We start from the raw sequence: 57,671 nt of genomic DNA on the forward strand, positions 1-57,671 counted from the left end.
GGCTGCAGATAATAATACAATTGGTCGTTTCCATTTAGATGGTTTACCTCCAGCACAAAGAGGAATTCCTCAAATTGAAGTAACTTTCGATATTGATGCAAATGGTATTATTAAAGTTTCTGCTTTAGATAAAGGAACAAACAAATCTCATGAAATTAGAATTGAGGCTTCTTCTGGATTATCTGAAGAAGAAATCGAGAAAATGAGAAAAGATGCTGAAGCAAATGCAGATGCTGATAAAGCTGCTAAAGAAACTGCAGAAAAAATCAATGAAGCAGATTCTATGATTTTTCAAACAGAAAAGCAATTAAAAGAATTTGGAGACAAATTATCTGATGATAAAAAAGCCCCAATTGAAGCTGCTTTAGTTGAATTAAAAGCTGCACACGAATCTAAAGATTTAGCACAAATTGATACTGCATTAGCAACTATTAACGAAGCTTGGAAAGTTGCATCTGAAGAGATGTATGCTGCACAAGGTAGTGCTGAAGGAGCAAATCCTGGAGCAGAACAGCAAGGTGCACCAGAAGCAGATGCTCAAGGAGACAATGTTGAAGATGTAGATTTCGAAGAAGTAAAGTAAGCAGAGAGCCAAAATTTCATTAGAAATTTTGTGTGAATCGATTATACCTGTGAAAACAGGTATCCACACACAAAAAGAAATTTAATTTTCTATAAATATTTAAAACGCAATCATTAATTTGGTTGCGTTTTTTAATTCAATCTATTTTCTTTTGAAAACCTACAACAAAACCAATTTCTTTAAACATACTTTTTGTGAATTTCAACAAGTTGATGACTTTCAATTTCCAGAAAACACAAACTATAAAAGTAAATCTGAAAGTATGTATTTTTATACTGATGAAGGTGTGTATAGAAAATCGAATCATTGGGGAAGAGTTGCCAATTGTAGATGGAAATTAATTGTTGCTGATAATTACAAAAATCAAAATATTGTAATTGGTTTTGCAAAATGGAGTGACTTCTACCCTATCAATTCAAAAGAAAAAATATTTCTTATTGATGTAAATTTTGAAAATAAAACAGCGAAACTTCAGCATAAAAATAACGACACTACTAATCATTTGTTTTCATTTTCTGAAGTACAACAAAGAATAAAACAAATAACGCATTTATTTAAAGATGATAAATGGGCAAAGTATTTCGATTTAGAAATTGAAGAATTACGTTTTAAAGTTATTACTGAATTTATCAATTCAAATAAAACACTACAAGAGATTAAAAGAATGCAGAAATAAATTCATTTTCAGTAAATTTGCATCTCTAAAATCTAACAATCCAAAAATCTGATATGAACATTCCACAAACTAGTTTTCCAAGAGTTGTAATTATTGGTGGAGGATTTGCAGGTTTAGCTGCTGCAAAAGGATTAGAAAAACAAGAATTGCAAGTTGTTTTAATTGATAAGCATAATTATCACACATTTCAACCTTTACTATATCAAGTTGCTACAGGAGGTTTAGAGCCAGATTCCATCGCTTTTCCATTAAGAAAACGTTTTAACGATGTAGATAATTTCTATTTTAGATTGGCAGAAGTTGTACAAATAAATCCTGAAAAAAATCTGGTTGAAACTTCAATTGGAGACTTAGAATATGACGAATTAATAATTGCAACTGGTTCTACAACCAACTTTTTTGGAAATACCAATATTCAGAAATATGCAATGGAAATGAAATCTGTTCCACAATCTTTGAATATTAGAAGTCTAATTTTAGAGAATTTTGAAGAGGCTTTATTAACATCAAACTTTGAAGAAAGAAACGCGTTAATGAACTTTGTTATTGTTGGTGGTGGACCAACAGGAGTGGAATTAGCAGGTGCTTTAGCAGAAATGAAAAAGGGAATTCTACCAAAAGATTATCCTGATTTAGACATCAGACAAATGCAAATAAACCTGATACAAAGTTCTGGAGAAATTCTAAAAGGAATGAGTGCTAAAGCATCCGAAAAAGCAGAGGATTTTCTAATTGATTTGGGTGTAAATGTTTGGAAAAATTTACGTGTTTTAGATTACGATGGAAAAACGGTTACCACAAATGGAGTAGATCATTTTAAAGCGGAAACTGTTATTTGGGCTGCAGGTGTTAAAGGACAAACCATTGAAGGTTTAAACGCAGAATGTGTTATAGAAAGAGCTGCAAGAATTAAAGTTGATGAATATAACAAAGTTTTAAATTACGATAATGTTTACGCAGTTGGAGATGTTGCTTGCATGTCTTCAGAAAAAACACCTTATGGACATCCAATGATGGCACAACCTGCTATTCAACAAGGAAAATTAGTTGCGAAAAATATTTTAGGGAAATTATTCAACAAAAAACAAAAACCTTTTGTTTATAACGACAAGGGTTCCATGGCTACAATTGGACGAAATAAAGCAGTGGTAGATTTACCAAAATGGAAATTTCAAGGAATTTTTGCTTGGTTTGTTTGGATGTTTGTACATCTTTTTTCTTTAATTGGTTTTAGAAATAAAGCCATTGTATTTCTAAATTGGGTATATAATTACATTCGTTTCGATAGAGAAACACGTTTAATAATTCGTCCTTATAAAAAGAAAAACAAGTATTCTTTTAGAGAGCAATTATGAGTGGAAAAAGAATCATAAAATGCCCAAATTGTGGAACCTTCAATACAAATAAAGAGTATTGTACGAATTGTAATACGTTAATTTCTCATCAGAAAAAACAAGAAATTAAAGCGGAAGCTGGCAAACAAAAAAGAATAGAAGAAGCTATTTACGAAAAAGAAAATCCGAATTTAGCTGAACGTTTAAAAGCACATCCTAACTTTTTATATAGAATTGCAGGTTGGATTTTATACTCTGCAATTATGGTGGTTAGTGCAATTGGCGCAGGTTTGGCTTGGTTTATAGCAATGGTTGCAGCTGGTTAGCATGAAAAATATACTCTTTAAATATGTTCTTTTCTCCTTCCTTTTAGGAAGTTTTATTTATTTTTCTTCTTTATTCAATGTTCAATTACCTCAATTTGTTCGTTTTTACGTGAATGATTTTCTAATCATTCCAATCGTTTTATTTCTTTGTTTACAGGTTTTAAAACAGACTAAAAACAATCCGAATTATAAAATTCCTTTTTTAATAATTTTATATCTCTGTTTTTTATATAGCCTTCTTTTCGAATTCGTTTTCCCAAATTATTTAGCAAGATATACCAAAGACTATATAGATATTCTTTTATACTTTGCAGGCGGAATTGTATTCTACCAACTTCAAAAGATTGATACATGAAAACTTCAAAAATAGCTAAAGAAAATATTGCTCGATTAAATGTTGCAATTCAATTTATTGAAGAAAATTTAGACACCAAACTTACTTTAACTATTATTGCTGAAAAAGCTCATTTTTCTCCTTTTCATTTTCATCGTTTATTTTCTTTAGTAGTAGAAGAAACTCCAAATAATTTTATCATTAGAAAAAGAATTGAAAGTGCAGCTTCTTCTCTATTACATCAAAAAGAGAAAACAATTACAGAAGTTGCAGAGGCAGTTGGCTTTGGTAATTTGTCTTCATTCTCGAAAGCTTTTAAAAAGTTTTATGGCATCTCTCCAAATCAATTTAAAGAAGAAAGTCCGGATAAATTTAGCAAGATTTGCAAAACAGAAAGCAAAAACGGACAAGTAAAAATTACTTTCGAACAATATATTTGCAATATTAATAACGCTTTAAATTGGTTACAAATGAATGCAAAAACAGAAATTAAAAAAATTCCAAGATTAGATTTAGCATATATTTCTCACAAAGGAAAAATGGAAGCAATTGGCAGTGTTTACAATAAATTAGTAAAATGGGCAACTCAAAAAGGATTGATTAATGAAGAGACAAGAATGTTAACAATTTATCACGACAGTCCTAAAATTACGAATCCAAATAACTTAAGAATGAGTGCTTGCATCATTTTAAATGATCCTATAGAACTTGATGGAGAAGTGAGTTTAAAAATTTTATCACCAACTAAATGTATTGTTTCTCGTTTCGAAATTACTCCTTTTCAATTCCAACAAGCTTGGGAATCTTCTTTTGCTTGGATGATAGAAAAAGGGTACAAAAAATCGGAAACTGCTCCTTTCGAAATTTATTACAATAATGCTGCTGAACATCCAGAAAATAAGTTTATTGTAGATTTATGCATTCCTATTATATAAAATTTTATTTTTTTAAATGATGAAACACGAATGGAGAAAAAAGGAAAAAGATGTATATGTTCCTAAAGCAAAGCCAGAAATAATTAAAGTTCCTGAGTATAGCTTTTTCACGATTTCCGGAAAAGGAAACCCAAATAATCCTCATTTTGCAGATTATATAGCTCCTTTATATGCGCTTTCTTATGCAATAAAAATGGGTTTAAAAAAGAATCCTGTTTTAGAAGATTATTACGATTACACTGTATATCCTTTGGAAGGTGTTTGGGATATTTCTGATGAAGCAAAGAAAAACTTCAACCCAAATTTACCCATAAATAAAGACGAATTAGTTTTCACTTTAATGATTCGTCAACCAAATTTTGTAACAGAAAAATATGCTTTGGAAGTAATTGAAAAAGTAAAAATTAAAAAACCAGATTTATTAATTGAAAAAGTAAAGTTCGAAAAAATAGAAGAAGGTTCTTGTATACAAATGTTACACATTGGCTCTTATGACAATGAAGCTACCACTTTTAAAATTATGGAAGAATTTGCTAAAAAAGAAGGTTTAGAAAGAGAATCTAAACTTCATAGAGAGATTTATCTATCTGATTTTAGGAAAGTTGCAACAGAAAAATTAAAAACAGTTTTACGTTTTAAAACAAAATAATCTTACTACAATTCATCACAAAAAAATTACAACTCGGTATTTGTTTTTATTTTTCAGCAACAAACTATTTCATCTTTGTACCATAAAAAAACTAAAACGATGAAACGTATTCTATTTTTATTAATTACACTTTGCCAATTTTCTTTAATTGCACAAACCACAGTTTCAGGAAAAGTTACAGATTCTAAAAACAATCCTATTTTAGGAGCAAACGTTTATTTAGATGGCACTTACGATGGAACCTCAACAAACGAAAAAGGGGAATTTAGTTTCAAAACAGAAGAATCAGGAAATCAAACGTTGGTAATTTCCTTTGTTTCTTTTGAAACTTATACAAAAACGGCAAATGTAAAAACCTTAAATAATTTAAAAATAAAATTGCGAGATGATGTAAATTCTTTAGATGCAGTAGTAATAAATGCAGGAACTTTTGAAGCTGGAGAAAAAGGCAAAGTAACCGTTTTAAAACCTATGGATATTGTAACCACAGCAAGTGCTTTGGGCGATTTTGTAGGCGCTTTACAAACATTACCAGGAACTGCTGCTGTTGGCGAAGATGGACGATTATTTGTAAGAGGTGGAGAAGCAGAAGAAACGCAAATTTTTATTGATGGCGCAAGAGTTTTTACGCCATTTACACCAACTACAAACAACATTCCTACAAGAGGAAGATATTCTCCATTTTTATTCCAAGGAATTACGTTTTCTACAGGTGGTTATTCTGCTGAATATGGACAAGCATTATCTAGTGTTTTATCACTAACAACTATAGACGAACCAGATCAAGAAAAAACAGACATCTCTTTAATGACTGTTGGTTTGGGAGTTGGAAACACACAAAAATGGGACAAAAGTTCTTTTAGCATTAATACTTCTTACATCAATTTAGCTCCTTACAATGCCATTTTTAAAGATAGAAATACGTGGAATAAACCTTTTCAATCTGCAAATGGAGAAATGGTTTTTAGACAAAAATTCAAAGACGATTCTATGCTAAAACTATACAGTGCATATAGTTATTCAGATTTTGATGTGATACAAGATGACATTAATTTTGATGACGGTTTGCGTTTCGGATTGCAAAATAGAAACTTATATTTTAATGCATCTTACAAAAATAAATTTGGCAACAATTGGAAATATGAAACCGCTTTAAGTTACACAAACGACAATACGAATGTTAATTTTATGGAGGATAAAATAAATAGTAACGACAATTCGTACCACTTTAAAGCCAAATTAAAAAAACGTTTTTCAAGTAGATTTCGTTTAAATTTTGGAGCAGAATATTTTATAACCAATTACGACGAAAGTTATACTCCAAATAACAGCAATAAATTCGATTATGGTTTCGATAATAATATTTTTGCTTCTTTTATAGAAACCGATATTTTCTTCTCGAAAAACTTGGCTGCAAAAATTGGAGTAAGAGCAGAAAATTCTGAATTGTTAAACGAATTTACAATCTCCCCAAGAACTTCAATTTCTTATAAATCAGGTAAAAATTCGCAGTTTTCTTTGGCTTATGGTCAGTTTTACCAAAATCCGAATAACGAATATTTAAAATTCAGTCAAAATTTAAAAGCACAAAACACATCGCATTTAATTGCCAATTATCAATCTGTAAAACAAGGTCAAATATTTAGAATCGAAGCTTATTATAAAGACTATAATAGTTTGGTAAAATTCGATAATAATTCAACAAATTTTAATGATAATCAGCCTAATTTTAATTCAACTTTTAACAATAATGGAACTGGATTTGCCAAAGGAATAGATGTTTTTTGGAGACAAAATGGCAAAATAAAAAATACCGATTATTGGGTTTCCTACTCCTATTTAGATACTGAAAGAGACTACAGAAATTACCCAAATACTGCAAGACCAAATTTTGCATCGAAACATAACTTATCTGTTGTTGCCAAACATTTTATTACAGATTGGAAAAGTCAGGTTGGTTTGAGTTATCAATTTGCCTCTGGCAGAATTTACACAAACCCGAACAAAGCTGGTTTCTTAAATAGTCAGACTAAAAACTTCAACAATTTAAGTTTTAATTGGGCGTATTTATTAGATCAACAAAAAATATTATATTTCTCTGTAAACAACGTTTTAGGCACAAAAAATATTTTTGGTTATAACTATAAAAACACCCCAAACATGAATGGAAATTTCGAAAGACAAGCAAGAATTCCCAATGCAGATAGTTTCTTTTTCGTAGGTTTCTTCTGGACAATTAGCGACGATAAAACCTCAAATCAATTAGATAACTTATAATTATTAGGAGCTATTTCCAGCTTTCCATTTTATCTTTTTGTTGAAAAAACAAAAAGGATGTCATTTCAATCTGGGCTAGACTTGTTTGCAAACTAATTGCCATAATCAAAAAAAGACTGTCCTTTAAAATATTACTGAAATTAAAAGTTATTTTAATTGAAAGTAGCTTGCGAAGCAAATAAGTAGAATTGAGAAATCTTAAACATAAATTTAAGATTTCTCCATAAAGTCGAAATGACATTTAAAAGAAAGAACCTTGAAACTTAATAAAATCACAATTCAGTATTAAAAAATTACAATTCGGTATGTTTCTTGTTTTAAAGTTTAAAAAACATACGATATTTACATCATCAAACAAAAACAACAAACAATTATGAAAAAATTACTTTTAATAATAGCAATCATTTTCGGAGGAATTTTCACAACAAATGCACAAGAAAAAACTTACGATTTAACTATAAATATTTCTGGTTTAGATTCTAACAAAGGAAAAATTTTAATTGCATTGTATAACGAAGAAGGTCAGTTTTTAAAAAAACGTTTTAAAGACGGAATAACAAAAATTACCGATAAAAAAGCGACTTATACTATAACAGGAATTCCTAAAGGAGAATATGCTGTTTCCTTTTTTCATGATGAAAATGACAACAATAAAATGGACACAAATTTCTTGGGAATACCTAAAGAAGACTATGGTTGTTCTAACAATGCTAGAGGATTTATGGGCGCTCCAAAATACAAAGACGCTAAATTTCAATTGTCAGAAAATAAAACAATCCAAATAAAAATATAAGTCAACAACTAAAACTTTATAACATGAAAAAATCAATCTTAATTATCGCGTTATTATTTGCAGGAATTATCTCTGCACAGTCAAAATATCAAACAGGAATGAAAAAAGCTTTTTCTCATTGGGAAAAAGGAGAAATGGTAAAAGCTTCTCAACTATTTGAAAGAATTTCGAAAGCAGAACCTACTAAATGGAAACCTGCATACTATGCTGCAACAGTAGAAATTTTAGGAAGTTTTGGTTTAAAAGACGAAGCTACTTTAAATACCAAATTGAAAAAAGCACAAGAATTTTTAGATGTTGCAAAATCTAATTCAGAAAATAATCCTGAAATTTTAATCACGCAAGCTTTATTAAATACTGGCTATATTGCTTTTGACGGACAAAAATACGGAATGACATTATCTGGAAAAAATGCTCAATTATATGCAAAAGCATTAGCAATTGCACCAAGCAATCCAAGAGTAATTATGGGAAATGCAGAATGGAATATGGGTGCAGCTCGTTTTTTCGGAAAATCTACAAAACCTTATTGTGACGAAATTAAAAGAGCCATCAAATTAGGAAAAGAAGAAAAAATCGAAGAAGAGTTTTACCCAAAATTTATGGAATCGAGAGCTTTGGAAGTGCTAAAGCAGTGTGGAAAATAAAATTAGTTTGCAGTCTTCAGTTGGCAGTCAAGTATCTGACTGAAGACTGCCTACTTTAACAATTGTCATTTCGAACGAAACACAGTAAAGTTTAGAAATCTCTTTATTAAAACTAAAAGATTACTCCACAAGGTCGAAATGACATTTATACTTTTAAAATCTTATTAACCAAATCTTGTTTCGCTTTTTCATCATCACCAAACAACCATTGTAAAACGTTATCTTCCCAGATTTGCCCTTTTTCAACTTCAGTAATAATATTTCTTTCAATTGCTAAATCTAAAATTTTTCCAGGATAAGAAGATTGTGCATCACTTTCCATTTCTCCTAAAGGATAAGGATCATCCAAGCCCATTAAAACCTGACTTGTTCCTTGTCTTTTAAACATCAAATGCAAAGAATCTGTATCGTGAACTAACGTATCAAAAAAGATGTTTTTATGTCCGATTGCTTTTCTTGGATGCGTTTTTCCTTCAAATAAATCGGGTCTTCCATCAAAACCTTGAATTCTTCTTCCCAAGTTCATTTGTGCTAATTGACCTCCATGTGCAAAACAAGTTCTAATATTTTTGAAACGCTCTTGCATTCCGTTTAACGTATAAAAATGATATGCATCTCCACATTGTGCCAACATCCAAATTAAGTGAAAACGCCAATTGGTATTTTCCAATTTTATCATTTTATCTCCATCATAAGGATGAATTTCAATCGCTAATTTGTATTTATCTGCCAATTCGAAAATTCGATCGTTTTCTTCATCAAAAACGCATCTCCATTGTCCAATTGAATCCATAAAATGCGTTGGCAAACACAAAACTTTTAAACCCAATTCTTCTACACAACGTTTCATTTCGTCTAACGCTCCATAAATAAAACCTGGATGCACTACAAAACCACAGGTAAATTTATCTGGATGATCTCGCTGAACTTTTGCATTAAAATCATTCTGAAAACGCAACGCTTTTTTCATTTCTTCCAAACGCAAACCATTTCCATATAATTGAGAAAGATTTAAAACAACTGCGTGATCTAACTTGTTTTTCTCCATCCAAAGTAACTTCTCGTCCAAGAAAAAACTGGAATCTGTTACAGGTCTTTTCCAACCTTTTTGTAACATATGCTTACGCTCATCATCTACCCAAAAAATTTCTTTATCCTTCATAAATTGAGGAATTTGCTCTGGGTAAGGCAATAAATGTGAATGTCCGTTTATTCGTAGTTTGCGAAGCCCCCTTTCCCCCAAAGGGAGAACATTTTTACTTTCTAATGGATTTGACATTACTTTTTTAATTTTAAATTTGGTCAATGCTTTCAGTTTTGAGTTCCTTCCCTTTGGGAAGGTTAGGATGGGCTCTTCATTACTGTTCCACAATTGTCGCAAGTACATTTTTGTTTGTCGGAATAATATTTGTCGAAAATAACTGGCATGTCTGTTTCTATATTGTCTAATGCAAATTCTTCTCTGTATAATGGATTTCCACAATTTTCGCAATACCATTCTAAAGCATCTAACATTCCTTCTGATCGTGGATATTCAATTACCAAACCAACTGTATTTTCTTTTCTTTGTGGCGAATGTGGCACTTTTCCTGGCAGTAAATAAATATCTCCTTCGTTAATTTCTACATCAATCATTTCTCCTTTATCGTCTATGATTTTTAAAATCATATCTCCTTCTATTTGATAGAAAAATTCTGGAGTTTCGTTATAATGATAATCTTTTCTATTATTTGGTCCACCAACAACCATAACAATATATTCGCCATTATCCCAAACTTGCTTGTTACCAACTGGCGGTTTTAATAAATGACGATGTTCATCAATCCACTTTTTAAAATTTAAAGGTTGTACTAAATTCATTTTATTGATTTTTAGATTATTGGATGTTTTGATTGTTTGACTTTAAAATTACTGATTTTTAATGTCTTTTTAAAATCTCTTTTTGTTTGCCTTTAATTACTAAATTCTGCAAACAAGTTTAGCCCTGATTGAACGGTTTGTTTGAGCTCTTTTTTCTTTTTCAGAAAAAAAGCGAGTAGTGAAAGCAGGAAATAGCTCCTAAAAAAACTACAAAGATTTTGTTCTTCCACCATCTACAGGAACGTTAATTCCGTTGATAAAACTGGCTTTATCACTTGTTAAAAACACAATTGCATTGGCAATTTCCTCTGGTTTTGCAAAACGTTTTGCTGGGGAAGCATTCATCATATTTTTAGAAACTTCTTCAATTGAGTTTCCTGTTTTGTTTGCTTTATTTTTAATAATTTCATTTAAACGCTCTGTTCCTGTTGCTCCTGGCAAAACATTATTTACTGTAATGCCGAATTCGCCCAACTCATTTGCCAAGGTTTTAGACCAACTTGCAACTGCGCCACGAATAGTATTTGAAACACCCAAACCATCTAAAGGCTGTTTTACAGATGTTGAAATTACATTTACAATTCTACCAAATTTTTGTGTTTTCATAAACGGAACAATTGCTTGTACCAAAATATGATTGCACTTTAAATGTTGCGTAAAAGCGCTTTCAAATTCTTCGATTTTTGCATTAAATATTGGACCTCCAGCTGGACCTCCAGTATTGTTTATCAAAACATGGAACTGTAGTTCTGACTTCTCTAAAACTTGTTTCAGCTCATTTGGTTTCGAAAAATCTGCAATTAAATAATTGTGATTCTGGTTTCCGTTATTTGATAATTCTTTTAAAACTGATTGTAACTTTTCTTTATTTCTGGCAAGTAAAGTAACATTAGCTCCTTCTTCTGCCAATAATAATGCTGTCGCTTTTCCTATTCCTTGCGTGCTTCCGCAAACTAAAGCGTTTTTGTTTTTTAGTTCTAAATTCATTTTATAGATTTTAGAATTAAGAAACAAGAAAAGAGACTTGCTCGTCTTTTCTCTTGAATCTTTCTTCTTGATTCTTATTTATTTTCTGTAATCATTTTCTTAATCTTAACCGCTTTTTCGAAATGATCTAATTTATGGGTTTCAATCCACCAAGTTGCAACTTCTAATAATAACTTTGGGTTATCATTTTTATTTTTGAAAAATGCATAAAAAGACAAACCTACATTATCTCCTTTTTTAGCGATTTTCTCGTTACAAACTTCTATTATTTTTTCTCGTATTTCTTTATTCATACTGTATACATATATTCTTTGGCTCTGTAAAGAAACGCAACGCTTCAAAACCTCCTTCTCTTCCTACTCCACTATCTTTTGCGCCACCAAAAGCTGTTCTTAAATCACGTAACATCCACGTATTTACCCAAACAATTCCTGTGTGTAATTGTTTAGAAAACTGCATAGTTCTGTTTAAATTATTCGTCCATAAAGTTGCTGATAATCCGTATTTTACATCATTTGCTAATTGCAAGGCTTCTTCATCTGTTTTAAATGACATAATGGTTACAACTGGACCAAAAATTTCTTCTTGATTCAGTCTGCAATTATTGTCTGAAACTTCTATAATTGTGGGTTGTAAGTAATAACCGTTTTCACAATTCTTGACTGTGCCTCTGTCACCTCCAAAAAGAATTTTTGCGTTTTCTACTTCAGCAATATCTATATAACTTTTTACTTTTTCTAAATGCTCTTTAGAAACTAATGCTCCTATATTCGTAGTTTCTTCTGATGGATTTCCTACTTTTAATTCAGAGACTTTTTTAATAAAATCAGTTTTGAATTTCTCGTAGATTTTTTCTTCTACTAAAATTCTACTTCCACATAAACAAATTTGACCTTGATTCGCAAACGAAGAACGTACTGTGGTTTCTAACATCTTCTCATAATCGCAATCTGCAAAAATGATGTTTGGATTTTTTCCCCCTAATTCTAAAGATAACTTTTTAAACATTGGCGCTGCAATTCTGGCAATATGTGCTCCTGTTTCTGTACCGCCAGTAAATGAAATTGCTTTTATATTAGGATGTTCTACAATTGCTTGTCCTGTTGAAGCTCCCAAACCATGTATAATATTTAAAACACCTTTTGGAAGACCAGCTTCATTACATATTTCACCTAATAAAAACGCTGTCATTGGTGTAATTTCACTTGGTTTTGCAATTACACAATTTCCAGATGCAATCGCTGGAGCAATTTTCCACGTAAATAAATACAAAGGTAAATTCCATGGAGAAATACAACCTACAACTCCAAGTGGTTGACGCAATGTAAAATTCATCGCATTTAAACCTACACTTTCATGTGCTTCTGATGAAAACTGCGTAATTGCATTTGCAAAAAACTGAAAATTCGCTGCAGCTCTTGGAATGTCAACTGCTTTTGCTAAACTTATTGGTTTCCCATTATCTTTTGATTCTGCTGCTGCTAAAAATTCTAATTTATCTTTTATTAATTCTGCAATTTTAGACAAGATTTTACTTCTTGTTGCTAAAGTTGTGTTTGACCAACTTGGAAATGCTTTTTCTGCTGCTTCAACTGCTTTTTCTACATCATCTTTTGAAGAATTTGGTATTTGTCCGTAGATTTCTCCTATTGATGGATTGTAGTTATCAATATATTCTCCCTTTATTGGATCTTCGAATTTTCCGTTTATGTAGTTTTTTATGTTCATTTTAAATAACTTTTTTCTCCAACCATTCCATAGGAATTTCTTGATTACAAAATTCTAAATGAATTACTCTTCTATCATTTTCTGATATTGATTTTTGAGAAGCATGCAACAATAATGGTTTCATCAACATAATTCCGCCTTTTGCGATATTACAAGTAACTTCTTGTCCTTCATTATTAGCATTGAAATTAGTATCGACTCTTATAATTCCTTTATTATGTGATTTAGAAATCACTTTTAAACACCCATTTGTTTTATCTGCATCGTCTAAATGAATTCTGAAAGTAACAGAGTTTTCTAAAATTTTCAAAGGTGGAATTACTCCTAATTGACCTTTTTTGTTTGTCCAACTACTATAACCTTGTTCTTCTGTTTTATTTTTGACACTAATACTTAAATCTTGATGATAACTCACAAACCAATTCGATTTACTTGGTTTGTTAAAGTAAATCGCTTTTGATAAAAAGTATTTGCCATCGCAAATTTTACTGTATAATTCTTTGAAATATTTACTCTCAAAAATAATATTTTGAAGTTCTGGAAATCTATTTAATAATTGCCTTTCTGAAAAATCGAAATTATGAGTTTCTATAAAATCAACCATTTTATTCAGTTCTTCTTGTTGAAAAATTTCTTCAACAATTGAAAAACCATTTTCTTCTAATTCTATTTTATCTCTGTTAAAATCTATCATAACTTTATGGATTCCTGCCTACGCAGGAATGACAAAACGAATTAAACTTTTTTATAAGCTGTAACCTTAATCTCCACCACCAAATCTGGATGTGGTAATTGATGTACAGCAACAGTTGTTCTTGTTGGCCCAGTTTCTTTATCGAAAAACTCTGCGTATGCTTTATTGTAACCTGCAAAATCATTCATATTTACCAAGAATGTAGAAACATCGACCACATCTTTTATACTCGCTCCTACAGTTTGTAAATTCTTGTCGATATTTTTTAAAACTTCTCTGGTTTGTGTTTCTGCATTCAAATATTTTGTTCCCATTTCATCAATAATATCTACTCCTGCAATTGTGTTATCTGGTCTTCTTGAACTTGTTCCTGAAACAAAAATAAAATCGCCCACAACTTTTACATGTGGATAAGCGCCTCTTGGTGTTACTTTTTTTTCTGACATATTATTTTGTTGCTAACTCTAATAATTTTAATGCTGTATTATAATTTCTTGTGGTTGCTGTTACATTCAATTTTCTTTCAAATAAATTATTAGAAAGTTTTGTTTTCGCAAAACCTGATGGACAATAAATAAAAACCATATCCTTATCAATTAAATATTCATCGTAATTAATACCTTTTACCTCAATTTTTGTTTCGTATACTTTTTTGTTTAAGAAAACAAACGCAACAATTTTAGTGTTATCCGTTGAAAAAGGATAATTAGCGATTGCTTTTTTCCATTCAGGAATTGTTCTTGCAATTACTGGAACATCAAAACCAAATTTGCTTTGAATTCCGTCTTTAATTTTATTACAAATTACAGATTTACCTTCATCTGATTCTAAAATAATATTTCCACTTTGAATATATGTTTGCACATTTTGAAAATCTAAATCATTTAATAATTCTCGTAAATCTGCCATCGGAATTTTGTTTTTTCCAGACACGTTTATTCCACGAAGTAAAACGATATATTTTTTCATCTACAATCCTGCAATTTTATCTTCTTGTAAAATATCGTTTGTTTCTTTAGTTACTTTATCTAAAATGACTTTCAATTCTTCTTTTGTCATATCTAAATGTGTATGAACTTCATCGCCAGAAATTAAATTCAACAGCGCTTTATCTTGTGCTCTACCTTTTTTCATGGCTTCATTATAACCAATATTTTCGTTGAAAGTCACTAAAGAATATTTAGATGAATATTCAGTTGTAAACGTTTTTTCCAAATCCATTTCTATTTTTCTTTTTTCTTTAAAAAGCGGATTTGCAACATGGTCTTTCATCTCGTGAAAATTATCTATAGCCAAGTCTGCAATGGCATCTGTGTCTTTTTTTCTTGCCTTTTGATAGGTTTTAAAAACTGTTTCCCAATCGCCTAAATCTTGATTTAAAATTTCATCTAATACAAAAACATCTTCAAAAGATGCGTTCATTCCTTGTCCGTAAAACGGCACAATTGCATGGGAAGAATCGCCAATTAATAATGTTTTATTTTTATAACTCCAAGGCGAACATTTTATAGTTCCTAAAGGGCCAGTTGGGTTGTTTATAAATTCTTGTTTAATATTTGGTATTAGTGCCAAAGCATCTGGGAATTCTTTCTCGAAAAACTCGGTTATTTTTTCTTCTGATGTTAAATTCTCGAAATTAAATTCACCTTCGTCATAACTTAAAAATAAGGTAACTGTAAAACTGCCATCCATATTTGGTAGGGCAATTAACATAAAATCTCCACGAGGCCAAATATGTAAATGCTCTTTGCTTATTTGATGCTTTCCAGATGAATCTGCAGGAATTTCTAATTCTTTATAACCATGATTTAGATAGTTTTGAGAATAGCTAAACAAGAATTTTCGTTCTGAGATGTAACTTTTTCTTAAAGAAGAACCTGCGCCATCTGCACCAAAAATAACTGCTGCTTCTACAGAAAATTCTTCTTTGGTATTGTAATCTTTAAAATGGGCAATATTATTTTCTATATCTACATTTTTACATTTTTTATTAAAATGAATGGTAACATTTTTATGCTTTTCTGCTTCATCTAGTAAAATTGCATTTAAATCTCCTCTAGAAATAGAGTTTATGTATTCATTTTCTCTTCCTGAATAATTAGAAGAAAATGTATTTCCTTCTTTGTCGTGCATTAACCTACCATACATTGGTATACAGATTTCTCTAGCCTTTTCTTCCATTCCGCATAAACGTAATGCTTTTAAACCTCTGTCTGATAATGCTAAATTTATAGATCTTCCGGCAGAAATATCTACTGTTCTTAAATCTGGTCTGCTTTCAAAAACCGCTACTTTAAAACCTCTTTGTGCTAGTCTTAAAGCTAATAAACTTCCGCATAAACCTGCACCAATAATTAATATTTTATCTTTTTTATTCATATTAAAAATATTCTTTAAATACTTTGTACAATAATCTTATTAATAAAATAACAAAGATTATTAAACCTGGTACTTCAATAGTTTCCCAAAAAGTTTTCTTCTTTTTTTTATTCATTTTCAATTTTTCTTTCATAAATAACACTTTATTTCGAGAATTCTATTTTGAGAAACTGAAACAAATTCAGCTTAATTTTTTTTTATAAAAGTGTTTGTAATATAGTTACCATTCTAAAAACATCTTCAAAAGAATTATACATTGGTGTTGGTGCACAACGTATTACATCTGGCTCTCTCCAATCTGTAATAATATTATTTTCCGTTAATTTTTTATGCAAACTTTTATCTGCATTTTTAACTTGTATAGATAACTGGCAACCTCTTTCTTTAGGATTTATGGGTGTAATAATTTTAATATCGTCAGAATTAATTTCATTAATTAAAAACTCGAAATATCCTGTTAGTTTTTCTGATTTTTCTCGTAAAGCTTCCATTCCAACCTCATCAAACATATCTAAAGATGCTTTTATGGCTGCCATAGATAATATTGGCGGATTTGATAATTGCCAACCTTCTGCACCTTCCATTACATCAAAAGGCTGACGCATGTTAAAACGTGTTGCTTTGTTATGATTCCACCAACCTGCAAAACGAGGTAAATCTTTATTTTTAGCATGTTTTTCGTGCACAAATAAACCTGCTAAACTTCCTGGGCCAGAATTTAAATATTTATAGGTACACCAAGCGGCAAAATCTACACCAGAGTTATGTAAATCAGGAGAAATATTTCCTGCTCCGTGCGCTAAATCAATTCCTACAACACAATTTTTTGCATGTCCAATTTCTGCAATTCTTTTTAAATCTAAAAACTGACCAGTATAATAATTTACGCCTCCAATTAATAATAAAGCAATTTCATCTCCTTGTTCTTCAATAATAGTTTCTAAATCTTCAATATGTAAAAGTTCTTGACCTTTTCTTGGTTTCCATTCGATAACATCATCTTCAGAAAAACCATGAAATTTTAATTGAGATTGTACAGCATATCTATCTGAAGGAAAAGCATCACTTTCTATAACAATTTTATATTTCTGTTTTGTGGGTTTGTAAAATGACACCATTAACAAATGTAAATTTGTTGTAAGTGTGTTCATCACCACAACTTCGATTGGTTTTGCGCCCACAATTTTAGCCATTTTATCGGTTAAATATTCGTGATAATTCAACCACGGATTTTTTGCTTCAAAATGACCTTCAACTCCTAAATTTGCCCAATCTTCTAATTCTTGATTGATATATTCTTTGGTTGATTTTGGTTGTAAACCCAAAGAATTTCCTGTAAAATAAAGCCATTCTTTTCCGGATTTGTCTTTCGGAATGTGAAATCGATTTCGTAAAGGAGAAAGTAGGTCTTCTTTGTCTTGCTGTTTTGCAAATGCTAAATTATTCTGATATTTCATCAACTAAAAAAATGAGTGTCTTCAAATATAAAACAATCTAACTTCAGAATTAAATTTAAAATAATTAATTACTATCTTTATTTTTGAATTAGATTACAAAAACAACTTATGAAATTGATAAAATATTTACTACTTATTTCTGTAATTCTTCTTGCTTCTTGCAATAATAATTCACTTTTAATAAGTGGTTTAAAAGGTGTAAATGATAGTTTTAAATCTCAATATGCACCAGATAAAAGAGTCGCTATTTACACCATTGATTTTGACAGTTATGATGATAAAATTATTGTTGAAGGTGAAACAGATTCTAAAGAAGCTTACGTAAAATTATTAGACAGTCTTAAAATTTTAAATGTTGAAATTGAAAATAAAATAAGAGTTTTACCAGATTCTGTTGTTGGGGATAAAATGTTTGCTGTTGCTAAAAATTCCGTGATAAATATTCGTTCGGAGCCAAAACATTCTGCAGAATTAGGCACTCAAGGTTTGTTAGGAATGCCTCTAAAAGTTTTAGACAAACAAGGCGATTTTTATAGAATTCAGACTCCAGATAGGTACATTTCTTGGGTTGATAAAGGTGGAATTTATAGAATGAACAAAGGAGAATATGATAATTGGAACACCTCTAAAAAAGTGCATTTTACACAAAATTTTGGTTATGTGTATTCGAAAAGAAGCTCAAATTCTGATATTATTTCTGACATTACTTTAGGTGGTCTTTTAAAATACCTATCTGAAGATGCTTCTTTTTACGAGGTAAAATATCCTGATAATAGAACTGGATTCATTAAAAAAAGTGAAAGTGTAATTTTTAATTCTTGGTTACAAAAACTAAAACCATCGCAAGAAAATATTGAAGCAATTGCAAAAAAAATGGATGGTTTTCCTTATTTATGGGGAGGAACTTCTTCTAAAGGTATTGATTGTAGTGGTTTTACAAAAATGGTGTATTTAATGAATGGCTTGGTAATTCCAAGAGATGCTTCGCAACAAATAAATGCTGGTAAAATTGTTGATAATAATTTAACTTTTGAAGGTTTAGAAAAAGGAGATTTATTATTCTTTGGTACAAAAGCAACTGTAGAGAAAAAACAAAGAGTCGTTCATGTTGGTATTTGGTTAGGAAATGGCAAAATGGAGTTTATTCATGCTTCTGGAAATGTGCATTTGAGTTCTATGGATTCTCTTCAGCCTAATTATGATGAATTTAATAAGAACAGGTATTTAGGAAGTAGAAGATATTTGGGTGTAAAAGATATTCATATTTTGGATTTAAAAGACACAATGAAGTTTTAGTAAAGTTAGCAAACTGGTATAGCCCTGATTGAACGGTTTGTTTGAGCTCTTTTTGAGGTACGAAAAAAAGCGAGTAGTGAAAGCAGGAAATAGCTTCAAAAAAAAAAACCTTTCAACAAAAATTGAAAGGCTTAAAATATTTATTTAGTTTTAAGGTACAGATTGGTTCGTTCCATGTAATAACTTAATTAAGATTAATACAAAACTCTAAACTTAATAGTGCCTTCTACTTTTCTTAATTTTTCAATTACTTCTATGTTGTATTCTTTGTCTAAATCTGTAATTACATAACCAACTTTTGGGTCTGTAGATAAATACTGACCAGTAATATTCAGATCGTATTTTGCCAAAATCTTGTTGATTTTCGCCATAACTCCAGGTACGTTCTTATGAATATGTAAAAAACGATGTGCTTTTGTTTGTCTTGGCAAACGAATATTTGGAAAATTTACAGCATCTACTGTGTTTCCAGAATTCATATATGCCATAATTTTACTCGGTACAAAATCGGCAATATCTCTTTGAGCTTCTTCTGTACTTCCACCAACGTGAGGTGTTAAAATTACATTTGGTAAACCTTTTAATTCGGTATGAAATTCTCCATTTTTTCTTGGCTCTTCTGGATATACATCTACTGCTGCACCTGCTAATTTTCCACTTTTTAAAGCGGCAACCAATGCAGGAATATCCACCACAAAGCCTCTTGCAAGGTTTACTAAATGTGCTCCATCTTTCATTTGAGAAATTTCCTTTTCTCCAAAGAAGTTTTTATTTGCAGCGTTATCATCTACATGTAAAGTAACAACATCAGAAATTGATAATAAATCGGATAATGAGTCCATTTTAGTTGCATTTCCTAAAGATAGTTTATCTTCTACATCGTAATAATACACATGCATTCCTAAAGCTTCTGCTAAAATCGATAACTGTTTTCCAATGTTTCCATAACCAACAATTCCTAACTTTTTACCACGAACTTCTCTGGAACCTTCTGCTGTTTTATTCCATTGACCATTATGAATTTCTGTACTTCTTTGAAAAACAGAACGCATTAACATGATAATTTCTCCAATTGCCAATTCTACCACAGAACGTGTGTTACTATAAGGTGCGTTAAAAACAACGATTCCTTTTTCTTTACAAGCTTCTAAATCGATTTGTTTGGTTCCAATACAAAATGCACTTACCACCATCAACTTTTCTGCTGCGTCTACAACTTTTTGCGTTACGTTTGTTTTAGAACGGATTCCTAAAACGTGTACATCTTTTATTTTTTCTATCAACTCGTCTTCCGACAAACTTTTAGAAACAGTTTCTACTGCAAAACCGTCTTTAGATAACTTATCAAAAGCATCTGAATGTACGTTTTCTAATAATAAAATCTTAATTCTGTTCTTTGGGTATGAGATATTTCTTGGCAAATCGTTTATGTATAAAAATTCATCTAAATTTGGTGCAATATGGTCTGCGTTTTCTGTCGTTTTAACTCTTGAAACATTTTCTGTGTACGCAAAAAACTTGTCTGCAACACCAGCTTCTCGAGTTACGTAATCGCTATAACCATCTCCAATAACTTGTATTTCTCCAGTTAAATTCATGTCTTTTAAACATTGAATTTTTCCATTGTGTTTAGACAAGACATTATCTGCATCAAAACCTATAATCTCTCCATCTTTCGCAAACTCAAAAGTGTTTGCATATACTCTTTCTGTAGGAATGTTATATTCTTTTACAATAGGATCTATAAATTCTTTGAATCCGCATGAAATTACATAAATATCTTCTGCAAACTTTTCAAAAAACTCTTTGTTACTTTCAATAGATTTAGAAACTTGTTTTTTTAATGCCTTTATTAAACCACTTAAATCGGCTTTATTAGCTTTTAAAAGTTTTATTCTTCTTTCTAAAGATTCTGTAAAAGAGATTTCGCCATCGATACCTAAATTGGTAATGTCGATTATTTCTTGAATAATTTCGTCTTTCTTGGGATTATTTTCGAGCGTAATTTCCGCTAAAACATCTAAAGCTTCTACCTTTGTTAAAGTGCTATCGAAATCGAAAATATAGTTTCTTTTATTGGTACTCATTTTTAAAATCTTGGTTGATTTATCAACCGTAAATCTACAAATATAGTAGGTTATGAAAAAGTAAATTCGAAGTTTTATGATATCGGTTTTATTTGATATCAATAATATTAAAGTCTGTAAAAATCGAGTCCAATTTCTTTAAATATTATGAATTCCCAAAAGAATCAACCACCAAAAAAATGGTAATGCTTCCACCCAAAACGAACTATAATATTTAGATTGATTGATTCTTGCTCTCATTAAGAATATAATCACCAGAAAAAAGAAAATCATAAATGCATTTTTTGCTTCAGTTTGTGGCACAATTAAATACTCTAAAAGCAACCCAAAAATCATTAAAATTAAACCTAATCTTTTTGTTTTTTGAACTCCTATTTTCTTGGGAATTGTTTGTAATGAAATTGCATCGTATTTTACGTCTCTAATATCGAAAGGTAATATTAAAGCAACCACAATTAAAAAGCGTTGAATTGCCAATAAAACAGTATTAAAATCAATAACTCCATTTGAATCGAAAACTGGAAATAAAACCGTAAAACCTGCCCAAACCAAAGCAACAACGATTATTTTTAAATAACTAACCTGTCTTAAATTTTTATGGAAACCGCTTAAAAAAGGAACTGCATACAAAACCGTTAATAAAGTAAAAGGTACTCCAAAAAGTAATGTTTTAAATGGAATTAAAAAGGCATAATAACATAATGCCAAAAAACAAATAAAAGAAAAAACCTGAATTACTTTTAATCCGTTTGTTAAACTTTTATGATGCAATTTTGCAACTCCAGCATATTTTACAAAATTGTAGCCAGTAATTGTTCCTAAAAAAATAAAAACATCTAAGTTTTCGTTGTAAGATAAATTAAAATAAAATTCCGTAATTCTCACCAAACTATATACAGCTAAAGCCACATGAATGCTGGAATTTATGTAAAAATCGAAAACGGTCTTTAAAATCTTCATTTTACAAAAATAGCTTTTCTGTTAATAACATCGTTCTTTGGTTAATAATTAACTAATTATTATTAATATTCTATCAAATAAGAATCTATTAAATTCCCTATTTTTGTTCTGCTTAAAAAAGCATCACTCAATCGTTTGAGAAAAGACTTAAAAAAACTTTATTTTAATGAATACAAACTCGTTTCAACTTAGACATATTGGTCCCAATAAAGAGGAACAAGAAAAAATGTTAAAAGCTATAAAAGCTGATAATTTAGATCAATTAATTAACGAAACCGTTCCAGAAAACATTCGTTTAAAAAGTGATTTAGATTTAGAACCAGCAATGAGCGAATATGAATATTTAGATCATATTACCGAACTTGCAAAGAAAAATAAAGTTTTTAAAAGTTATATTGGTTTAGGATATCATGAAGCAATTGTGCCAAGTGTAATTCAACGAAATATTCTTGAAAACCCAGGTTGGTATACTGCCTACACCCCTTACCAAGCAGAAATTGCACAAGGTAGATTGGAAGCTTTGTTAAATTACCAAACAATGGTTTGCGATTTAACAGGAATGGAATTAGCAAATGCGTCTCTTTTAGATGAAAGTACTGCTGCTGCAGAAGCAATGGCTTTGTTATTTGATGTAAGAGAACGTGCTAAGAAAAAATCTGGCGCAAATAAATTTTTTGTTTCTGAAGAAATCTTACCACAAACATTATCATTATTACAAACACGTTCTACTCCAATAGGAATTGAATTAGTAGTTGGGAATCATGAAGATTTTGATTTTGGTGATGAATTCTTTGGAGCTATTTTACAATATCCTGGAAAATTCGGACAAATTTTCGATTACAAAGGTTTTGTTGCAAAAGCGAATGAAAATGATATTAAAGTAGCAGTGGCTGCAGATATTTTATCTTTAGTAAAATTAAAAGCCCCTGCAGAATTTGGAGTTTCTGTAGTGGTTGGAACAACACAACGTTTTGGTATTCCCTTAGGTTATGGAGGCCCACATGCAGCTTATTTTGCAACGAAAGAAGCGTATAAAAGAAGTATTCCTGGTAGAATTATTGGAGTTACAAAAGATACTGATGGTGGTTTTGCTTTAAGAATGGCATTGCAAACCAGAGAACAACATATTAAGCGTGAAAGAGCGACTTCTAACATTTGTACAGCACAAGTTTTATTAGCTGTTATGGCTGGAATGTATGCTGTTTATCATGGAAAAAATGGAATTCAGTTTATTGCAGATGCTGTCCATAATAAAACTAAATTAGTAGCAAGCTATTTAGAAAAAGCAGGTTTTAAACAATTAAACTCTGCATATTTCGATACGCTTTTAGTAGAAATTGATGCTGTTCGTTTAAAACCAATTGCAGAATCTTTTAAAGTTAACTTCAACTATATTACAGACAATCTTATTTCGATTTCTATAAATGAAGCGACTACACAAAAAGATTTAATGAAGATTTTTACCATTTTTGGTCAGCTAAAAAAACAACCTGATTCCTCTACTGCCGAAAGTTATGGCGATTTTCATCAAATTTTAACGCAAGAATCGTTTGGTTCTGATTTTGAAGTAATTTCAGAAAACACAAAAAGAACAACGCCATTCCTAGAAAACGACATTTTTAACACGTATCAATCTGAAACAGATATGATGCGTTATATTAAAAAATTAGAAAGAAAAGATTTGGCTTTGAATCATTCTATGATTTCTTTAGGATCTTGTACAATGAAATTAAATGCTGCTTCAGAAATGTTGCCTTTAAGCAATTCTCAATGGGGAAATATTCACCCATTTGTGCCTTTGAATCAGGCTGAAGGATATCAAATTGTTTTAAAGAAGTTAGAACATCAATTAAATATTATTACCGGTTTTGCAGGTACATCTTTACAGCCAAATTCTGGTGCACAAGGAGAATTTGCTGGTTTAATGACGATAAGAGCTTACCATCAAAGCCAAGGAGATTCTCATAGAAACATCTGTTTAATTCCTGCTTCTGCTCATGGTACAAATCCTGCTTCTGCTGTAATGGCTGGAATGAAAGTAGTGGTAACTAAAACTGCAGATAATGGAAACATAGATGTTGCAGATTTACGTGAAAAAGCGAAATTACATAAAGATAATTTAGCTGCTTTAATGGTTACGTATCCATCAACTCATGGAGTTTATGAGAAAGAGATTATGGAAATAACTAAAATTATTCACGATAATGGTGGACAAGTTTATATGGATGGCGCAAATATGAACGCGCAAGTTGGTTTAACAAATCCTGCAACCATTGGTGCAGATGTTTGCCACTTAAACTTACATAAGACTTTTGCAATTCCACATGGAGGTGGTGGACCTGGAGTAGGCCCTATTTGTGTTGCTCCACAATTAGTACCTTTTTTGCCATCCAACCCATTAATTCCTATTGGAGGAAAACAAGCGATTACAGCAATATCTGGAGCTCCTTGGGGCTCTGCCTTAGCTTGTTTAATTTCCTACGGATATATAACTATGTTAGGCTGTAGAGGACTAACAAATTCAACAAAGAATGCTATTTTAAATGCAAATTATATTAAAGAGCGTTTAAGTGGACACTATGAAACTTTATATACTGGAGAAAAAGGACGAGCTGCACACGAAATGATTATTGATTGTCGTGATTTTAAAAATAACGGAATTGAAGTTGTTGACATCGCAAAACGTTTAATGGATTATGGTTTTCATGCACCAACAGTTTCTTTCCCAGTTGGAGGAACTATGATGATTGAGCCTACAGAATCTGAATCTTTGGCTGAATTAGATCGTTTCTGTGAAGCAATGATTGCTATTCGTGAAGAAATTAAAAATGCTTCTAAAGAAGATGAAAATAATCCTTTAAAAAACGCACCTCATACACAAGCAATGTTAACTGCAGATGATTGGACTTTACCTTATTCTAGAAAACAAGCGGCTTTTCCTTTAGAATATATTGCAGATAACAAATTCTGGCCAACTGTAAGAAGAGTAGATGATGCTTTTGGAGATAGAAATTTAATTTGTTCTTGTAATCCAATTGAAGATTATATGTAAACGAGTAACATTCTTTAGTAATATAAACCGTTTCTTTTAGCTGGATTTATTTCAGTTTAAAGAAACGGTTTTTTTAATAGAAAAGTAAAAAAAATAAACTTTTTTTTTTTACTTTTCTTCTTTTTCTAGTTAAAAAATATTCATTTTTTCAATTTAACTAAACACGTATTTTTTCTTTTAAAAATACATTTTATCTTTTTTAAATTTTTTTTTGATGTTATTTTGCCAAACTTTTAAAAATTAATAAAAAAACTTTTTATGACCCTCCTATTAGCATTTTTTTTAATTTCTACGAAACAAGATAAAACGTGAATGTTTGAATGAGAATATGTTTTTTCAAAAACCAATTTTAAAGTTGGTCTTAGTATAGGATATTCGCAAACTATGCAATCTAATATTTTCTTAAACAAGTCAGTTTAATATTTTACAACTCCTTAAGCTACAAAGTATTTTGCAATAAACGAAAATTTACTTTTCTTTTACTGGAGTAGTTAGTTACAGTAAATCTTTCGGAGATAAGCTTCAGTAAAAGGAAAAATAGATACTTAAAAAGTATCTAATTCTTATTTAAAATAGCTTCCACAATAATTTTAGCATGAATTCGAGAATTCTCTATAAACCATTTATGTGTTTCCATTCCACCACAAATAACTCCTGCTAAATAAACTCCTTTTACATTGGTTTCCATGGTTTCTTCGTTATAAGTTGGAATTCTTTTATCATCATTTGAAAACTCGACTCCTATTTTTTCCAAAAAAGTAAAGTTTGGTTTGTAACCTGTTAATGCTAAAACAAAATCATTTTGTATGGTTTTCTCTCCGTTTTTAGTATTGATAACTATTTTATCTTCTAAAATTTCTTTTACGTTTGAATTGTAAAATGCCTTAATACTACCTTCTTTAATTCTATTAATAATATCTGGTCTTACCCAATATTTTACACGTTGCCCAACTTCCTCTCCTCTAATTATTAAAGTTACTTCTGCTCCTTTTCTATAACATTCTAAACCTGCATCAATTGCTGAATTACTTGCTCCAATTATTGCCAATTTTTGCCCTGCATAAAAATGCGGATCATTATAATAATGAGAGACTTTTGGCAAATTTTCGCCTAAAATATTTAAAGTGTTTGGTATATCATAAAAACCAGTAGCAATTACTACGTTGTTAGATTTGTATGTGTTTTTATCAGAAATAATAGTAAACTCATTTGCTGTTTTAGAAACTTTTGTTACTTTTTCGAATAAATTAATATGCAGTTTATTTGAAGTTGTAATTCTTCTATAATATTCTAAAGCCTCACTTCTTCTTGGTTTTGCCTCATTACTAATAAAGGGAATTTCGTCGATTTCTAACTTTTCTGAAGAAGAGAAAAATTGCATATTTACTGGATAATTATATAAGGAATTTACAATTGGGCCTTTTTCTAGAATTAAATAATTCAATCCTTTTTTTTTAGCCTCTAAACCACAAGCAATTCCTATAGGACCTCCACCAATAATAACAACATCTAAAACACCCATATTTTAAATTAATTCCTTTTCTAAATAATAAACCTCTTCTAAATTAACTACCTTTTCTTTTCGCCTTCTAAAAATATGTTTAGGTTTTAAATCGGTAATATCACTAATTCCCATTGCTGCAACCATTTCTTTAATAGCCGCAATTGTTTTATTATGATAGTTTTTTACTCGAACATTTTTTTTCTCTACTACCAGCGCTTTTACCAAGTCTTTATCTTGTGTAGCCACTCCAACAGGACATGTGTCTAAATTACATTCTCTTGCCTGAATACAGCCCAAGCTAAGCATAAAGCTTCTTGCCATTCCAACAGCATCTGCTCCTAAAGCTAAATATTTTACAACATCGAAAGCGTCAATTGCTTTTCCGCTTGCAATTATTTTAATTTGATTTTTTAAACCATATTCAATTAATAATTTATTGATAAAAACCAAACCTTCTATCAATGGAGTTCCTATATAATTAGAAAACTCTAAAGGTGCTGCTCCAGTTCCTCCTTCTCCTCCATCTACAGCAATAAAATCGGGGTAATTTCCAGCAAGTGCAAAGGTTTTAATCATGTCTTCGATTTCGTCGTTATTTCCAACACATAGCTTAATTCCAACTGGTTTGCCTTCGGATAAATCTCTTACTTTTTGAATAAATAAAACCATTTCATCGTAATTTGAAAAAGCGGAATGTCCTGGAGGCGAGTTTACATCTGTAAATGGAGTAACAGCTCTAATTTGTGCAATTTCTTCTGTATTTTTTTTTGCTGGTAAAATTCCTCCATGACCAGGTTTTGCTCCTTGAGAAAATTTAATTTCTATCATTTTTACTTCTGGGCGAATGGCATTTTTCTTGAAAATTTTGTCGTCGAAAACACGTTTTCCTTCTCCATCGAATCTTCCTGCTCCAAAATAACCTGTACCAACTTGAAATATTAAATCTCCTCCTTGTAAATGGTATGGAGAAATTCCTCCTTCCCCTGTATTATGAGCAAAACTAGCCATTTTTGCACCTTGGTTTAATGCCATAACCGCATTTTTACTTAGAGACCCAAAAGACATTGCAGAAATATTTATAATGGAACCATTGTATTTTTGAGTACATTTATCTGAACCAAAAACAACTCTTTCTCCTGCGATTTGATGATGATCTCTTGGAAATAAAGAATGCTTTACAAATTCGTACCCTTTTTTATAAACATCGTGTTGTGTACCAAAAGGAACAGTTTCTATTTGCTTTTTAGAACGTTGATATACCAAACTTCTTTTTTCTCTATTTATAGGTGTTCCATTTAAATTATCTTCTATAAAGTATTGTTGAATTTTATCTCTCTCCTCTTCGAAAAACCATCTTAATCTTGCAATTAAAGGAAATGCTCTTAACAAAGAATGTTTGGTTTGTAAACTATCGTAAATTGCAATTAGAGTTAATAAACCAGATATAGAAAGTAAAATTATAGTCCCTGTTTGTGGAATAAAATAAACTAAAACTCCGCAAAGAATTGTTGCTAAAATAAATACGGAAAGTATCGTGTTTCTCATGTAATAAATTATAAATTATAAGAAGTTAAAAATAACCTATTCCTTTGATATAGGAAAATAGTTAGCAAATATGTTGCGTTAGGAATTGAATGGCATGTTTGAGCTCTTTTTTCTTTTTCAGAAAAAAGCGAGTAATGAAAGCCCGACCTTTAGGGAGCGCCCAAATTAATAGAAATACTGATAAATTAAAATATGCTGAAATAAATACAGCATAAAAAAAACTCCGACAAATAAATGTTGGAGTTTTAAGTATGGTTAAAATTCTAAAAGAATTAATCTTTTTTGAACTTTTTGTATTTGTTTTTAAATTTGTCGATACGTCCTGCAGCATCGATAAGTTTAGATTTACCAGTGTAAAATGGGTGAGACGTTCTAGAAATCTCTAATTTTACTAAAGGATACTCAACACCATCAACTTCTAAAGTTTCTTTCGTGTCTACTGTAGAACGTGTTAAAAATACATCTTCGTTAGACATGTCTTTAAATGCTACCATTCTATAATTCTCTGGATGAATTCCTTTTTTCATTTTATTATATTTTAATACTTTAATGTTATGTTTGTGAGAGTAAAATTGGTAAAGTTCTACTCAAAGTTCTAAATAGCTGTTTTTAACTATTTTGAGGATGCAAATTTAACCTTATTTTTTAATTTACAAATAAATAAATTGTTTTTATTTGGTCTTCTGCTAATATTGAGCAAATTTAAGGTTCTTTTAGTAGCTAAAAATTGTTTTTTGTCACCTTTTTTTTGAATATTTACAATCCAAAACATCGAAATCTATATAAATAATGAAGAATTTTTCTATTTTAATATCCTTTTTATCCATTTTCGTCTTAACAGTTTCTTGTAATGATCCTTATAAGTTTTCAATTGAAAAACCAGAAAAAGTAATTTTAAACGAATCTATAAATGTTAAAATTCTAGAGAAAAAAGGAAAATCTATTGATAAAGTTCAATTTTATGTTAATGGAAAAGAAGTAACCAGCGAAGGAGTTTCTACAACAATAAATACCACAAACCTAGGAGTTGGTAAGCATAGTATTTCTGCTTTGGCTTTTTTTGAAGGAAAAACAAAAAAGACAAATGCATTTATTGAAGTTTTTGCAAATAAAAAACCAGCTATTTACAATTTTAAAATTGTAAACACATATCCTCATGACACGAAAGCATATACCCAAGGCTTAGAATATTATAATGGCTTTTTATATGAAACTACTGGACGAAGAGGACAATCTACTTTAAGAAAAGTAGAAATTAAAACTGGAAAAGTGCTTCAAAAAGTAGATTTAGATAAAAAATATTTTGGTGAAGGAATGACTATTGTAAATAACAAAATTATTTGGTTAACTTGGGAAAACAAAAAAGGTTTTGTGTACGACTTAGAAACCTTTAAACAAGAGAAGGAATTTGCTTATAATAAAAGTAAAGAAGGATGGGGTTTAACTCAAAATAAAGATCAATTAATAAAATCGGATGGTACAAACAAAATCTGGTTTTTAGATAAAGAAACTTTCAAAGAAAAAAAATCTATTCAAGTTTACACACATGATAGAGCTTTAGAAAGTTTAAATGAATTGGAATTAATTGATGGGAAAATTTACGGTAATATTTATCAGAAAAGTGCCATTGCAATTATAAATCCAGAGACAGGAATTGTAGAAGGATTGGCAGATTTAAGATCCTTAGAAAAAGAGATGGCAAAAACACAAAAATTGGTCGCAAACGACGAAGTTTTAAACGGAATTGCCTATGATAAAGAAAATAACAGAATATTTGTAACTGGTAAATATTGGGGCAAATTGTTTGAAATAGAATTAATTAAAAAGTAATAATTGGCAATTTTATAAGTTCTATTTTTACATAACTAATTATATGCAATAAAAATCTATGCGTTATTTCTTAACTTTTCTAATTTGCGTTGTTCTAATTTCTATAAGTTCTTGTCGAAAAGATTTTTCTACAATACCTAGCTTTGGTAGCTTAGAATTTTCTAAAGACACTGTTTTTTTAGATACAATTTTTACAAATATTGGATCTTCAACCTACAATTTAAAAGTATTTAATAGAGGCAATAGCGCAATTACAATTCCAAGAATTCAATTAGAGAAAGGCACTTCTTCTAACTACAGATTAAATGTCGATGGAATTCCTGGAAAAGATTTTAATAACATAGATATTCTTGCAAAAGACAGTATTTTCGTTCTAATTGAAACTACAGTTAATGTTGCTGTAGAAACAAATCCTTTATACACAGATCGTATTTTGTTTGACAATGGAAACAACCAACAAGATGTAGATTTAGTTACTTTGGTAGAAGATGCCAATTTTATATTTCCTGGCAAAGAACCTATTTCTATGAAAATAGATAGTTTAACCTTAGATGGATCACCTACTACAATTAAAGGACGCTTTTTAGAAGATACAGAACTAACTTTTACCAAAACCAAACCCACTGTTATTTATGGCTATGCAGCTGTTCCTGCGAATAAAACATTAACAATTGAAGCAGGTGCAAGAGTGCATTTTCATGACAATTCTGGTTTAATTGTAGATAATAAAGCAACTTTAAAAGTTAATGGAACTTTAGCCGAAAAAGTAATTATTGAAGGAGACCGTTTGGAAAATAGTTTTAGTAATATTCCTGGACAATGGGGCGCAATTTGGATGCGTGCTGGAAGTACAAATAACGAAATTAGCCACGCACAAATTAAAAATGGAATCATTGGAATTTTAATAGATAGTATTGGCAATACTTCTACCCCAACTTTAAAGCTTCAAAATACAGAAATTTACAACCATTCTAATTTTGGAATTCTAGCTAGAGAAACAAATATCGAAGCACATAATATAGTAATTGGTTCTGCAGGACAAGCTTCTTTGGCTGCAACTGTAGGTGGAACCTATAACTTTGCACACAGTACATTTGCCAATTATTGGAACAGAGGTTTAAGACAATTACCTGCGGTTTTAGTTAATAATTTTTTTACTTACGAAGATAATGCTGGGCAAGAAATTACAGAAACAAGAAACTTAATCGCTGCCAATTTTACCAATTGTATTTTTGATGGAAACAACAATGTAGAGTTTCTTTTAGATAAAGTAGATGGTGGTGGAATGTTTAATTATTCGATAAAAAACTGTATGATTAAATTTAACGACACCAGCAATTCTTTTGATGGTATTGTTGAAGTTGATTTTGCAAACAATACAAATTACAGCAACTTTATTTTAAATGGAAATCCTAATTTTAGAGATACACAAAAAGAAGATTATATTATTGGCGAAAAAAGTGATGCCATTAACAAAGCCATTACAACCCCTTTTTCTACTGATATTTTAGGAGTTAACAGAACTACTAACCCAGATATTGGTGCATACCAACATATTATTTTTGATTAGCATCCGTTTCTAAATTCTTTTTCTTTCTGTAATTCATAAAAAAGATAACAGCCAGCACTGCCCAAAGAATTCTATAGCTCCAAATATTTATTTCGTAATTAAATATTGTTTCCACTGTCTTATCACCAACAAAAGAAAGCACAACATTTAACACTGCAACAATCATGAAAAATAAATCCCAATTTTTATTTTTTAACATTCTTTATATTTTTAATTACTTCTTATAAACAACACCATTTTTCATAACAAATACAACGTTTTCCATTGTTGAAATATTTTTTATTGGATCTTCATCAACAGCAATAATATCAGCAAAAAAACCTTTTTTAATTTGCCCGATTTCAGATTGCATTTTTAGCAACATTGCATTTGTAATTGTTGCAGATTGTATAGTTTCCATTGCTGGCATACCAGCTTCTACCATAAAACCAAATTCCTTTCCATTATTACCATGTTTAAAAACCCCTGCATCTGTACCAAATGCAATGCCAACTCCTTTTTTATAGGCTTTTGCAAAAGTTCCTTGTATTTGTGGACCAACAGCCAACGCTTTTGGAACCACAATTGCTGGATAAAAACCTGCAATTTTTGCCTTCTCCTCTACTTCTTTTCCTGCAGTAATTGTTGGCACTAAATAAGCATCATGTTTTTTCATAAGCTCCATAGTTTCGTCACTCATATACGTTCCATGTTCTATAGTTTTTACACCGCCAATAATTGCTCTTTGCATACCCTCATCTCCATGAGCATGTGCAGCAACATGCATTCCATAATCTTTTGCGGTTTCACAAATTGCTTTTACTTCTTCGATTGTAAATTGTGGATTATCTCCAGATTTCGCAACACTTAAAACGCCACCAGTTGCAGTTATTTTAATACAATCTGCTCCATTTTTATAACGTTGTCTCACCGCTTTTTTTGCATCTTCTACAGAATTTACAACCCCTTCTTTTGGACCTGGATTACCAATTAAAACTCTGCTACTTCCATTTGTTGGGTCTGCATGACCTCCTGTTGTCGCCAAAGACTTGCCAGCAGTAAACACTCTTGGCCCTGGGATTTTCCCAGAATTAATTGCATTTCTTACGGAAATATTTACACCTGTTCCACCCAAGTCTCGAACCGTTGTAAACCCATTTAACAAAGTGGTTTTTGCAAATCCTACTGAATTAAATGCAACATCTGCTTCATTTAAAATATATCTATTCAATCGTGTGTTTCTATCGAATTCCTGTTCTATATGCACATGAAAATCAATTAATCCTGGCATTACAACTTTATCTTTTAAATCTATCGTTTTTGCATCTCTACTTTTTGGCAAAACATAGCCATTTAAAACACTTATAATTTTGTTTTTATCGATTACAATTGTTTTTTGGGATTCAATTTTACCAGATTTGGTATCAATTAATTTTCCGCATAAAATATGTGTGGTTTGCGCTATTGAGTTTTGAAAAATAAATAGTGTGCAAAAAAGAAAGAATATTTTTTTCATTATTGTATTTTTAGTTCTTAAATGTATGAAAATTTACCTAATTTGCTTCTTTTAAATGAAAAGAATGAAAAACATTGTTATTACTGGTACAAGCAGAGGAATTGGTTTCGAATTAGCACAGCAATTTGCAGAAAATGGGCATCAAGTTTTGGCTATTTCTAGAAACTCTAAACCTTTAGAGGCCATCAATCATAAAAATATTACAGCACTTTCTGTAGATATTTCAAATCCTAAAGATTTAAAAAAAGTAACTCAATTTGTAGAAAAAACATGGAAAAAAGTTGATATTTTAATCAATAATGCTGGTAAATTAGTAAATAAACCTTTTACTGAAATTTCTTCGGAAGATTTCTTAGAGGTTTATAAAGTAAATGTTTTTGCAGTAGCAGAAATCACCAAATTAATGATTCCGTTTTTCCAAAAAGGAAGTCATGTGGTTACCATAAGTTCTATGGGAGGAATTCAAGGAAGTATGAAATTTCCTGGTTTGGCTGCATATTCATCAGCAAAAGGTGCAGTAATTACATTATCTGAATTATTAGCAGAAGAATACAAAGAACAACAAATTGCTTTTAATGTTTTAGCTTTAGGAGCTGTACAAACTGAAATGTTAGAAGAAGCTTTTCCTGGTTACGAAGCGCCAGTTTCTGCAAAAGAAATGGCAGATTATATTTATAATTTCAGTTTAACTGGAAATAAATTTTACAATGGAAAAGTTCTACAGGTTTCTTCTTCAACCCCATAAAATTAGAAAGTATTAAGCATTACTAAAATTTGAACTCAGACTATCAAAATTTTATTCCGGCTAAAGCAATTCCTTTTCTTCAATTTTTAATTGAAGAGCATAATTTTACATTAAGAATTGTAAATAAACGTGCTACAAAACATGGTGATTTCAGGCAATTACCAGATGGAAGATTTCAAATTACGGTGAATAATAATTTGAATAAATATCAGTTTTTATTAACGTTAGTTCATGAAATTGCACATCATGTAACGCATCAAAAATTCGGACGCGTTCAACCTCATGGACAAGAATGGAAAGCTGTTTTTCAGCACATAATGTTACCATTTTTAAATCCTGAAATTTATCCAAAAGAAATACTGCCTTATCTTGCTAATTATTTAAAAAACCCTAAAGCGAGTACAGATGCAGATGTTAATTTATCTTTAGCATTAAAAGGAAATGTTGCAGAAACAGGAAAGAGTTTTATCTTTGAGATTCCTTTCGGAAGTTTTTTTGTTTATAAAAACATTATTTACGAAAGAGGTAATAAGCGCAGAACAAGATTCGAATGTTTGAATATGAGCAATAAAAAGGTTTACTTATTCAATCAAAATGTAGAGATAGAAGTGTATGACAAATAATAAAAATTATTACGCAGTAATTATGGCTGGTGGAATTGGCACTCGATTTTGGCCTATAAGCACATCTAAACACCCAAAACAGTTTCACGATGTTTTAGGAGTTGGACAAACTTTAATACAGCGTACTTTCGAAAGAATTAACGATTTAGTTCCTTCAAAAAATATTTTAATTGCTACCAACGAAAATTACGAAGATTTGGTTTTAAAGCAATTATCAAAAGTGAATAAAAATCAGGTATTACTAGAGCCAGCAATGAAAAATACTGCTCCTTGTATTTTATATGCCGCCTTAAAAATATATGATCAAAATCCTGATGCAGTAATGTTAGTTGCTCCTTCAGACCACTGGATAGATGATGAAAATGAGTTTACTAAAAATATAAAAACTTCTTTTGATGCGTGTGCAGAAAAAGATATTTTAATGACGTTAGGAATTCAGCCAGATACACCAAATACAGGTTATGGTTATATTCAATTTAAAAAAGAAACATCAGAAATAAAAAAAGTTAGAAATTTTACAGAAAAGCCAGATTTACAAACTGCCCAAAAATTTTTAGAAAGCGGAGATTATCTTTGGAACGCAGGAATTTTCGTTTGGTCCGCTAAAAGTATAATTACTGCATTTAAAAATTATCTTCCAAAAATGGTGGATATTTTAGATGATGGTAACAATGTGTACAACACCAATTTCGAAGATGATTTCATTAAAAATAATTATACAAAATGCAAGAGTATTTCTATTGATTTTGGAATTATGGAAAAAGCGAAAAATGTACATGTTCTACCTGTAGATTTTGGCTGGAGTGATTTAGGTACTTGGGGTTCTCTGTACAATAAATTAGAAAAAGACGAAACGAACAATGCTGTTGTTGGTGCAAATACTATTTTTAGAGACGCAAATGGAAATATGGTACGTACACAATCAGGTAAAAAAGTAGTCATACAAGGTTTAAGCGACTTTATTATTATAGAAAAAGACGATGTACTTTTAATTTGCCCTAAAAAAGACGAACAAGATATAAAACAAATTAGTGCAGCTGTAAAAACTATGTTTGGCGATGAAAATGTTTAGAATTTGACTATTTAAAACATAAAAAAAAGTTTCTTTTCAGGGGCTTTTTTACTTTTACCTATCTCTTTTTATAAAAAGTGTATCTAATTGCATTTCTTTCTGTAACCAATTTCTTAATTCTCTTTCTTTTGGTGCTATAATACTGTCTGGTAATTTCAAATTCCACTTTATAGTAGCAATTGGTATAGTGTCTATTTCAATAAAATCTTTAGAAGATAACATATTTGCAAAACTAATTTGATCAATATCTATATATCTAATTTTTGCATCTTTTGCAATTCTACTAAAAGCAATTACTTTCTGATTTGTATTTAATGCATCTTGTTCAATCCTTGTGTTTAAAGAAGAAATTGTTTCTTGTAGCTCTGTTATTTGTTTTTGTAAACCAGCAATTATATTTTTACTTTCTTGAAGTTCTTCGCGTTTCTCCTTGTAAGCAGTTGTAATTAAATCGAAACTTTTAGTATCACTATCTCTTACTTTTAAAACAACCTCTTTTAGGTTTTTATATCTTGGATCAGTTAATAACCTATTCTTTAAAGAGTTTTCTTCAGCTTCACTTACTTCGTTAAAAAACTTTAATTCTAATGTTTTAGACTCTTTCTCATAAGGACTTTCCATTAACAAATAAGAAGGATTAGAACTAATTTCATTCTTAATAAAATTTCTAATTTCTGTATTAATTTGATTTTCTTTAAATACATTAATAAATGTAAAAATTGCAGGAATCATTACAGCAACACCAACTATAGACGCAATTGTTGCATAACGTTTTCTCTTCGCAGCATTTGCATATTTATGCATAGGAAAACGCAACATTTTTAAAACAATAAAAGCCGCTAAAGCAATAAAAATGGTGTTAATAGTAAACAAATACATTGCTCCAAAAAAGTAAGAAAAATTACCTTTCGCCAAACCATAACCTGCTGTACACAAAGGAGGCATTAAAGCTGTAGCAATCGCAACTCCAAAAATTACAGATGCAATTGTACCTTTTTTTGTTCTTGCGACCATCAAAGCCAGTCCTCCAAAGAAGGCTATTAAAACATCTCGAATATCTGGGCTTACACGTCCTAATAATTCTGAAGTATCTTCACTCAAAGGAAAAAAATAGAAAAACATAAAGGAGGCAAATAAGCTTAGCCCAATCATAATTCCTAAATTAATAAGCGACTTTTTAAATGTATTAATATCATTTAATGCAAAAGACATTCCTAAGCCTAAAATTGGTCCCATTAAAGGAGAAATTAACATGGCCCCAATAACAACTGCAGTTGAATTCGCATTTAAACCAATGGATGCCACAAAAACAGCAAAAATAAGAATCCAAGCTGTTGCTCCCTTAAATGGTATATCTGCTTTTATTGCTTCTAAAGTTGCTTCGTGATCTGTATCGTGTCTAAAGTCAAAAAGCTCATTTAAAAAAGCTTTAATGCTTTCGAATAAGCCTTTTGCTTCTTTTTTAACGCTTTGTTTAGAATCTCCTGATTTAGAATTTTCTTCTGTTGGATGTGGCTTTATATTTTTCTCTATATCTTCTTCCATATTCTATTGTTTAGAACGTTGGAAAGATACAAAAAAAGTTTACTGATATAGAATAATATGAATTTAGGTAAGAAGATTTTATCAATTTATAATTTAAAAGTTTGTTCTTTTTTGTTCTTTTAAAAAAAACGTAAGATCTTCAATTCTTTCTAAAAAATAATTATTCATTTCTATTTATAGAAATTAAAAAGTAGGATGTATTTCCACAAGTAAAATTTTTATGGTTAACCGTTCTCCATTTGTTTCAAAAAATGAAATATTATAAGTAATAATTATTAAGCAAATCTCTTATTTTTAAAAGATATTTCTATTTATAACGTTTTACTCATAAAATAAAAACGTCTAAACAATTAAGTTTAGACGTTTTCTGTGACCGGGCTGGGGCTCGAACCCAGGACCCTCTCCTTAAAAGGGAGATGCTCTACCAACTGAGCTACCAGGTCATTCTTTTTCTCTTAGCGGGTGCAAATATAGTAGTTATTTTGTAAAAAACAAACTTGAAGTTTATTTTGTTTTATTTAAATGTGCTTCCCTTACTTTCTTGAATAAATTAGAAGAATAAACAAAACTTACAACAGCTTCATTTTCAGTTTCGAAGATATCTTCACTAGTACCTTCCCACTCTTTTTTTCCTTTATTTAAAAAAACAATTTTTTCTCCAATTTCCATCACAGAATTCATATCATGTGTATTAATTACGGTTGTAATTTGATATTCGTCTGTAATTTCTTGAATTAATTTATCGATTACGATTGCCGTTCTTGGATCTAAACCAGAATTTGGCTCGTCACAAAATAAATATTTAGGATTCATTACAATTGCTCTTGCAATTGCAACCCTTTTTTGCATTCCTCCAGATAATTCTGCAGGTAATTTATCGTTAGAGTTTTCCAGTTTAACCCTTTTTAGAACAACATTTACACGCTCTAACATCTCTCCATGAGATTTTTTTGTAAACATTTTAAGAGGAAACATAACATTATCTTCCACAGTTTGCGAATCGAATAGTGCACTTCCTTGAAAGACCATACCAATTTCTTGACGCCATTCTTGTTTTTCTTCTTCTGTGAAATTTGTGTTTATTCTTCCATCAAAAGAAATTGTTCCCTTTTCTGGAGTATGTAAGCCAATTAAAGATTTTAAAAATACCGTTTTCCCAGAACCACTTTGCCCAATAATTAGATTTGTTTTTCCAGGATAAAAGGTTGTTGTAATTCCTTTTAAAACTTGAACATCACCAAATCCTTTATGTAAATTTTTTACTTCTATCATAGCTTTAAGTTAGTAGTAATTGAGTTAAAATATAATTCATTATTACAATTAAAATTGTTGTCCAAACAACGGATTGTGTACTTGCTCTTCCTACTGCGATGGAACCTCCTTTTACATAATATCCATGATATGATGGAACTGTAGCAATTAAAAATGCAAAGACTATTGTTTTTATCATTGCATATATAATTAAAAAGGGTTTAAAGTCCGTTTGAAGCCCAATAATATAATCTGTTCCTGCGAATAACCCAGAGAGCACTCCAGCTACCCAACCTCCAAAAATACCTAAGAACATCGCCAAAAGAATTAGAAAAGGATAAAAGAATAAAGTTGCGATTACTTTTGGTAAAACTAAATGACTTATGGAATTTATTCCCATAACATCTAATGCATCGATTTGCTCGGTAACACGCATTGTACCAATACTAGAAGTTATATAAGAACCTACTTTTCCTGCTAAAATAATACAGCAAAATGTAGGAGCAAATTCTAAAATTATCGATCGTTTTGCGGCAAAACCAATTAATGAGTCAGGAATAAATGGACTATCTAAATTCAAGGCAGTTTGTAATGCTATTACACCTCCAATAAAGAATGAAATAAACATTATAATTCCTATAGATTTCAATCCTAGGTCTTCAATCTCTTTCATTAATGCTTGATAAAAAATCCGAGAACGCTGGGGTCTTTTAAAAACACGTCCTAACATGATAAAATATTTACCAATATGCTCTATATATGTCATTCAAAGTAATTTTATGCTAAAGTATTAAAATATCATTAATTCGATGTTAATTATTGTACATCAAAATAAAAAATAATTACTTTTACGGGTATTAATCTATTTAAAAAAATGAAGAATTCTATTTTTTATCTACTATTCGCTATTATTTTGTTTGCTAACTGTAAGCAAACTACTGTAAAACAAGAAAAACCAAAACTTGTTATAGGAATAGTAATCGACCAAATGCGATACGATTATTTAACTAGATACGCAAACAGATATGGAGAAGGTGGTTTTAAACGTTTATTAAATAATGGCTTTTCTTTGGAGAATGCACATTATAATTATATTCCAACTTATACTGCTGTTGGACACACCTCTATTTATACAGGAACAACTCCAGCAAATCATGGAATAATTTCAAATAATTGGTACGATAAGTTCTTAAAAAAATCTATTTATTGTGTAGATGACAATACCTATAAAACTGTTGGAAATAATGGAACTTATGGGCAAAAATCGCCATTTAGATTATATACAACAACCATAGCAGACGAATTACATTTATCGCAAAACATGAAAGGTAAAACAATAGGGATTTCAATAAAAGATCGTTCTGCAATTTTACCAGTTGGTCATACAGCTAATGGAGCATATTGGTATGATGGAGGAAATTATAATATGTTTATTTCTAGTACTTTTTACATGAATAATCTTCCACAATGGGTAAAAGATTTTAATGCTAACAATAAGGCAGATGAATACTTAAATACACCATGGACGACTTTATATGATATTAAAACTTATGGCCAAAGTAGAGCAGACGACAATATTTTTGAAGGAAAATTTATAGGACAACAATCGCCTACTTTTCCAAAAAATTTAAAAGAATTGAGAAAGAAAAATGGAAACTTTTCTTTAATAAAAGCTATTCCTGCAGGAAATACTTTAACAGCAGATTTTGCAAAAGCTGCTATTATTGGTGAAAATTTAGGGAAATCTGATTATACAGATTTATTAACTGTTAGCTTCTCTTCAACAGATTATGTTGGCCATCAATATGGTGTGGCTGCAGTAGAAACAGAAGATACTTATTTAAGGTTAGATAAAGATTTGGCAGATTTCTTTCAATTTTTAGATGCACAGGTAGGTAAAGACAACTATACCTTATTCTTAACTGCAGATCACGCAGCTGTTCATGTTCCATCTTATTTGCAATCATTAAAAATTCCTGCTCATTATTTAGATATAAAAAAGTTTAGAGAATTTATTTTAGAAGTTACTAAAAAATATTTCAATTCGGTGGAGTTGATTGAAAACGTTTCTAATTATCAAATATTTTTAAATAAAGAAAAAATTGAAACTTTAGGTTTAAATTTAAATACTGTTGCGCAAAAATTAGCTGATGAAGTTTTAAATTTCGATGGAGTTTACAAAGCTGTAACTGCAAGAACTTTACAAACTACATCTTTTACAGATGGTATTTTAAACTCGCTTCAAAATGGATATAATCAAAAATTTTCTGGTGATGTTTTAATGATTCCTTATCCTGCAACTTTAATTTATTCTAATAAAGGTACCAGCCATGGTTCTGGTTATTCTTATGACACACACGTTCCAATAATTTTCTATGGAAATGGAATTAAAAAAGGTTCTTCAGCAAAAAAATATGAAATTATAGATATTGCTCCAACAATTTCTAATTTATTAAAAATTGAAGCGCCAAATGGTACTTCTGGAAAAGTAATTGAAGAGGCTTTAGACAATTAATAATGAAAACAATTAGGTTATTAGTTGCACCAGTAATTTTTACATTGTTATTATTTTCTTATTCAAATGAAAATGATTTAGAAGATAGAATTATTGGAAAGTGGAAAAGATCGAAAAATATAATGGAAACACTAAAGTGGATTTAGGCTGCAGTGAGTATTACTATTCAGAATTTAGAATATTATTTGGTAAATATGAAACTTTTTCTAGTTATATAGATTTTGAACAAACACCTCAAGAATGTAAAAGTAGTTCTGCTTTAAGAAGTTGGAGGAAAAGCAATTTTGGTTATGAATTATTTGATTTCCCTAATGAAATTTTATATGTTGCTTATTTTGAAGCTGATAATTTAATTATTGAAGCAACTCAATTACCATATAAATTTATATACCAAAGATTTAATTAAGTTACATCTTTAAAAACAGAGCTATTTTGGTGCCTTTTTATCGCTTTTCTAGAAAGAACAATTCCAATAATTAAAGAAACAAAAGCTCCTATAGAAATTCCAGGAATAAAGTTGATAAATAAAAAGAAATCATATGCTCCATGAAATAAAGTTGCGAAAAACAAGCCTAGTAAATTCAGTGAAATTCTATTCTTAGAGAATTTTGCTTTTCCCATAAAATAACCCATTAGAATTCCAAAAGTTGCATGTGCTGGAACAGCTGTAAAGGCTCTTAAAAACCCAGTCCCTGATCCATGCTGATATGTGTATAGCACGTTTTCTAAAGCGGCAAAACCCATAGAAACCATTACAGCATAAACGATACCATCAAAAGGTTCGTTAAATTCTTTATTTCTTTGCGCATAATATTTTACAATAATATACTTTGAAAATTCTTCTACTAGAGCAACTACAAAAAATGCTTGTAAAAATTGTTGCAATACATTTTTAATATCCGTTAAAGGAAAAATTCTAGCGGCTACAAACCCTAAAACAACCGTAAGAATAATACTTACAGTTGCTCCTAAAAGAAAACTTTTTGTTAAAATTCCAATTGGTTCTTTTTCGTATTTATCCTTAAAATAAATGTAGATAATTATTACGCAAATTGGTGCAATTGCCAATAGAAGTAAACTCATAAATTATGCTTTTGGGAGAAAAACTTCTGCCATCATACAACGTGCACTTCCACCACCACAAGTTTCTATGGTTTCTAATGAACTAGAAATAATTTTACAATGGTTATTTATTTTTGCAACCTGACTTTGTGTTAGAGAATCGTGTGCAGCTTTACTCATTACTAAAAACAACTCATTATTCTCACCTTTTACTTGTAGCATATTACCTGCAAAACTGTGCATTTGTTCTTCAGTAATTTCAATAATTTGTTTTCCATCTTCTTTTAAATTTTTTAGAACATTTTTTCTTTCTTGCTTATCGTCAATCGTGTCTAAACAAATAACCACGAATGTTTCTGCAACACACATCATAACATTTGTGTGGTAAATAGCTTCTCTTTTACCTTCTACTGTTTGGTTTGCTATAAAAACTACTGGTGTATATTCAAAATCCTCGCAAAATTCTATAAATAATTCTTCGTCTGCTCTTGCAGATAGAGCGCAATAAGCTTTTCTATTAACTCTGTCTAAAATAATACTTCCTGTTGCTTCAAGAAATATATCTGCTTCTTCAGCTGAAGTGTAATCGACAATATTTTCTATTACAAAACCTTCTTTTTCTAAAGTTTCTAAAATATCTTCTCTTCTTTCTGAACGTCTGTTTTCTGCAAACATTGGGTAAATACCAACTGTACCATTTTCATGAAAAGAAATCCAATTATTTGGAAAAACAGAATCTGGTGTATCAAATTTATCTGTATCAGAAACAACAACCACATTTACTCCGTAACTTTTCAATTTAAAAACATAAGCATCAAACTCTTCTTGAGCTTTGGCATTTATTTCAGCATTTTTTAAAGCTAAATCTTCTTGAAAATAGTTATTTACAGCAGTTTGCTCATTCTTCCTAAAATTTATAGGACGAATCATTAAAATGGTATTTGTAGTTTGTTGCATTTAAATTTAATTTATCCACAAAATTATGCATTTTTAAGTACACTTTATTATCAATGTCAAATATAATTTGATTTGAATTTTTAAAACTCAATATAGTTAACTAATAATAAAGAAAATTTGAAATAAATAAAAAACTAATCTCTAATTAAAGGCATTGTAGAACAACGTAACAAACCTTCTTGCTTTGCTATTTCTGCATAAGGAACTTCCTCAACAGTAAATCCATTTTCTCTTAACCAAGAATTTAGTCTTGTAAAGTTTTTTTCTGAAATGATAACATTTTCAGAGATTGAAAAAACATTACTATTCATGTTATACATTTCTTCTTTTGTAATTTCAAAAACATTTTCTTTTCCAAAGAAATTCAACAACCACTCATATTCTTTTTCAACTAAAAATCCGTTTTTATGAAGTATGGCCTTGTCTTTTCCTATGGGTTGAAAACAACAATCTAAATGCAGTGCATTATCTTTAGGGTCTGTATTGTCTTTTCTTAACTCGAAAGATTTTACAGTTTTATCAGGAAATAATTCTTGTAAAGCAATTACTGCATCTATATTTGTACGAGCTGTTATATGGTCTGCATAATCTTCTCCAGAATAAGTTCCTACAAAAATATAATCATTCCAAGGCATTACATCTCCACCTTCTACATGGCATTCTTCTGGTAGCTTGATAATATTTTCTGGTTTAATTTTAGAAATAACATGATTAATTGCGTCTATTTCTTGATCTCTATCAGGTAAGATATTTGCTTTCACCAATTTATCATCAATAACAAATGCTATATCTCTAGAAAAAATTTGATTGTAATTCTCTATCACTTTTGGTCTAAAAACTTCTACATTATACTTTTTTAGAACAGCTTCAACAGTATCCATTTCCGAAATCATATCTTCTTCTTTTGGGTATGTTCCAGCAATTACATGTTGTACACTTTTGGGATCGTAACAATCTTCAACTTTTGGAACTCCTCCATTACTTTCTGCTGTTCCTAAAACAACAGCTCTTAATCTAGAAGTTTCGTTTTTAATATTGAGTTTTAACATATGTAAAGCGATAAAAAAAGCTTCATAAAATATGAAGCTTTTTGTTTATGTAAAAATAATTAAAAATTATCTATTGTCTATTGTTTTGAATGGTCTTAGGTTTTCACCTGTATAAATTTGTCTTGGTCTACCAATTGGTTCTTTCCCTAAACGCATTTCTTTCCATTGTGCTATCCAACCTGGTAAACGTCCCATTGCAAACATAACAGTAAACATTTCTACAGGAATATTCATTGCTCTGTAAATGATTCCTGAATAAAAATCTACGTTAGGATACAACTTTCTATCCACAAAATACGGGTCGTTTAAAGCTTCTTGTTCTAAACCTCTTGCGATATCTAAAATAGGGTCTTCGATACCTAAATCTTTTAAAACTTCATCTGCAGCCTTTTTAATAATTTTTGCTCTTGGATCGAAGTTTTTATAAACTCTATGTCCAAAGCCCATTAATCTAAAAGGGTCTGACTTGTCTTTAGCTTTAGCCATATACTTTTTAGTATCTCCACCATCTGCTTTAATAGCTTCCAACATTTCTAACACTGCTTGATTTGCACCTCCATGAAGTGGCCCCCAAAGTGCAGAAATACCTGCTGATAAAGATGCAAATAAACCTGCGTGAGAAGAACCTACAATTCTTACTGTAGATGTAGAACAGTTTTGCTCATGATCTGCATGTAAAATTAAAAGTTTGTCTAACGCATCTTTTATTATTGGATTCATTACATAATCTTCATTAGGTTCTTCGAACATCATTTTCATAATATTCTCTACATAACCTAAAGATTTAGAACCATAATTTAATGGCAATCCTTTTTGCTTACGCATTGTCCAAGCAACTAAAACTGGAAACTTTGCCATTATTTTAACGATGGCATTGTACATTTCTTCTTCTGAATCTACATTAACAGAAGATGGGTTAAATGCTGTTAAAGCACTTGTTAATGAAGATAAAATACCCATTGGATGCGCCGTCTTTGGAAAAGCATCTAATATTTTTTTAATATCATCATCTACAACAGATTTTGTTTTAATATCTGCATGAAATTTATCTAACTGTTCTTTGGTTGGTAAATCTCCAAAAATTAAAGCATAAGCAACTTCTAAAAAATCTGCTTTTTCTGCTAATTCTTCTATTGAATACCCTCTGTATCTTAAAATTCCTTTTTCTCCATCTAAAAAAGTTATTGCACTTTCGCAAGAACCTGTATTTTTATAACCTGGATCTATTGTAATAACACCATTTGTTGCACTTCTTAAGGCTTTTATATCTATTGCAACTTCATTTTCTGTTCCTTTCACAAGAGGAAATTCGTATGAATTTTCTCCAATCTGTAATTTTGCTATATCTGACATTTATAAATGGTTTTTTTATGTATTTTTCTGTGCTCACGAAGATACCAAATTTTAAATAATTTCTAAAGCAGGATATATAGATTTTTAATATTTTAAAATAACATTAACTTATTAAACTTTAAGACATAAAAAAACCTCATAAAATGATTTATGAGGCTTCAATATTTAAAAGTTTAAACTTATATTTTAAACGCTTTTTCTTGTGGGAAATAAGCTGTTTCTCCTAATTCTTCTTCAATTCTTAGTAATTGATTGTATTTTGCCATTCTATCTGAACGAGATGCAGAACCAGTTTTAATTTGTCCACAGTTTAAAGCTACTGCTAAATCTGCAATTGTATTATCTTCAGTTTCACCAGATCTATGAGACATTACAGATGTAAACCCAGCGTTTTTAGCCATGTTTACAGCGGCAATAGTTTCAGTTAAACTACCAATTTGATTTACTTTAATTAAAATTGAATTTGCAATTCCGTTTTCGATTCCTCTTGATAAACGTTCTACGTTTGTTACAAATAAATCATCTCCAACTAATTGAACTTTATCTCCGATTTTTTCTGTTAAATATTTCCAACCTTCCCAATCGTTTTCATCCATACCATCTTCAATAGAAATAATTGGATATTTTGCAGTTAATTCTGCTAAATAATCTGCTTGTTCTTTACTTGAACGAACTTTACCAGTTGGACCTTCGAAAAGAGAATAATCGTATTTTCCATCCTTATAAAATTCTGCTGCAGCACAATCTAAAGCAATCATAACATCATCACCTAAAGTATAACCTGCATTATCCACTGCTTTCTTAATAGTATCCAACGCATCTTCTGTACCACCTTCTAAATTCGGTGCAAAACCTCCTTCATCACCTACTGCTGTAGATAAGTTTCTATCGTGCAAAACTTTCTTTAAATTATGAAAAATTTCTGACCCCATTTGCATTGCATGTGTAAAAGTTTTCGCTTTTACGGGCATAACCATAAATTCTTGAAATGCAATTGGTGCGTCTGAATGAGAACCACCATTAATGATATTCATCATTGGTACTGGTAAAGTATTTGCAGAAACTCCACCTACATATCTATATAAAGGCATTCCTAATTCATTTGCTGCAGCTTTTGCAGCAGCTAAAGAAACTCCTAAAATTGCGTTTGCTCCTAATTTAGATTTGTTTGGTGTTCCATCTAAATCTATCATTAATTGATCGATAGTATTTTGTTCGAAAACAGAAACCCCTAAAAGTTCTTGAGCTATAATTTCGTTTACATTTTTAACAGCTTTTAAAACTCCCTTACCCATGTATGCTGCACCACCATCACGTAATTCTACTGCTTCATGCTCTCCAGTAGAAGCTCCAGATGGAACTGCGGCTCTTCCTAAAACACCGTTTTCTGTAGTAACATCTACTTCAACTGTTGGATTACCTCTTGAATCAAAAATCTGACGTGCGTGAACGCTAATTATAATACTCATTTTATTTATTTTTTAATTAATGTTTGTCTTAATTTACTGTTGCTAATTTACAAAAAACCACTCTTTTAGGAGTGGTTTTAAATAGTTACTTACGAAAACGTTTTCAGTTATTAACTTAACCGTTTATGAAACTGATACTTTTTTATTATTCTGAATATTCTTAATAAACTCATCGAATAAATATTCTGAATCATGTGGACCAGGACTTGCTTCTGGATGATATTGCACAGAAAAAACCGATTTACCTTTCATTCGAATACCTGCAACTGTATGATCATTTAGATGTACATGTGTAATTTCTACATCAGGGTTTGCTTCTGTATCTTCTCTATTGATAGCAAAACCATGGTTTTGTGAAGTTATTTCTCCTTTACCAGTTAATAAATTTTTTACTGGATGATTAATTCCTCTATGACCATTATGCATTTTATATGTAGAAATACCATTTGCCAAAGCAATAACTTGGTGTCCTAAACAGATTCCAAACAAAGGAAGATTCCTTTTAATAATTTCTTTCGCAACTTCTTGTGCATCTTTTAATGGTTCTGGATCTCCAGGTCCGTTTGAAATAAAATATCCATCTGGATTAAAAAAAGCTAACTCTTCAAATGAAGAATTATAAGGATACACTTTTACGTAAGCTCCTCTTTTTACTAAATTCCTTAAAATATTTTTTTTAATTCCAATATCTAAAGCGGATATTTTAATTTCAGCATTTTCATCACCAACAAAATAAGGCTCTTTAGTAGAAACTTTGGAAGCTAATTCTAAACCTTCCATACTTGGTACTTCTGCTAATTGCTTTTTTAATGTATCTATATTATCAACATCTGTTGATATAATTGCATTCATTGCTCCATTATCTCTAATATATGCAACTAATGCTCTTGTATCTACATCAGAAATACCTACTAAATTGTGTTTTGTAAACCAATCTTTTAAATTCCCATCTGAATCTACTCTAGAATGTGTAAAACTAAAATTTCTACAAATTAATCCTGAAATTTTAATTCCGTCAGATTCTACTTCTTCATTATTTACACCATAATTACCAATGTGTGCATTTGCCATTACCATAATTTGCCCAAAGTAAGATGGATCTGTAAAAATTTCTTGGTAACCAGTCATACCTGTGTTAAAGCAAATTTCTCCTGTAGCTGTTCCTTCTATACCTACAGATTTACCATAAAAAATAGTTCCGTCTGCTAATAAAACTAAGGCTTTTTTTCTTGTTTGATATTTCATAGATTGTTATTGTGCTTGATGTTGTAAAAATATAAAAAAAGGGATAAACGTAAACGCTTATCCCTTTTATATAATTTAAAAAATTTTCATTTTCTATTTATTCTTCAGATTTTTCTTCTGTTGCTGTTCCTTCTACTTGTGGAGCATCCGCTTTTTTGCTTCTTCCTCTACGAGTAGTTTTCTTAGCTTTTTTACCTTTAGGATTATAGATTTCGTTGTAATCTACAAATTCTATCATAGCCATAGGAGCATTATCCCCTTGACGATTTCCTAATTTGATAATACGTAAATAACCTCCTGGTCTATCCGCAACTTTTACAGAAATTTCTTTAAATAGTTCTGTAACTGCAAATTTATCACGTAAATAACTAAAAACAATACGTCTGTTATGAGTTGTATCTGCTTTAGACTTCGTAATCAAAGGCTCTGCGAATAAACGCAATGCTTTTGCTTTTGCAACTGTTGTGTTAATACGCTTGTGCTCTATTAAAGAACAAGTCATATTTGCTAACATCGCTTTTCTATGCGCTGTTTTTCTTCCTAAATGGTTAAATTTCTTTCCGTGTCTCATGACGTTTATTTTATGCTTTCATCTTGCTCAACCCATTTTGAGGAGCAAAATATGAAAGATTAATCTCTATCTAATTTATATTTACTTAAGTCCATACCAAAGTTTAAACCCTTAACAATAACTAATTCTTCTAGTTCTGTTAATGATTTTTTACCGAAGTTACGGAACTTCATTAGGTCACTTTTATTAAAAGAAACTAAATCTCCTAATGTATCTACTTCTGCAGCTTTTAAACAATTTAAAGCTCTTACAGATAAATCCATATCGATTAATCTAGTTTTTAATAACTGACGCATGTGAAGTGATTCTTCATCATACGTTTCTGTTTGTGCAATTTCATCTGCCTCTAAAGTGATACGCTCATCTGAGAATAACATAAAGTGGTGGATTAATATTTTTGCAGCTTCTGTTAATGCATCTTTTGGATTAATTGATCCATCAGTATCGATATCGAAAACTAATTTTTCGTAATCCGTTTTTTGCTCTACACGAAAATTTTCAATTGAATACTTAACGTTTTTAATTGGTGTATAGATAGAATCCGTAAATATTGTTCCAATTGGTGCAGTCGCCTTTTTATTTTCTTCTGCAGGAACAAATCCTCTACCTTTTTCAATTGTAATTTCTGCGTTTAATTTTACAGATTTATCCATGTTACAGATAACTAAATCTGGGTTTAGAACCTGAAAACCTGAAATAAATTTTTGTAAATCACCTGCAGTAAATTGCTCTTGACCAGATACAGATACAGAAACAGTTTCTCTATCAGTCTCATCTATTTGTTTCTTAAAACGAACTTGTTTTAAGTTTAAGATAATTTCTGTTACATCTTCTACAACTCCAGGAACTGTAGAAAACTCATGTTCTACACCATCTACTCTTAAAGATGTAATTGCAAAACCTTCTAAAGATGATAAAAGTACTCTTCTTAAAGCGTTACCTACTGTTAAACCAAAACCTGGTTCTAAAGGTCTGAATTCAAATCTACCAGAAAAATCTGTAGATTCAATCATTATTACTTTATCTGGTTTCTGAAAATTTAAAATTGCCATATTTCTTCGTTTTAATTGTTATTTAGTTGCGCGATTTATAAGTTTGAAGAAGTCAAATAAATCCTTTGGCCAAATACCAATATGATTAATTATTATTTAGAATATAATTCTACAATTAATTGTTCTTTGATGTTCTCTGGGATTTGTAATCTTTCTGGCACCTTTACAAAAGTTCCAGTTTTAGTATCATTATTCCAAGTTAACCATTCAAAAACATTGTTTGTAGAAGCTAAAGCATCTTCGATAGCTACTAAAGATTTTGATTTTTCTCTTACAGAAACAACATCTCCTTCTTTTAATCTAAAAGATGGAATGTTTACTAACTCTCCATTTACAGTTATATGTCTGTGAGAAACTAGTTGACGAGCTCCACTTCTTGATTTAGAAATACCCATTCTATAAACTACGTTATCTAAACGAGACTCACATAATTGTAATAAAATTTCACCTGTAATTCCTTGAGATGAAGACGCATCTTTAAATAAGTTTCTGAATTGACGCTCTAAAATACCATAAGTATATTTAGCTTTTTGCTTCTCCATTAATTGAGTTGCATATTCAGATTTTTTCCCTCTTCTTCTTGCATTTCCATGCTGTCCTGGAGGATAGTTTCTTTTTTCGAAGTTTTTATCTTCTCCAAAGATTGCTTCGCCAAATTTACGAGCAATTTTAGTTTTTGGTCCTGTATATCTTGCCATTTCGTTGTTGTTATAAATAGGGATTATGAATTAAGGCTTACTCCTTCGATAATCTGATTCCTATTAAATTAAAATATAATTAATTTTGATATTCTTTATCTTGAGAAAAAGAACTGAAACTAGTTCAGCTTATACTCTTCTTCTTTTTGGTGGACGACATCCATTATGAGGAATTGGTGTAACATCAATAATTTCAGTTACTTCAATACCAGCATTGTGGATAGATCTAATAGCAGATTCTCTACCATTACCTGGTCCTTTTACGTAAACTTTTACTTTACGTAAACCAGCTTCTTTTGCTACGTTAGCACAATCTTCTGCTGCTAATTGAGCTGCATATGGAGTATTCTTTTTAGAACCTCTAAAACCCATTTTACCTGCAGATGACCAAGAAATAACGTCACCTTTTTTATTTGTTAAAGAAATAATGATATTGTTGAAAGATGCAGTTACGTGAGCCTCTCCAACAGCTTCAATTATTACTTTACGTTTCTTTGCGCTTGCTTTTGCCATAATTATTTAAGTTTTAGTAATTTAGTTTTCTAATATTTAGAGTATACTAATATTTAGATCTTTATTACTTTATCTAACTTTATTTTTTCTTGTTAGCTACAGTTTTTCTCTTACCTTTTCTAGTACGCGAGTTATTCTTAGTTCTTTGTCCTCTTAAAGGAAGCCCCAATCTATGACGAATCCCTCTCTGACAACCAATATCCATCAAACGTTTGATGTTTATTTGTACTTCAGAACGTAATTCTCCTTCGATTGTGAAAGATCCAACTTGTTCTCTAATTGCTGCGATTTGATCATCAGTCCAATCTTGAACTTTAATACTTTCGTCAACTTTTGCGTTTGCTAGAACTTCTTGAGCTCTGCTGCTACCTATACCAAAGATGTAAGTTAAAGCGATAACACCTCTTTTATTCTTTGGAATATCAATACCTGCTATTCTTGCCATTACCCTTGTCTTTGTTTAAATCTAGGATTTTGTTTATTAATTACATATAATCTACCTTTTCTGCGAACTATTTTGCAGTCGGCACTTCTTTTCTTAACTGATGCTCTTACTTTCATCTCTTTTGTTTTATTTAAAAATTAAAGATTATTAGATTCAAAAAATAACTAATCGTTTAATTTCGAATCCTAATTAAATACTTTAATATCTATAAGTAATTCTTGCTTTTGTTAAATCGTAAGGACTCATTTCTAATTTTACCTTGTCTCCAGGTAAAAGTTTAATATAATGCATACGCATTTTACCAGAGATATGAGCTGTAACAATATGTCCGTTTTCTAATTCTACACGAAACATTGCATTTGATAATGCTTCTGTAATAGTTCCATCTTGTTGAATTGCTGATTGCTTAGCCATATTATTTATTCGATTTTCTATTGCTATTTCCCGGTTTCATTAAACCATCGTAATGACGATTTAATAAATACGAGTTAATTTGTTGCATCGTATCAATTGCAACACCTACCATAATTATTAATGATGTTCCTCCGTAAAACATAGCCCAACTTTGTTGTACTCCAAATTGAACTACAATTGCTGGTAAAATAGATAATGCTGCTAAAAATAACGATCCTGGGAACGTAATTCTAGATAAAACGCTATCTAACTTTTCTGCTGTGTCTTTTCCTGGTCTAATCCCTGGTATAAAACCACCACTTCTTTTTAAATCTTCAGCCATTTTATTCGTAGGAATAGTAATTGCTGTATAGAAAAAACTAAAAATAATAATTAACAATGCAAAAATTACATTGTACCATAGTCCATTAATATCTTGTAAACTTGCGATTGCTGGAAACCTTTGTGCTAAAGCAACTGGTAAAAACATAATTGCTTGTGCAAAGATAATTGGCATAACACCTGCTGCATTTAATTTCAAAGGGATATAATCTCTTGAACCTGCAACATTTTGTATATTTCCTGCAACTGTTCTTCTGGCATATTGTACTGCAATCTTTCGAACAGCAGTAACTAATAACACAGTTAATAAAATTACTACAAACCAAACGATAATTTCAATAAGAATCATCATGATACCTCCTGCTCCTGCATTTGTTGTCTTTGCAACAAACTCTTGTAAAAATGCAGCTGGAAAATTAGCGATAATACCAACAGTAATTAATAATGAAATACCATTACCAACACCTTTGTCTGTAATACGCTCTCCTAACCACATTGCAAAAATTGTTCCAGCAGTTAAAATGATAATTGATGAAATCCAAAAAGTAGGCCCACTTACTAAAAAAGCCTCTGGTCCAAGACCAAATTGTGTTTTAATAGCAGTAATATACGTTGGTGCTTGTACTAACGTAATACCAATGGTTAACCATCTTGTAATTTGCGTAATTTTCTTACGTCCACTTTCTCCATCTTTTTGTAACTTCTGTAAATAAGGAACCGCAATTCCCATTAACTGAACTACAATAGATGCAGAAATATAAGGCATAATACCAAGTGCCATTACTGACGCTCTAGCAAATGCTCCTCCTGTAAATGCATTCAATAATCCTAAAAGACCTCCTGAAGTACTTTCTTTTAATGCTGATAATTGTAATGGATCTATTCCTGGTAATGGAACAGCTGCCATAAAACGATACACAGCAATTAAACCGATTGTAAGAAGAATTTTATTCTTTAATTCTTCAATCTTAAAAATGTCTTTTAGTGTATTAATAAAATTCATATTTACGTTTCTTATAAAGTAACTACTTCTCCTCCAGCAGCCTCAATAGCCGCTTTTGCAGTTGCAGTAAATTTATGTACAGTTATGTTTAATTTAGCTTTTAATTCTCCGTTTCCTAAAATTTTAATTAGGTCGTTTTTTCTTGCCAATCTATTAGCAATTAAAATATCTAAATTAACTGTATCTGTTATCTTTCCACTATCTACTAAAGATTGTAACTTGTCTAAATTGATTCCTTGATATTCTTTACGATTAATATTCGTAAAACCAAATTTAGGTACACGTCTTTGAAGTGGCATCTGCCCTCCTTCAAAACCAATCTTCTTAGAATAACCAGAACGAGATTTCTGTCCATTGTGTCCTCTTGTAGCAGTACCACCCTTTCCAGATCCTTCACCTCTTGCAATTCTTTTTCCTTTTTTAATGGAACCTTCTGCCGGTGTTAAATTATGTAAACTCATCTTTTATAAATATCTTATTTAATTTCTTCGTAAGAAACTAAGTGTTTAACTGTATTTACCATACCAATAATTGTAGGAGTTGCCTCATGTTCTACAGTTTGGTTCATTCTACGTAAACCTAATGCTTCTAAAGTTCTCTTTTGGTTCTGAAGACGCCCGATTTGACTTTTTACTTGTGTAACTTTAATTCTTGCCATCGTTCTTAGATTTATCCGTTAAATACTTTTTCTAAAGATATACCTCTTTGCTTTGCCACTGAAGATGCACTACGTAATTGTAATAATGCATTAAAAGTTGCTTTTACAGCATTGTGAGGATTAGAAGATCCTTGAGATTTTGATAAAACATCATGTACCCCAACTGATTCTAATACAGCACGAACAGCTCCACCAGCAATAACTCCTGTACCAGCAGAAGCAGGTTTGATAAATACTTTCGCACCACCAAATTTACCTTTTTGCTCATGAGGTAATGTACCCTCTAAAATTGGTATTCTTATTAAATTTTTCTTTGCATCTTCAACAGCTTTTGCTATTGCTGAAGAAACATCTTTAGATTTTCCTAATCCATGTCCAACAACTCCGTTACCATCTCCAACTACTACAATTGCAGAGAAACCAAATGCTCTACCACCCTTCGTTACTTTGGTAACACGTTGTACACCTACTAATCTATCTACAAGCTCTAACCCACTTGGTTTAACTCTTTCTACGTTTTTATAACCTTGCATAATTTCTTAAAATTTTAAACCAGCTTCTCTTGCAGCTTCTGCTAATACTTTAACTCTACCATGGTATAAATAACCATTTCTATCGAAAGCAACAGCTTCTACACCTGCTTTATTAGCTTTTTCTGCGATTGTTTTACCAACTGCTGTAGCTGCCTCAACTTTAGAACTTGCTTTTATATCTTTATCTCTTGATGAAACTGAAGCTAAAGTAACTCCATTTACATCGTCTACTAGTTGTGCGTAAATCTCTTTGTTACTTCTATAAACCGATAATCTTGGTTTTGTAGCTGTACCAGAGATAATCTTTCTGATTCTACGCTTTATTCTAGCTCTTCTTTGTAGCTTTGATAATGCCATATTGCTATTTATTATGCAGATTTACCTGCTTTTCTTCTTAATAATTCACCAACAAACTTAACACCTTTACCTTTGTAAGGCTCTGGAGCTCTGAAAGAACGGATCTTTGCAGCAATTTGACCCACTAATTGTTTGTCAAATGAAGATAATTTAATGATCGGGTTTTTCCCTTTCTCAGATACTGTTTCGATTTTAACTTCTGGAGCTAATTCTAATACAATATTATGTGAGAAACCTAAAGCTAAGTCTAATTTTTGTCCTTGATTTGAGGCTCTATAACCTACACCAACCAATTCTAACTCTTTTGTCCAGCCTTTACTTACACCTTCAATCATGTTATTGACTAAAGCTCTCATTAAACCATGTTGTGCTTTATGGTCTTTACTTTCTGATGCTCTATCTAAAGTGATAATACCATCTTCAATTTTAATTGATATACCCTCAGAAATAGTTTGATTTAACTCACCTAATTTTCCTTTTACGGTTATAACATTGTCTTTTATGTTTACATCTACACCTTGTGAAATGCTAACGGGATTTTTTCCTATTCTACTCATTTCTTAAGATTTAATAAACGTAACATAAAACTTCTCCTCCAACATTCTCTAGACGTGCTTTTTTGTTTGTCATTACACCTTTCGACGTAGAAACAATAGCAATTCCAAGTCCGTTTAATACTCTTGGCATCTCTGTAGAGCCAACATATTTACGTAAACCTGGTGTACTAATTCGTTGAATTTTTCTAATTACTGACTCTTTTGTTTCTCTGTCATATTTTAAAGCAATCTTAATTGTCCCCTGAACTTTATCGTCATTGAACTGATAGCTTAAAATATACCCTTGATCAAACAAAATTTTAGTCATTTCCTTCTTCAAGTTTGAAGCTGGAATTTCCACTACTCTGTGTCCTGCTGCGATTGCATTTCTTACTCTAGTAAGAAAATCCGCGATTGGATCTGTATACATATTTATTTAAATTGCGATTCCGGTTTTCGAAAGTCTCTATTGTACCTACAGATTTCTCTGTGAAATTCGAACCTATAATCAGTTAACATTCTTATACTCAAAAAAAATAGAGCGTGCAAAGATACACATTCTATTTTTATTTTTAAGCTTTATTTCTGATTTCTACCAACTTGCTTTTCTAACACCTGGTATTAACCCTTGATTTGCCATTTCACGGAAAGTTACACGAGACAAACCAAACTGACGCATATATCCTTTTGGACGACCCGTTAATTTACATCTATTATGTAATCTAATTGGTGATGCATTTCTTGGTAATTTCTGTAATGCTTCATAATCTCCAGCTTCTTTTAAAGCTTTTCTTTTTTCAGCATATTTTGCAACAGTACTTTCTCTCTTGCGCTCACGCGCTTTCATTGATTCTTTAGCCATTTCTTAATTTTTTTTGAATGGTAAACCTAATTCTCCTAATAATGATTTCGCTTCTTTATCAGTGTCTGCAGATGTTACAAATGTAATATCCATTCCATTGATTTTCTTCACTTGATCAATATTTATTTCTGGGTAGATGATTTGTTCAGTAATTCCTAAATTGTAATTACCTCTTCCATCAAAACCATTAGCTTTAATACCGTTAAAGTCTCTTACACGAGGCAAAGAAGCTGTAACCAATCTATCTAAGAACTCGTACATTTTATCTCCACGTAAAGTAACTTTTACACCAATTGGCATACCTTTACGTAATTTAAATGCGGCAACATCTTTTTTAGACATCGTAGAAATTGCTTTTTGACCCGTAATTTTAGTCAGCTCTTCTAAGGCATAATCTATTAATTTCTTATCTGCAATTGCAGCACCAACACCTTTAGAAACAACAATTTTTTCTAATTTAGGTACTTGCATTACATTTTTATAACTGAATTCTTCAGTAAGAGCGGTAACCACTCTATCTTTGTATTCTGCTTTTAATCTTGGTACGTAACTCATGATTATTATTATTTTTTAGTTTTTTTAGAGACTCTAGTTTTAGTATCTCCATCAACTTTATAACCTACTCTTACAGCTACACCTTCTTCTACTAACATTACGTTAGAAATATGAAGTGAAGCTTCTTTCTTTACAATACCACCTTGAGGACTTTGAGCGCTTGGTTTTGTGTGCTTAGAAACTAAGTTTACACCTTCCACTAAAACTCTGTCTTTATCTTTGATGATTTGTAAAACCTTTCCTTCAGATCCTTTGTGATCTCCTGCAATTACTTTTACAGTATCTCCTGATTTTATTTTAAACTTCTTCATTTTATGATAATTTAAAGCACTTCAGGTGCTAATGATACTATTTTCATGAATTGTTTCTCACGAAGCTCACGAGCAACAGGACCAAATACACGTGTTCCTCTCATCTCCTCTGTAGGATTTAAAAGGACACAAGCATTATCATCAAATCTGATATATGACCCATCTTTACGTCTTACTTCTTTCTTCGTTCTTACAACAACTGCTCTAGATACTTGACCTTTCTTTACAGTTCCGTTAGGAGTTGCAGATTTAACTGATACTACAATCTTGTCTCCAATACTTGCGTAACGTTTTCTTGTTCCTCCTAAAACTCTAATTACTAAAACTTCTTTTGCTCCAGTATTATCTGCGACTTTTAATCTTGATTCTGTCTGTAACATATTATTTAGCTCTTTCTAGGATTTCTACTAATCTCCAACGTTTAGATTTACTCATAGGTCTTGTCTCCATGATCCTAACTGTATCTCCTTCGTTGCAATCATTCTGTTCGTCGTGTGCAACGTACTTCTTAGTCTTTAATACGAACTTTCCGTACATTGGGTGCTTAACTCTTTTAGTTTCTGCAACAACAATAGATTTCTCCATTTTGTTACTAGATACAACACCAATTCTCTCTTTTCTAAGATTTCTTTTTTCCATCTTTAAAATTGACTATAGAATTATTGTAATTCTCTATTTGTTAATTCTGTTGCAATTCTTGCTACAGTTCTTCTTAAGCTTCTTAACTCTAATGGATTCTCCATTGGTGTTATGGCGTGAGCCATCTTAAGATCGGTATAATTCTTTTGCAACGCTCCAAGCTTTTCATTAAGATCTGCTGTAGATAATTCTTTTACTTCTGATTGTTTCATTTTTTCTAGAATTAAGCGTTAATATCAAAGTCTCTTGCTACTACAAACTTCGTTCTTACAGGAAGTTTTTGTGCAGCTAAACGTAAAGCTTCTTTTGCAACATTCAT

General features: G+C 30.7%; 66 protein-coding genes and 1 tRNA gene (2 of these 67 cut by a window edge). 19 read left to right on the forward strand and 48 right to left on the reverse strand.

Annotated features, from left to right (window positions below; genetic code table 11):
* From dnaK to H9I45_RS07155, 10 genes are all read left to right on the forward strand, one after another.
* A protein-coding gene (gene dnaK, locus H9I45_RS07110) for a molecular chaperone DnaK (protein ID WP_088354658.1) crosses the window boundary here: on the forward strand, positions 1–583 show its 3' end. 1,322 nt of this gene lie to the left of the window's left edge; only the last 583 of its 1,905 coding nucleotides appear in the window; the start codon falls outside the window, past its left edge; it ends in the stop codon at positions 581–583.
* 151 nt (positions 584–734) lie between these two features.
* Positions 735–1,259, forward strand: a complete 525-nt coding sequence (locus H9I45_RS07115) for a hypothetical protein (protein WP_088354659.1) — start codon at positions 735–737, stop codon at positions 1,257–1,259.
* Positions 1,260–1,312: 53 nt separating this feature from the next.
* On the forward strand, positions 1,313–2,614 hold the full coding sequence (locus H9I45_RS07120) for an NAD(P)/FAD-dependent oxidoreductase (RefSeq protein ID WP_088354660.1): 1,302 nt from the start codon (positions 1,313–1,315) through the stop codon (positions 2,612–2,614).
* Entirely contained in the window at positions 2,611–2,919 is a 309-nt protein-coding gene (locus H9I45_RS07125; protein ID WP_088354661.1) for a hypothetical protein, read from the forward strand. Before H9I45_RS07120 ends, H9I45_RS07125 begins: the two co-directional genes overlap by 4 nt.
* 1 nt (position 2,920) lies before the next feature.
* Positions 2,921–3,274: a hypothetical protein gene (locus H9I45_RS07130; RefSeq protein ID WP_140422765.1), complete on the forward strand. Its 354-nt coding sequence runs from the start codon at positions 2,921–2,923 to the stop codon at positions 3,272–3,274.
* On the forward strand, positions 3,271–4,188 hold the full coding sequence (locus H9I45_RS07135; protein WP_088354663.1) for an AraC family transcriptional regulator: 918 nt from the start codon (positions 3,271–3,273) through the stop codon (positions 4,186–4,188). The genes H9I45_RS07130 and H9I45_RS07135 overlap by 4 nt, the downstream gene beginning before the upstream one ends.
* 16 nt (positions 4,189–4,204) lie before the next feature.
* Positions 4,205–4,837, forward strand: coding sequence for a GyrI-like domain-containing protein (locus H9I45_RS07140; protein WP_088354664.1), 633 nt, complete (start codon positions 4,205–4,207; stop codon positions 4,835–4,837).
* 99 nt (positions 4,838–4,936) lie between these two features.
* Positions 4,937–7,114, forward strand: coding sequence for a TonB-dependent receptor (locus tag H9I45_RS07145; RefSeq protein ID WP_088354665.1), 2,178 nt, complete (start codon positions 4,937–4,939; stop codon positions 7,112–7,114).
* A 373-nt stretch (positions 7,115–7,487) separates the two neighbouring features.
* The gene (locus H9I45_RS07150; protein WP_088354666.1) at positions 7,488–7,907 is read left to right on the forward strand and encodes a DUF2141 domain-containing protein; all 420 of its coding nucleotides are present in this window, start codon (positions 7,488–7,490) and stop codon (positions 7,905–7,907) included.
* A 23-nt stretch (positions 7,908–7,930) separates the two neighbouring features.
* Positions 7,931–8,554: a hypothetical protein gene (locus tag H9I45_RS07155; protein WP_088354667.1), complete on the forward strand. Its 624-nt coding sequence runs from the start codon at positions 7,931–7,933 to the stop codon at positions 8,552–8,554.
* 145 nt (positions 8,555–8,699) lie between these two features.
* Here the strand turns inward: H9I45_RS07155 and H9I45_RS07160 are convergent, their stop codons facing one another.
* From H9I45_RS07160 to kynU, 10 genes are all read right to left on the reverse strand, one after another.
* A complete protein-coding gene (locus H9I45_RS07160; RefSeq protein ID WP_088354668.1) occupies positions 8,700–9,833 on the reverse strand; it encodes an amidohydrolase family protein in 1,134 nt (377 codons plus the stop codon).
* A gap of 62 nt (positions 9,834–9,895) precedes the next feature.
* A complete protein-coding gene (locus H9I45_RS07165; protein WP_088354669.1) occupies positions 9,896–10,414 on the reverse strand; it encodes a 3-hydroxyanthranilate 3,4-dioxygenase in 519 nt (172 codons plus the stop codon).
* Positions 10,415–10,621: 207 nt separating this feature from the next.
* Entirely contained in the window at positions 10,622–11,401 is a 780-nt protein-coding gene (locus tag H9I45_RS07170; RefSeq protein WP_088354670.1) for an SDR family oxidoreductase, read from the reverse strand.
* Positions 11,402–11,475: 74 nt separating this feature from the next.
* Positions 11,476–11,694 carry a DUF6500 family protein gene (locus H9I45_RS07175; protein WP_088354671.1) on the reverse strand — a complete coding sequence of 73 codons (219 nt, stop codon included), beginning with the start codon at positions 11,692–11,694 and terminating at the stop codon, positions 11,476–11,478.
* Positions 11,687–13,129 (reverse strand): aldehyde dehydrogenase, encoded by a 1,443-nt coding sequence (locus tag H9I45_RS07180; protein ID WP_088354672.1) that lies wholly within the window; start codon positions 13,127–13,129, stop codon positions 11,687–11,689. Before H9I45_RS07180 ends, H9I45_RS07175 begins: the two co-directional genes overlap by 8 nt.
* Before the next feature lies 1 nt (position 13,130).
* Positions 13,131–13,823, reverse strand: coding sequence for a phytanoyl-CoA dioxygenase family protein (locus tag H9I45_RS07185; RefSeq protein ID WP_228455081.1), 693 nt, complete (start codon positions 13,821–13,823; stop codon positions 13,131–13,133).
* A gap of 41 nt (positions 13,824–13,864) precedes the next feature.
* Positions 13,865–14,269, reverse strand: a complete 405-nt coding sequence (locus H9I45_RS07190; RefSeq protein ID WP_088354673.1) for a RidA family protein — start codon at positions 14,267–14,269, stop codon at positions 13,865–13,867.
* A gap of 1 nt (position 14,270) precedes the next feature.
* Positions 14,271–14,792, reverse strand: coding sequence for a DUF1697 domain-containing protein (locus H9I45_RS07195; RefSeq protein ID WP_088354674.1), 522 nt, complete (start codon positions 14,790–14,792; stop codon positions 14,271–14,273).
* Positions 14,793–16,202 (reverse strand): FAD-dependent oxidoreductase, encoded by a 1,410-nt coding sequence (locus H9I45_RS07200; RefSeq protein WP_088354675.1) that lies wholly within the window; start codon positions 16,200–16,202, stop codon positions 14,793–14,795.
* A 197-nt stretch (positions 16,203–16,399) separates the two neighbouring features.
* Entirely contained in the window at positions 16,400–17,659 is a 1,260-nt protein-coding gene (gene kynU, locus H9I45_RS07205; RefSeq protein WP_088354676.1) for a kynureninase, read from the reverse strand.
* A 108-nt stretch (positions 17,660–17,767) separates the two neighbouring features.
* On the opposite strand from kynU, the gene H9I45_RS07210 reads away from it, so the two are divergent.
* Complete coding sequence (locus H9I45_RS07210) at positions 17,768–18,955, forward strand: C40 family peptidase (protein ID WP_088354677.1); 1,188 nt, start codon at positions 17,768–17,770, stop codon at positions 18,953–18,955.
* A 194-nt stretch (positions 18,956–19,149) separates the two neighbouring features.
* Here the strand turns inward: H9I45_RS07210 and serA are convergent, their stop codons facing one another.
* Both serA and H9I45_RS07220 read right to left on the reverse strand, forming a co-directional pair.
* Entirely contained in the window at positions 19,150–21,042 is a 1,893-nt protein-coding gene (gene serA / locus H9I45_RS07215) for a phosphoglycerate dehydrogenase (RefSeq protein WP_088354678.1), read from the reverse strand.
* A gap of 138 nt (positions 21,043–21,180) precedes the next feature.
* Positions 21,181–22,002: a UbiA prenyltransferase family protein gene (locus H9I45_RS07220; protein ID WP_088354679.1), complete on the reverse strand. Its 822-nt coding sequence runs from the start codon at positions 22,000–22,002 to the stop codon at positions 21,181–21,183.
* A gap of 166 nt (positions 22,003–22,168) precedes the next feature.
* On the opposite strand from H9I45_RS07220, the gene gcvP reads away from it, so the two are divergent.
* Positions 22,169–25,054 (forward strand): aminomethyl-transferring glycine dehydrogenase, encoded by a 2,886-nt coding sequence (gene gcvP, locus H9I45_RS07225; RefSeq protein WP_088354680.1) that lies wholly within the window; start codon positions 22,169–22,171, stop codon positions 25,052–25,054.
* 556 nt (positions 25,055–25,610) lie between these two features.
* Here gcvP and H9I45_RS07230 read toward each other — a convergent pair.
* The 3 genes from H9I45_RS07230 to H9I45_RS07240 form a co-directional block, all read right to left on the reverse strand.
* Entirely contained in the window at positions 25,611–26,576 is a 966-nt protein-coding gene (locus H9I45_RS07230) for a YpdA family putative bacillithiol disulfide reductase (RefSeq protein WP_088354681.1), read from the reverse strand.
* Between the two features lie 3 nt (positions 26,577–26,579).
* Entirely contained in the window at positions 26,580–28,103 is a 1,524-nt protein-coding gene (locus H9I45_RS07235) for an FMN-binding glutamate synthase family protein (RefSeq protein ID WP_088354682.1), read from the reverse strand.
* Between the two features lie 272 nt (positions 28,104–28,375).
* Complete coding sequence (locus H9I45_RS07240; protein WP_088354683.1) at positions 28,376–28,630, reverse strand: type B 50S ribosomal protein L31; 255 nt, start codon at positions 28,628–28,630, stop codon at positions 28,376–28,378.
* Positions 28,631–28,892: 262 nt separating this feature from the next.
* Here H9I45_RS07240 and H9I45_RS07245 point away from each other — a divergent pair, with 262 nt between their 5' ends.
* Together H9I45_RS07245 and H9I45_RS07250 are read left to right on the forward strand one after the other, a co-directional pair.
* Positions 28,893–29,933, forward strand: a complete 1,041-nt coding sequence (locus H9I45_RS07245) for a glutaminyl-peptide cyclotransferase (RefSeq protein ID WP_088354684.1) — start codon at positions 28,893–28,895, stop codon at positions 29,931–29,933.
* 58 nt (positions 29,934–29,991) lie between these two features.
* Positions 29,992–31,503 (forward strand): hypothetical protein, encoded by a 1,512-nt coding sequence (locus tag H9I45_RS07250; protein ID WP_088354685.1) that lies wholly within the window; start codon positions 29,992–29,994, stop codon positions 31,501–31,503.
* Here H9I45_RS07250 and H9I45_RS07255 read toward each other — a convergent pair.
* Together H9I45_RS07255 and H9I45_RS07260 are read right to left on the reverse strand one after the other, a co-directional pair.
* Positions 31,490–31,702 carry a hypothetical protein gene (locus tag H9I45_RS07255; RefSeq protein ID WP_088354686.1) on the reverse strand — a complete coding sequence of 71 codons (213 nt, stop codon included), beginning with the start codon at positions 31,700–31,702 and terminating at the stop codon, positions 31,490–31,492. The two genes, H9I45_RS07250 and H9I45_RS07255, sit on opposite strands and share 14 nt — an antisense overlap.
* 15 nt (positions 31,703–31,717) lie before the next feature.
* The gene (locus tag H9I45_RS07260; RefSeq protein WP_088354687.1) at positions 31,718–32,998 is read right to left on the reverse strand and encodes a metal-dependent hydrolase family protein; all 1,281 of its coding nucleotides are present in this window, start codon (positions 32,996–32,998) and stop codon (positions 31,718–31,720) included.
* A 64-nt stretch (positions 32,999–33,062) separates the two neighbouring features.
* Here H9I45_RS07260 and H9I45_RS07265 point away from each other — a divergent pair, with 64 nt between their 5' ends.
* The 3 genes from H9I45_RS07265 to H9I45_RS07275 are packed head-to-tail and all read left to right on the forward strand — an operon-like array spanning position 33,063 to position 35,438.
* Positions 33,063–33,743 (forward strand): SDR family NAD(P)-dependent oxidoreductase, encoded by a 681-nt coding sequence (locus tag H9I45_RS07265; RefSeq protein ID WP_088354792.1) that lies wholly within the window; start codon positions 33,063–33,065, stop codon positions 33,741–33,743.
* A gap of 29 nt (positions 33,744–33,772) precedes the next feature.
* Complete coding sequence (locus H9I45_RS07270; RefSeq protein WP_088354688.1) at positions 33,773–34,366, forward strand: SprT-like domain-containing protein; 594 nt, start codon at positions 33,773–33,775, stop codon at positions 34,364–34,366.
* Entirely contained in the window at positions 34,356–35,438 is a 1,083-nt protein-coding gene (locus tag H9I45_RS07275) for a mannose-1-phosphate guanylyltransferase (protein ID WP_088354689.1), read from the forward strand. The genes H9I45_RS07270 and H9I45_RS07275 overlap by 11 nt, the downstream gene beginning before the upstream one ends.
* 54 nt (positions 35,439–35,492) lie before the next feature.
* Here H9I45_RS07275 and H9I45_RS07280 read toward each other — a convergent pair whose 3' ends face one another.
* From H9I45_RS07280 to H9I45_RS07295, 4 genes are all read right to left on the reverse strand, one after another.
* Positions 35,493–36,983 (reverse strand): DUF389 domain-containing protein, encoded by a 1,491-nt coding sequence (locus H9I45_RS07280; RefSeq protein WP_088354690.1) that lies wholly within the window; start codon positions 36,981–36,983, stop codon positions 35,493–35,495.
* 370 nt (positions 36,984–37,353) lie between these two features.
* Positions 37,354–37,426: transfer RNA gene (locus tag H9I45_RS07285), tRNA-Lys, on the reverse strand.
* Between the two features lie 61 nt (positions 37,427–37,487).
* On the reverse strand, positions 37,488–38,255 hold the full coding sequence (locus tag H9I45_RS07290; protein ID WP_088354691.1) for an ABC transporter ATP-binding protein: 768 nt from the start codon (positions 38,253–38,255) through the stop codon (positions 37,488–37,490).
* Positions 38,256–38,259: 4 nt separating this feature from the next.
* Complete coding sequence (locus H9I45_RS07295) at positions 38,260–39,000, reverse strand: MlaE family ABC transporter permease (protein WP_088354692.1); 741 nt, start codon at positions 38,998–39,000, stop codon at positions 38,260–38,262.
* Positions 39,001–39,108: 108 nt separating this feature from the next.
* Here H9I45_RS07295 and pafA point away from each other — a divergent pair, with 108 nt between their 5' ends.
* Positions 39,109–40,749 carry an alkaline phosphatase PafA gene (gene pafA / locus H9I45_RS07300; RefSeq protein ID WP_088354693.1) on the forward strand — a complete coding sequence of 547 codons (1,641 nt, stop codon included), beginning with the start codon at positions 39,109–39,111 and terminating at the stop codon, positions 40,747–40,749.
* A 100-nt stretch (positions 40,750–40,849) separates the two neighbouring features.
* Entirely contained in the window at positions 40,850–41,155 is a 306-nt protein-coding gene (locus tag H9I45_RS07305) for a hypothetical protein (RefSeq protein ID WP_088354694.1), read from the forward strand.
* Here H9I45_RS07305 and H9I45_RS07310 read toward each other — a convergent pair.
* From H9I45_RS07310 to rplP, 27 genes are all read right to left on the reverse strand, one after another.
* Positions 41,152–41,832 (reverse strand): PrsW family intramembrane metalloprotease, encoded by a 681-nt coding sequence (locus tag H9I45_RS07310; protein ID WP_088354695.1) that lies wholly within the window; start codon positions 41,830–41,832, stop codon positions 41,152–41,154. The genes H9I45_RS07305 and H9I45_RS07310 overlap by 4 nt on opposite strands.
* Positions 41,833–41,835: 3 nt before the next feature.
* A complete protein-coding gene (gene ctlX, locus H9I45_RS07315) occupies positions 41,836–42,768 on the reverse strand; it encodes a citrulline utilization hydrolase CtlX (protein ID WP_088354696.1) in 933 nt (310 codons plus the stop codon).
* 134 nt (positions 42,769–42,902) lie between these two features.
* Positions 42,903–43,817 (reverse strand): dimethylarginine dimethylaminohydrolase family protein, encoded by a 915-nt coding sequence (locus H9I45_RS07320; protein WP_088354697.1) that lies wholly within the window; start codon positions 43,815–43,817, stop codon positions 42,903–42,905.
* Positions 43,818–43,883: 66 nt separating this feature from the next.
* Entirely contained in the window at positions 43,884–45,170 is a 1,287-nt protein-coding gene (locus H9I45_RS07325) for a citrate synthase (protein WP_088354698.1), read from the reverse strand.
* A gap of 179 nt (positions 45,171–45,349) precedes the next feature.
* On the reverse strand, positions 45,350–46,639 hold the full coding sequence (gene eno, locus H9I45_RS07330; RefSeq protein WP_088354699.1) for a phosphopyruvate hydratase: 1,290 nt from the start codon (positions 46,637–46,639) through the stop codon (positions 45,350–45,352).
* A 123-nt stretch (positions 46,640–46,762) separates the two neighbouring features.
* Positions 46,763–47,884: a glutamine-hydrolyzing carbamoyl-phosphate synthase small subunit gene (gene carA, locus H9I45_RS07335; RefSeq protein ID WP_088354700.1), complete on the reverse strand. Its 1,122-nt coding sequence runs from the start codon at positions 47,882–47,884 to the stop codon at positions 46,763–46,765.
* Between the two features lie 97 nt (positions 47,885–47,981).
* Positions 47,982–48,455: a 50S ribosomal protein L17 gene (gene rplQ / locus H9I45_RS07340; protein ID WP_088354701.1), complete on the reverse strand. Its 474-nt coding sequence runs from the start codon at positions 48,453–48,455 to the stop codon at positions 47,982–47,984.
* A gap of 59 nt (positions 48,456–48,514) precedes the next feature.
* Positions 48,515–49,507, reverse strand: coding sequence for a DNA-directed RNA polymerase subunit alpha (locus tag H9I45_RS07345; RefSeq protein WP_088354702.1), 993 nt, complete (start codon positions 49,505–49,507; stop codon positions 48,515–48,517).
* Positions 49,508–49,599: 92 nt separating this feature from the next.
* The gene (gene rpsD, locus H9I45_RS07350) at positions 49,600–50,205 is read right to left on the reverse strand and encodes a 30S ribosomal protein S4 (protein ID WP_088354703.1); all 606 of its coding nucleotides are present in this window, start codon (positions 50,203–50,205) and stop codon (positions 49,600–49,602) included.
* 129 nt (positions 50,206–50,334) lie between these two features.
* Positions 50,335–50,718, reverse strand: coding sequence for a 30S ribosomal protein S11 (rpsK, locus tag H9I45_RS07355; RefSeq protein WP_088354704.1), 384 nt, complete (start codon positions 50,716–50,718; stop codon positions 50,335–50,337).
* A 79-nt stretch (positions 50,719–50,797) separates the two neighbouring features.
* Positions 50,798–51,163, reverse strand: coding sequence for a 30S ribosomal protein S13 (rpsM, locus tag H9I45_RS07360; protein WP_088354705.1), 366 nt, complete (start codon positions 51,161–51,163; stop codon positions 50,798–50,800).
* Positions 51,163–51,279, reverse strand: a complete 117-nt coding sequence (gene ykgO, locus H9I45_RS07365; protein ID WP_004568720.1) for a type B 50S ribosomal protein L36 — start codon at positions 51,277–51,279, stop codon at positions 51,163–51,165. The genes rpsM and ykgO overlap by 1 nt, the downstream gene beginning before the upstream one ends.
* An 82-nt stretch (positions 51,280–51,361) precedes the next feature.
* Complete coding sequence (infA, locus tag H9I45_RS07370) at positions 51,362–51,577, reverse strand: translation initiation factor IF-1 (protein WP_015482241.1); 216 nt, start codon at positions 51,575–51,577, stop codon at positions 51,362–51,364.
* A 1-nt stretch (position 51,578) separates the two neighbouring features.
* Positions 51,579–52,901: a preprotein translocase subunit SecY gene (gene secY, locus H9I45_RS07375; RefSeq protein WP_088354706.1), complete on the reverse strand. Its 1,323-nt coding sequence runs from the start codon at positions 52,899–52,901 to the stop codon at positions 51,579–51,581.
* An 11-nt stretch (positions 52,902–52,912) separates the two neighbouring features.
* On the reverse strand, positions 52,913–53,362 hold the full coding sequence (gene rplO / locus H9I45_RS07380; protein ID WP_088354707.1) for a 50S ribosomal protein L15: 450 nt from the start codon (positions 53,360–53,362) through the stop codon (positions 52,913–52,915).
* 14 nt (positions 53,363–53,376) lie between these two features.
* The gene (rpmD, locus tag H9I45_RS07385) at positions 53,377–53,559 is read right to left on the reverse strand and encodes a 50S ribosomal protein L30 (protein WP_088354708.1); all 183 of its coding nucleotides are present in this window, start codon (positions 53,557–53,559) and stop codon (positions 53,377–53,379) included.
* An 11-nt stretch (positions 53,560–53,570) separates the two neighbouring features.
* On the reverse strand, positions 53,571–54,095 hold the full coding sequence (rpsE, locus tag H9I45_RS07390) for a 30S ribosomal protein S5 (protein ID WP_088354709.1): 525 nt from the start codon (positions 54,093–54,095) through the stop codon (positions 53,571–53,573).
* Between the two features lie 3 nt (positions 54,096–54,098).
* Complete coding sequence (rplR, locus tag H9I45_RS07395; RefSeq protein ID WP_088354710.1) at positions 54,099–54,449, reverse strand: 50S ribosomal protein L18; 351 nt, start codon at positions 54,447–54,449, stop codon at positions 54,099–54,101.
* Positions 54,450–54,460: 11 nt separating this feature from the next.
* Entirely contained in the window at positions 54,461–55,006 is a 546-nt protein-coding gene (gene rplF, locus H9I45_RS07400) for a 50S ribosomal protein L6 (protein ID WP_088354711.1), read from the reverse strand.
* A 10-nt stretch (positions 55,007–55,016) separates the two neighbouring features.
* A complete protein-coding gene (rpsH, locus tag H9I45_RS07405; RefSeq protein ID WP_036783621.1) occupies positions 55,017–55,415 on the reverse strand; it encodes a 30S ribosomal protein S8 in 399 nt (132 codons plus the stop codon).
* 162 nt (positions 55,416–55,577) lie between these two features.
* The gene (gene rpsN, locus H9I45_RS07410; protein ID WP_088354712.1) at positions 55,578–55,847 is read right to left on the reverse strand and encodes a 30S ribosomal protein S14; all 270 of its coding nucleotides are present in this window, start codon (positions 55,845–55,847) and stop codon (positions 55,578–55,580) included.
* A 3-nt stretch (positions 55,848–55,850) separates the two neighbouring features.
* Positions 55,851–56,402: a 50S ribosomal protein L5 gene (gene rplE, locus H9I45_RS07415; RefSeq protein WP_088354713.1), complete on the reverse strand. Its 552-nt coding sequence runs from the start codon at positions 56,400–56,402 to the stop codon at positions 55,851–55,853.
* 8 nt (positions 56,403–56,410) lie between these two features.
* Positions 56,411–56,713, reverse strand: coding sequence for a 50S ribosomal protein L24 (rplX, locus tag H9I45_RS07420; RefSeq protein WP_088354714.1), 303 nt, complete (start codon positions 56,711–56,713; stop codon positions 56,411–56,413).
* 11 nt (positions 56,714–56,724) lie between these two features.
* Positions 56,725–57,093, reverse strand: coding sequence for a 50S ribosomal protein L14 (gene rplN / locus H9I45_RS07425; protein WP_004568733.1), 369 nt, complete (start codon positions 57,091–57,093; stop codon positions 56,725–56,727).
* Between the two features lies 1 nt (position 57,094).
* Entirely contained in the window at positions 57,095–57,352 is a 258-nt protein-coding gene (gene rpsQ / locus H9I45_RS07430) for a 30S ribosomal protein S17 (RefSeq protein WP_065320234.1), read from the reverse strand.
* Positions 57,353–57,372: 20 nt separating this feature from the next.
* Entirely contained in the window at positions 57,373–57,564 is a 192-nt protein-coding gene (rpmC, locus tag H9I45_RS07435) for a 50S ribosomal protein L29 (RefSeq protein ID WP_088354715.1), read from the reverse strand.
* Between the two features lie 11 nt (positions 57,565–57,575).
* On the reverse strand, positions 57,576–57,671 hold the end of the coding sequence (gene rplP / locus H9I45_RS07440; protein WP_088354716.1) for a 50S ribosomal protein L16. 336 nt of this gene lie beyond the right edge of the window; only the last 96 of its 432 coding nucleotides appear in the window; its start codon lies beyond the right edge, outside the window; it ends in the stop codon at positions 57,576–57,578.

Source organism: Polaribacter haliotis (assembly GCF_014784055.1).
Lineage (GTDB): Bacteria > Bacteroidota > Bacteroidia > Flavobacteriales > Flavobacteriaceae > Polaribacter > Polaribacter haliotis.

Bases quoted from the DNA above. Each gene is read 5' to 3' on its own strand.
- H9I45_RS07235 (WP_088354682.1), bottom strand. From the start codon at position 28,103: ATGAGAAACACGATACTTTCCGTATTTATTTTAGCAACAATTCTTTGC.
- rpsD (WP_088354703.1), bottom strand. From the start codon at position 50,205: ATGGCAAGATATACAGGACCAAAAACTAAAATTGCTCGTAAATTTGGC.
- H9I45_RS07280 (WP_088354690.1), bottom strand. From the start codon at position 36,983: ATGGAAGAAGATATAGAGAAAAATATAAAGCCACATCCAACAGAAGAA.
- H9I45_RS07190 (WP_088354673.1), bottom strand. From the start codon at position 14,269: ATGTCAGAAAAAAAAGTAACACCAAGAGGCGCTTATCCACATGTAAAA.
- infA (WP_015482241.1), bottom strand. From the start codon at position 51,577: ATGGCTAAGCAATCAGCAATTCAACAAGATGGAACTATTACAGAAGCA.
- H9I45_RS07290 (WP_088354691.1), bottom strand. From the start codon at position 38,255: ATGATAGAAGTAAAAAATTTACATAAAGGATTTGGTGATGTTCAAGTT.
- gcvP (WP_088354680.1), top strand. From the start codon at position 22,169: ATGAATACAAACTCGTTTCAACTTAGACATATTGGTCCCAATAAAGAG.
- H9I45_RS07255 (WP_088354686.1), bottom strand. From the start codon at position 31,702: ATGTTAAAAAATAAAAATTGGGATTTATTTTTCATGATTGTTGCAGTG.
- rplN (WP_004568733.1), bottom strand. From the start codon at position 57,093: ATGTTACAGACAGAATCAAGATTAAAAGTCGCAGATAATACTGGAGCA.
- H9I45_RS07180 (WP_088354672.1), bottom strand. From the start codon at position 13,129: ATGAACATAAAAAACTACATAAACGGAAAATTCGAAGATCCAATAAAG.
- secY (WP_088354706.1), bottom strand. From the start codon at position 52,901: ATGAATTTTATTAATACACTAAAAGACATTTTTAAGATTGAAGAATTA.
- H9I45_RS07160 (WP_088354668.1), bottom strand. From the start codon at position 9,833: ATGTCAAATCCATTAGAAAGTAAAAATGTTCTCCCTTTGGGGGAAAGG.
- ykgO (WP_004568720.1), bottom strand. From the start codon at position 51,279: ATGAAAGTAAGAGCATCAGTTAAGAAAAGAAGTGCCGACTGCAAAATA.
- rplR (WP_088354710.1), bottom strand. From the start codon at position 54,449: ATGGCATTATCAAAGCTACAAAGAAGAGCTAGAATAAAGCGTAGAATC.
- eno (WP_088354699.1), bottom strand. From the start codon at position 46,639: ATGAGTATTATAATTAGCGTTCACGCACGTCAGATTTTTGATTCAAGA.
- H9I45_RS07145 (WP_088354665.1), top strand. From the start codon at position 4,937: ATGAAACGTATTCTATTTTTATTAATTACACTTTGCCAATTTTCTTTA.
- rpsQ (WP_065320234.1), bottom strand. From the start codon at position 57,352: ATGGAAAAAAGAAATCTTAGAAAAGAGAGAATTGGTGTTGTATCTAGT.
- rpsM (WP_088354705.1), bottom strand. From the start codon at position 51,163: ATGGCAAGAATAGCAGGTATTGATATTCCAAAGAATAAAAGAGGTGTT.
- H9I45_RS07265 (WP_088354792.1), top strand. From the start codon at position 33,063: ATGAAAAACATTGTTATTACTGGTACAAGCAGAGGAATTGGTTTCGAA.
- ctlX (WP_088354696.1), bottom strand. From the start codon at position 42,768: ATGCAACAAACTACAAATACCATTTTAATGATTCGTCCTATAAATTTT.
- H9I45_RS07245 (WP_088354684.1), top strand. From the start codon at position 28,893: ATGAAGAATTTTTCTATTTTAATATCCTTTTTATCCATTTTCGTCTTA.
- serA (WP_088354678.1), bottom strand. From the start codon at position 21,042: ATGAGTACCAATAAAAGAAACTATATTTTCGATTTCGATAGCACTTTA.
- H9I45_RS07170 (WP_088354670.1), bottom strand. From the start codon at position 11,401: ATGAATTTAGAACTAAAAAACAAAAACGCTTTAGTTTGCGGAAGCACG.
- kynU (WP_088354676.1), bottom strand. From the start codon at position 17,659: ATGAAATATCAGAATAATTTAGCATTTGCAAAACAGCAAGACAAAGAA.
- H9I45_RS07220 (WP_088354679.1), bottom strand. From the start codon at position 22,002: ATGAAGATTTTAAAGACCGTTTTCGATTTTTACATAAATTCCAGCATT.
- H9I45_RS07275 (WP_088354689.1), top strand. From the start codon at position 34,356: ATGACAAATAATAAAAATTATTACGCAGTAATTATGGCTGGTGGAATT.
- H9I45_RS07320 (WP_088354697.1), bottom strand. From the start codon at position 43,817: ATGTTAAAACTCAATATTAAAAACGAAACTTCTAGATTAAGAGCTGTT.
- H9I45_RS07195 (WP_088354674.1), bottom strand. From the start codon at position 14,792: ATGAAAAAATATATCGTTTTACTTCGTGGAATAAACGTGTCTGGAAAA.
- H9I45_RS07175 (WP_088354671.1), bottom strand. From the start codon at position 11,694: ATGAATAAAGAAATACGAGAAAAAATAATAGAAGTTTGTAACGAGAAA.
- H9I45_RS07140 (WP_088354664.1), top strand. From the start codon at position 4,205: ATGATGAAACACGAATGGAGAAAAAAGGAAAAAGATGTATATGTTCCT.
- H9I45_RS07295 (WP_088354692.1), bottom strand. From the start codon at position 39,000: ATGACATATATAGAGCATATTGGTAAATATTTTATCATGTTAGGACGT.
- rpsK (WP_088354704.1), bottom strand. From the start codon at position 50,718: ATGGCAAAAGCAAGCGCAAAGAAACGTAAAGTAATAATTGAAGCTGTT.
- pafA (WP_088354693.1), top strand. From the start codon at position 39,109: ATGAAGAATTCTATTTTTTATCTACTATTCGCTATTATTTTGTTTGCT.
- H9I45_RS07135 (WP_088354663.1), top strand. From the start codon at position 3,271: ATGAAAACTTCAAAAATAGCTAAAGAAAATATTGCTCGATTAAATGTT.
- rplE (WP_088354713.1), bottom strand. From the start codon at position 56,402: ATGAGTTACGTACCAAGATTAAAAGCAGAATACAAAGATAGAGTGGTT.
- H9I45_RS07230 (WP_088354681.1), bottom strand. From the start codon at position 26,576: ATGGGTGTTTTAGATGTTGTTATTATTGGTGGAGGTCCTATAGGAATT.
- H9I45_RS07250 (WP_088354685.1), top strand. From the start codon at position 29,992: ATGCGTTATTTCTTAACTTTTCTAATTTGCGTTGTTCTAATTTCTATA.
- H9I45_RS07125 (WP_088354661.1), top strand. From the start codon at position 2,611: ATGAGTGGAAAAAGAATCATAAAATGCCCAAATTGTGGAACCTTCAAT.
- H9I45_RS07185 (WP_228455081.1), bottom strand. From the start codon at position 13,823: ATGATAGATTTTAACAGAGATAAAATAGAATTAGAAGAAAATGGTTTT.
- H9I45_RS07120 (WP_088354660.1), top strand. From the start codon at position 1,313: ATGAACATTCCACAAACTAGTTTTCCAAGAGTTGTAATTATTGGTGGA.
- H9I45_RS07310 (WP_088354695.1), bottom strand. From the start codon at position 41,832: ATGAGTTTACTTCTATTGGCAATTGCACCAATTTGCGTAATAATTATC.
- H9I45_RS07325 (WP_088354698.1), bottom strand. From the start codon at position 45,170: ATGTCAGATATAGCAAAATTACAGATTGGAGAAAATTCATACGAATTT.
- rpsN (WP_088354712.1), bottom strand. From the start codon at position 55,847: ATGGCTAAAGAATCAATGAAAGCGCGTGAGCGCAAGAGAGAAAGTACT.
- rpmD (WP_088354708.1), bottom strand. From the start codon at position 53,559: ATGGCAAGAATTAAAGTTACACAAGTAAAAAGTCAAATCGGGCGTCTT.
- rpsH (WP_036783621.1), bottom strand. From the start codon at position 55,415: ATGTATACAGATCCAATCGCGGATTTTCTTACTAGAGTAAGAAATGCA.
- H9I45_RS07150 (WP_088354666.1), top strand. From the start codon at position 7,488: ATGAAAAAATTACTTTTAATAATAGCAATCATTTTCGGAGGAATTTTC.
- H9I45_RS07260 (WP_088354687.1), bottom strand. From the start codon at position 32,998: ATGAAAAAAATATTCTTTCTTTTTTGCACACTATTTATTTTTCAAAAC.
- H9I45_RS07155 (WP_088354667.1), top strand. From the start codon at position 7,931: ATGAAAAAATCAATCTTAATTATCGCGTTATTATTTGCAGGAATTATC.
- rplQ (WP_088354701.1), bottom strand. From the start codon at position 48,455: ATGAGACACGGAAAGAAATTTAACCATTTAGGAAGAAAAACAGCGCAT.
- carA (WP_088354700.1), bottom strand. From the start codon at position 47,884: ATGAAATATCAAACAAGAAAAAAAGCCTTAGTTTTATTAGCAGACGGA.
- rplO (WP_088354707.1), bottom strand. From the start codon at position 53,362: ATGAGTTTACATAATTTAACACCGGCAGAAGGTTCCATTAAAAAAGGA.
- H9I45_RS07345 (WP_088354702.1), bottom strand. From the start codon at position 49,507: ATGGCAATTTTAAATTTTCAGAAACCAGATAAAGTAATAATGATTGAA.
- H9I45_RS07130 (WP_140422765.1), top strand. From the start codon at position 2,921: ATGAAAAATATACTCTTTAAATATGTTCTTTTCTCCTTCCTTTTAGGA.
- rplF (WP_088354711.1), bottom strand. From the start codon at position 55,006: ATGAGTAGAATAGGAAAAAATCCCGTTAGCATTTCACAAGGTGTAGAT.
- H9I45_RS07165 (WP_088354669.1), bottom strand. From the start codon at position 10,414: ATGAATTTAGTACAACCTTTAAATTTTAAAAAGTGGATTGATGAACAT.
- H9I45_RS07200 (WP_088354675.1), bottom strand. From the start codon at position 16,202: ATGAATAAAAAAGATAAAATATTAATTATTGGTGCAGGTTTATGCGGA.
- H9I45_RS07240 (WP_088354683.1), bottom strand. From the start codon at position 28,630: ATGAAAAAAGGAATTCATCCAGAGAATTATAGAATGGTAGCATTTAAA.
- rplX (WP_088354714.1), bottom strand. From the start codon at position 56,713: ATGAAGAAGTTTAAAATAAAATCAGGAGATACTGTAAAAGTAATTGCA.
- rpmC (WP_088354715.1), bottom strand. From the start codon at position 57,564: ATGAAACAATCAGAAGTAAAAGAATTATCTACAGCAGATCTTAATGAA.
- H9I45_RS07210 (WP_088354677.1), top strand. From the start codon at position 17,768: ATGAAATTGATAAAATATTTACTACTTATTTCTGTAATTCTTCTTGCT.